This window comes from Rhizobium sp. SG_E_25_P2, from assembly GCF_029892285.1.
In the GTDB taxonomy this organism is placed as follows: Bacteria; Pseudomonadota; Alphaproteobacteria; order Rhizobiales; family Rhizobiaceae; genus Rhizobium_E.
On sequence record NZ_JARXVM010000001.1, the window covers coordinates 569936 to 627292 of the forward strand.

The following is a 57357-nucleotide window of genomic DNA, read 5'->3' on the forward strand; positions in this document are numbered from 1 at the left end:
TGAGCATGAGTTCGGCGGCGAAGCCGGGCCGGTAGCCATTGTCTGCGGGACTATGCGGCCCAACGCCGGGGGCTGGGCAATAGCTGTTCATCGACCAGCAGGAGCCGGATGAGGTGGAGACGACATCGAACAGCTTTTGCCTGTCGAGGCCCAACCGGTCTGCGAGGGTGAAAGCCTCGCAGACCGCCAGCATGGAAATTCCGAGGATCATGTTGTTGCAGATCTTGGCGGCCTGACCGGCTCCGGCCGAACCGCAATGGACGGCGCGCTTGCCCATCGCGTCGAATATCCCCAACGCATCGGTGAACGCAGCCTCTTCGCCGCCCACCATGAAGGTGAGCGCGGCCGTCGCCGCACCGGATATGCCGCCCGAAACTGGCGCATCGAGCGGACGAAGCCCCCGCGCGCGCGCCTGTCCATGCGCCCAGCGAGCGCTGGCGATATCGACGGTGGAGCAATCGATGAAAAGAGCGTTCGCTGCGCCTACCGTTATGATGTCAGCATAGACAGATCGGAGGATCTGCCCGTCAGGAAGCATGGTGATGACCGCGTCGCAGCCCGTTGCTGCCTCGGCGGCCCCGTCAGCGAGCGTCACGCCTTCGACTGCGGGACGGGCTATGTCGAAGCCGATGACCTGATGGCCGCACCGCGCCAGATTGGCGGCCATCGGCGCGCCCATGTGACCAAGGCCGATAAAGCAAATCTTCATTGTCCAACCTCCTCCGTCGAAAATTCGAGATCGCCGCCGTCTGGCGCGCTCAACATTGTCTGAACCAGCTCATCGGGAACGCTGGCAATCGTCGGATGCCGCCATACCGGCTTCCTGTCCTTGTCGATGATCAGGGCGCGGATGCCTTCGAGAAAATCTCCGTGCCGCATTGCGCGCGAGACGAACCGGTATTCGGTGCGCAGGGCCGCGCGGATATCGGAGGTGGATCGCGCTCGGCGGATGGCCTCGAAGGTTGCACGCAACGAAAGCGGCGAGCCGCGCCCGATCGCTTCCCGCGTCGCCGACGCCCAGTCTCCAGACATGACGGCAAGACGGTCGAGAACAGATGTGAGATCAGGCGCCGCAAAGACCGCGTCGATCTCGGCGCGATGCTGTTGGAGTTGCGAGGACCCCGGCTGTGTCGACATCTCCCTGGCGGCGCCGACATCGCCAGTCGCGATCATCAGGGCTTTCAGGGCCGGAATGTCCTCGGCAGACACCACGATATCGGCAAATCCGGCATAGACTGCGTCTGCCGCGCTCATGCGATGGCCCGTCAGCCCCAAAAATTCGCCCACAAAGCCTGGCGCCCGGGCAAGCAACAATGTGCCGCCGACATCCGGCATCAGACCGACCGAGCATTCCGGCATGGAGATCTTGCAGTTGTCGGCGGCGATCCTCACCGTTCCATGCGCCGAAAGACCGACGCCTCCTCCCATGACGAAGCCGTGCATGATGGCGACATAGGGCTTGGGATAGCGTGCGATCAGGGCGTTCAGCCTATATTCGCGCCGCCAGAACGCCGAGGCGCGATCGAAATCCCCCGCTCTGCCCATGGCGTACAGGCTCGCGAGATCGCCGCCGGCGCACAGCGCCTTGTCGCCACGGCCCTCGAGCATCACCCAGGCGACGTCGACTTGATCCCGCCATGTCCTGAGAGCGCCATCGATGGCATCGACGATGGCCTCGTTGATGGCGTTGAGCGTATCGGGCCTGTTGAGACTGATCCGACCGACCCCGCCTTCTATATCGAAAAGAACGTCGTTGTTCATCCCGCAAACCTCATTCGAACATGTGACGGGCGATGATCAGCCGCATGATCTCGTTGGCGCCTTCCAGGATCTGATGCACGCGGAGGTCGCGGACGACCTTTTCGATTCCATAGTCTTCGAGATAGCCGTAGCCGCCATGCAGCTGCAGCGCCGCATTGGCGACATCGAAACTGGCGTCCGTGACAAAGCGCTTGGCCATGGCGCAGAATTTGGTTGCGTCGGGCGCATGGTTGTCGAGTTTCCATGCCGCTTGATGCAACAGCGCTCTCGACGCTTGGAGGTCGGTTTCCATGTCGGCGACCTTGAACTGCAGCGCCTGGAAACTGCTGAGCGCCGCGCCGAAGGCGCGGCGCTCGCGCATATGGGCGAGCGCCCTGTCGAGCGCGAATTGCGCGCCGCCGAGAGCGCAGGCGGCGATATTCAGACGACCGCCGTCCAGGGCCTTCATCGCGTAGCGGAACCCCGCGCCGATCTCGCCCAACACATTATCCTCAGGCACACGGCATTCATCGAAGTGAACCGCAGCCGTCGGCTGCGCGCGCCAGCCCATCTTCCGTTCGAAAGCGCCGAAGCTCAGGCCCTCGCTGTCGCTCGGGGCGACCATCGCCGAAATCCCCTTCGGCCCGGCCTCTCCCGTCCGGCACATGACGATGTAAACATCGGAATAATTGCCGCCTGAAATGAACGCTTTTGCCCCATTGAGCACATAGGTCGAACCCTCAGCGCGTGCGGTCGTGCGCAGCGCCGCGGCGTCGGATCCCGCGCCCGGTTCGGTCAGGCAATAGGACGCGATCTTGCGCAGGGCGCAGAGGTCGGGAAGCCAGGTAGAGCGCATGTCCCGAGAGCCGAACCGATCGATCATCCAGGCGCACATATTGTGGATGGATACGAAGGCGGCCACGGAAGGGCAGGCTTTCGCCAGAGCCTCAAAAATGAGCGCGGCGTCCAGTCGCGACAATCCGGAACCACCGAATTCCTCCGACACGCAGATGCCGCCGAAGCCCAGAGCGCCGATGTCCTCCAGCATATCTCGGGGAATGGAGCCCGCATGCTCCCAAGCCGATGCGTTCGGCGCGATCCGTTCCGCTGCGAAGGACGTCGCCACATCCACCATTGACTGCTGTTCGGCGGTTATTGAAAAGTCCATGACGCGCCCCGCCGCTCGGACTGGTCGAGCTCTTCCCGCGCGAACGCTTCGGAAGCGAGTTCGGCAACGACAAGATCGGCGATGTCATGGAGACGGAGCCGCTCGACGAATGTGTCCGCGGTCAGGTTGCCGCGAACCTCAAACCGAAGCTCCGTGACATAATGCGAACCGCACTGGGCGATGTTCATGCCCAGCAGCCCAAACCCCATCTTTCGCAGGCTATCCAGCGCGCGCAGCAGCGCGTCAAAGGGTTGAAGCACAGAAAATCGGATGGTGTACATGGCGCCTCCCAACGTCAACATGCACAAACAGCCTATTCCCAACTCCACCAAATTAATTCTCAAAAAATATTGACAATGACGTATTTATAGAAATTATCTTTCACCACAATCAATAAATACAAAATATTATTTTGAGGAACGTCATGAACAAGGCGCTGGATCGGATCGACCGCAAGATCATGCGCGCGCTGGTCGAGAACGGCCGCCTCACCAATACCCAGCTCGCCGAAATGGTCGGCCTCAGCGCCGCGCCATGCTGGCAGAGAGTTCGCCGCCTGGAAAACGAAGGCTTCATTTCGGGCTATACCGCCGTGCTCGATCAGAGCCTGCTCGGCGTCAGGGAGACTGTGCTTCTGGAGGTGACGCTTGACCGACATGACGATGAGGCCGTGGCCAATTTCGGTCGGGCGATGGCCGCCCTCCCCGAAGTCATCGAAGTCTATCTGACGACCGGCGAATACGACTATTTCATCAAGGTCGCAGTCGAGGGCACGCAGGGCTACGCGGATTTCCTGCAGAAGAAGCTGTACAAGATCCCCGGCGTTCGGCATTCACGCTCCAGTTTTACGCTGGGCTGCCTGAAACGCTCGCTTTCCGTTCTGCCGGCTCCGGACTGAATGCCCTGGGACGAGACCGCCTCCGGAGGCGTTCGATCGCCTCGTCGGAACTGAACAGCGTGTCAGAAAAACGAAATTGCCCTGGCGGCATCGAAGGAAGATGGTCATCGCGAGGAGCCCGGCCAAGGCTGGGGAGGTGATTGGCGATCCGAAACGACGCATACAGTCGTGGGATCGCGATCAGGGAGGCATATATGGGGAGCGGCGAAAAAATGGCCGGCAAACCGATCAAACTCAGTCAGGAAACTGTCGTCGTCGGCATTTCCGTGTTGTTGTTTTTGATCTTTTCGGTGGTTCTCGACAAATTTCTGTCGGAAGGCAACATCATTGCGCTTTTGAAGAACGTGTCCATCCTCGGCACGCTTGCTGTCGGCATGGGTTTTGTCGTCGTCGGGCGCGGCATCGATCTCACCATGGTCGCCGTCATGGTCGTCGGCGTCGCCTTCAGCATTTGGATCTCGCAATGGGGCATCGACTTCACGCTGGCGGTGCTGCTCGGCGCGCTGCTGGTTGCGCTGATAGGCCTGTTCACCGGCGTTATGATCGCATTCGCCGAGATACCGCCGATCTTCGTGACGCTGGCTATCGCTTCATCCGTCTACGGCGCGGGCCGTTACGTCTTCGCCTCGGATGTCCTCTATGCGCCGAACGACGTCGCCTGGCTCAAATGGGTGGGCGCGGGCACAGTGTTCGGGCTGCCGGCATCCGTGATCATTTTCAGCGTCGTGACCTTGGTGATGGGCGTTTTTCTGCGAAAGACGCGCTTCGGCCGCCTGGTCTATGCCGCCGGCGACAATCCCCATGCCGCACGCACGATGGGTCTGCCGACGCGGCCGATCATCGTCGCGCAATATGTCATCAGCGCGCTGATCGCGTTTACGGCCGGCATCATCATGACCGGCCTGGTCACGGGTATCAACACCACGCTCTACAGTTCGAGCCTGATCTATGACGTGCTGCTCGTGGTCGTGCTGGGAGGCATCGGTCTGTCGGGCGGCCAGGGCGGGGTGCGCAATGTCATCGTCGGCACGATCCTGGTCGGCATCCTGACCAATGGAATGACCATCCTCAATTTCAGCTACACCAGTCAGAACCTCATCAAAAGCGTGATCCTTCTCAGCGCGCTCGCCATTGATGCGATCATCAATCCGCGCGACGAGCAGACCTCGCAAAGCGGAGATATCTGAAACCGAGACGTCTACAGGGAGGAAACCATGACGATTCTCAAGAACATCATTCTCGCCGGCTTAACCGCCGCAGCCATTTTGACCACACCTTTGGCCGCAGTCTCGCAAGAGACGGATCAGGTAGGACGACAGGCCTATCTCGATGCGATGAAGGGCAAGAAGGTCATCTTCATCCCGATCTCGCAGGGCATGGACCTCAACCAGGCCTGGGTCGTCGTCTGGCAGCGCCATGCCGCCCGTTACGGCTTTACGCTCGAAGTGCGCGATCCCAATGGCGACACCAATGCCGGCATCCGGGCCATGCAGGGCGCGATCGCCGAAAAGCCCGACCTGATCATCGTGCAGAATCCCGACGTGCAGACCTATGCCCGTCTTCTCAAGCAGGCGCAGTCCAGCGGCATCAAGGTGCTGCAGGTCAACATGCAGTCCGCCACCCAGACCGACTCTTACGTCGGCAACGACTGGATCGAGATGGGCCGGCTCGAAATGACCGAACTCGCCAAGACCTGCACCGGCCCGAACGCGCCGTCGCACAAAGTCGTCTGGCTCGCCGGCGTCCAGACCGGCGCCGCCAATATCTATATGCGCACGGGCATCGACGAGATCCTGAAACAGAACCCGGAGCTTGAACTGGTCTCCGACCAGCCGGCCGACTATTCGAGCGAAAAAGCGCGACAGATTACCGAGACCGTGCTGCAGCAGCATCCCGACCTTTGCGGCATCATGGGCATCTGGGACAATGCCGAAGTCGGCGCGGGCGCTGCGGTCAAGGCCGCCGGCAAGCAGGACCAGGTGACCATCGTCACCAATGGCGCCGGCAGCGACACAGGCTGCAAGAGTATCGAAAACGGTCTGCTCGACGTGATCTTCAATTTCAACGCCCCGATCCAGGCTGAAATTTCGGCGCAGCAGATTTCCGAACTGCTGCAGCAGCCGGATCGCGAAGCGGGCAGCGAAAAGACGATCTTCTTCGGCCCCATCACCCGCGTCGACAAGAACAACGCCTCCGGCCGTAATTGCTGGAAGCTCGACGACTTCAAATAAGCGCGGAACAGACAGATGAGCTTGGCAGAACGCCTTATACGCTTGCGCTATCGCGCCCTCCCCGACCATGTGGTCGGGGAGATCCTCGCCAAGAAGTGGATCGACAGCGTCATCCCCTTCTTCGCGCTGGTTCTCCTCTGCGCGATTTTCGGCTCCATCGTTCCCGGATTTTTCAGCCTGGCCACGCTGACCAATCTCAGCGGCCAGACGGCCGAACTGGGTCTGATCGTGCTCGGCCTGACCATCGTCATGGTGTCGGGCGGCATCGATCTCTCGATTGGGTCGACTTTTGCGCTTGCGGTTCTCGCCACGCTTTATGGCATGAATGTCGGGCAATGGAGCTTTGGCGTCGGATTGGCGGCGACGCTCGCGGTCGGAGCGGCCTGCGGCGCGATCAACGCCTTCATGGTCGGCATTCTCAGAATGCGGGCGTTTCTGACCACGCTTGTCACGCTCATCATCTTCCGCTCCGTCTTCGAAAGCATTTTTCCGAAAGTCTCCACGGCGCTGGTGACGAATTATCCGGATTCGCCTGTCTATGACTGGTTTGGCCTCGGCCTGATCTTCGGCTTTCCAGTGTCCTTCGTCTTCTTCGTCATCATCGCCGTGATCATCCACCTGGTGTTGTCGCGCGGTCGATATGGCTGGCGGCTGTTCGCCGTGGGCGGAGCCCGGCGCTCGGCCTACAATGCCGGCATCAATGTGCGGTGGACGGTGTTCAGTGCCTATGTGGTCTGTTCGGTGCTGGTGTCGCTTGCGGCCTTCCTGTTCTGCGCCCGCATCGGCAGCGCCGCCGCCGATGTCGGCTCGGGCCTTGAGTTGCAGGCGCTGACGGCCACCGTGCTCGGCGGCATTTCGCTGGGCGGCGGTCGCGGTTCGGTCGCCAAGGCGCTGATGGGCGTGGTCTTCGTGCTGGTTCTGTCCAACAGCCTGCTGACGCTCGCGGTGCCAGGCCCGGTCAACGCGTTCACGCTCGGCCTCGTGCTGCTCGTCTCGGTGTTTCTCGACGTGCGCTGGGTGAAGAACCGCCACAAGATCCTGCGCAGCGTCTATATTTCGCCGACCTTCGCGAAGATGTCCCAGGCCATCTCCACGGAGCCAGGCTCGCCGATGGCGGTGAATGATCGGCTCGCGGATGCCGGCGTCATCGGTCTCGGCATTCTCGACGGCGCCGAGGACGTGATCTTCGACAAGGAAGACCGGCTTTACACCGGCAGCCGTCAGGGCGATATCCTCCGTTTCTATCCGCCCAACTACACCCGCAGCGAAGTCTTCGCCCATATTGGCGGTTCGCCGCTCGGGATGGAATTTGACAGGCACGGCAACCTCGTCGTCTGCGTCGCCGGCATGGGGCTATACCAGGTCTCGCCCGAGGGCGTTCCCAAACTCTTGACGGCCGAAACCAATCGCAGCCTGACCTCGGTCGTCGACGACAGCACGATGAAGCTGGCCGACGATCTGGACATCCTGCCGGACGGCCGCGTCGTCTTCTCCGAAGCCACCGTCCGTTTCGAAATGCACGACTGGTATGCCGACGCGCTGGAAAGCCGGGGCAATGGCCGTATCATCGTCTACGACCCGGCGACCGGCGTGACCAAAACGCTGCTCTCGAACCTCGTCTTCCCGAACGGCGTCTGCACGTCGTTCGACGGACAATCGGTGCTGTTCGCCGAAAGCTGGGCCTGCCGGATCAACCGCTATTATTTCTCCGGCCCCAAGGCCGGCAAGCTGGAGCGCGTGATCGAAGGGCTGCCGTGCTATCCCGACAACCTCAACCGCGCCTCCGACGGCACCTATTGGCTGGCCCTGATGGGCATGCGGACGCCGGCCCTCGACCTGTCGCTCGAAATGCCCGGTTTCCGCCGGCGCATGGCGCGGCGGGTATCGGAAGACGCCTGGCTGATGCCCAATCTCAACACCGGCTGCGTGTTGCGCTTCAACGAGCAGGGCGAGATTCTGGAAAGCCTGTGGGACCAGACGGGTGAAAAACACCCGATGATCACCTCTATGCGCGAGCACAAGGGAACGCTCTATCTTTGTGGCATTTTCAACAATCGCATGGGCACGCTCAAGCTGCCCGACCGTGATCAGACCTGGTTCAGTAACGACTCCTATTGGGGCAAGAGCGCATGAGACCGCTGGGAAAACTACTCGACCGCTTTCTCGGCCGCGGCGACTGGGCCGTCACCGTACCCACATTCGATGGGCCACTGCTGCCCAACCAGAGGCTCGAAGACGCCGAAACGATCGCCCTGGCCGGCGGCGCCGACAATGTCGTGTCAACGCCGAAGGGCATTCTGCTGTCGTCGGGCCGCAAGCTGCTCAGGCTGCAGATCGACGGAGCGATGGAGGAATTGGCCGGCTTCGATCAGGATGTCACGGCGATCGCCACCGCCCGGGGAATGATCGCCATCGCGCTCGATGGCGAAGGCGTCGTCATCAAGGGAGGCGCCCATGACGGGGCTGTCTTCAAGACCACGGCGCAAGAGACGCTCGGCTGCGTCACCGCCCTGACCTTTCTCGACAGCGACACACTGCTGGCCGCCAATGGATCGGCCATGCTGGGCACGGCCGGTTGGCGACGCGACCTGATGCAGAAGGGATGTTCGGGATCGATCTGGAAAATCGATCTCGCCCGCGGCAAGCTCGATTGCGTCAAATCCGGCCTTGCCTGGCCGGCGGGGGTCGCCACCACCGGCTCCAACCGGATCTTCGTCAGCGAGGCCTGGCGTCACCGGGTCATTTCGATCGATCTGGCCAATGGTCACGCCGACAATGTCCTCGAACATCTGCCAGCCTATCCGGCGCGGATCGCCCCCGCCATCGACGCAGGCTATTGGTTGTCATTCTATTCGAGCCGCAATCAGCTGGTGGAATTCATCCTGCGCGAGGACAAGTTCCGTCAGCGCATGCTGGCGGAAATCCCGGAGCCGTATTGGGTCGCTCCGTCGTTCAGCTCCTGGAGTTCCTATCGTGAACCGATGCAGGGCAGCCAGCTCAAGCAGATGGGCGTCTTGAAACCTTATGCGGTGACGCGCTCCTATGGTCTGGTGGTCAACTGCGATTCCCATATGCGGCCCTTGTCGAGTTTTCATTCCCGCGCCGACGGCAAATCGCATGGCGCGGTCGCCGCCTGCGAACATGGCGACGATTTGATCGTCGCCTCGCGCGGCGGATCCAAAATCCTGCGCCTGGCAGGCGTCGCGAGCCAAGAGCGAGGCTGACATGGATACGATCATTGAATTCAAGAACGCCTCCAAGACATTCGGCGGGGTCGCGGCCTTCAAGAAAGTCGATTTCACCGTCAAGCCGGGTGAAATTCATGCGTTGCTCGGCGAGAATGGCGCGGGCAAGTCGACACTGACCAAAGTCATGTCGGGCGTGTATCGTCTCACCGAGGGCAAACTGTTGTTTGACGGCCGCGAGGTCGATTTCGGCTCGCCGTCCGACGCGCTCAAATCCGGCATCGCCATGGTGTTTCAGGAGACCAATCTCGTTCCGGCGATGACGGTGGCGCAAAATCTCTATCTCGGCGAGGAGAAGATCTTCAACCGGCTGCGCGGCTTGAACATCCAGGCGCGACAATTCCTTGTTGGAATGGGGTTTCAGGTCGATCCCACCGCGCAAGTCAGCACGCTTGGCGCAGCCCATAAGCAGATGGTCGAGATCGCGCGGGCCGTGCATCACAAGGCGCGCGTGATCATCTTCGACGAGCCGACAGCCACCTTGACGCCCGAGGAGAAGCGTCATTTCTTCAATCTGCTCAGCCGACTGGTCAAGCAGGGCGTGGCGGTCGTCTTCATCACGCATGCTTTGGAGGAGGCGCTCCAGGTCGCCGATCGCGTCACCGTGATGCGGGACGGCGAGATCGTCGCGAGCGGCAAGGCCGCCGACTTCACCCGCAATTCGGTCGTCCAGGCCATGGTTGGCCGCAATCTTACGGAAACGCTGCATGGCTCGGCCCAGCGAACGCCGCGTCCCTATGGCGAGAAGGTGCTGTCGGTCGAGAACCTGTCCTGCGCCGGCCTCGTGCGCAATTCATCCTTCTCGGTTTTCGCCGGGCAGGTCACGGGCATGTTCGGTCTGGTCGGGGCGGGCCGCACCGAGATGGCCAAGGTGGTGGCGGGAGCCATGAAACGCGACCTTTTCCACGGCGGGGAAATTCGGCTGTTTGGCAAATCCGTACGTTACAGGGTGCCGCGCCCGGCGGTGATGGACGGCATCGTCTATGTGACGGAAGACCGCAAGCTCGATGGCTTCTTCGAAACCATGACCGCAGGCCAGAACCTTCAGATCGGTGAATTGTCCAATGGCGATAATCCGTTTTCCATCGTCTCCCTGTCTCGCGCCAAAGATCTCGTCGCCGATTGGGGCTCAAGGCTCAAACTAAAGCAGATCAGCGACAAGGCACGCATGATCGAACTATCAGGCGGCAACCAGCAGAAGGTCGTCATCGCCAAATCCCTGATCCAGAAGCCCAAGCTGATTATCTTCGACGAGCCGACGCGTGGCGTCGATGTCGGCGCTATTGTCGAGATCCATCAGTTGATCAGCGAACTCGCCGACCAGGGGATGGCCGTGGTGGTTATCTCTTCTTATTTGCCGGAGATCTTGGCGGTGTCCGATCGCATTCTCGTGGTAAAGCGGGGTCGCGTCGTCGAGGAAATGATGGTAGCGGATGCGACCGAAGAGAAGATCATGTTCGCCGCCGTTCATTAGCGTCTTCGCAAAGGGTTTTCCCAGCCGCCCGCGCCAATCGTCGCAGGCGGCTTTTATGTCCGACTGACCTTGTCACCCTGTCTTTGGCGCATATGCTCTCAGCCGGAGGAGCTGTCCGGGATCGGTCGGCGCAATTGAGACCAAAATCATTATGCCAAGCGTCAATTTGAAGCTGTTGCAAACATTTCTTCTTGCGGCGGAATCCGGGAGCTTTCGCAAGGCCGCCGAAGAAAGCAACCGATCGCCCTCCGCAGTCAGCATGCAAATCAAGGATCTTGAGGAACAGATCGGCATCAGCCTGTTCACGCGCACGCCGCAGCGGGTCAATCTCACCAATGAAGGCCAGGTGTTGTTCGAAGAGATCGGGCGCGCCATGGGCGATGTGCAGGCCAGCCTGGACCGGCTGACGGAACTGGCGGCGCGCCGCAAGGGAAAGATCCAGATCGCCTGCGCCCCGACCCTCGCCTCGAGCCGGCTCGGCGATATCCTGGCGACGTTCAAGCTTCGTTATCCGCGCAGCGTCGTCGAGGTGCAGGAGACGCCGCCGCAGGCCGCCCTGATCCTGCTGCAACAGCAGGAGGTCGAGTTCTATATCGGCCCAGAGGTGCCGAACCTCAACGAATTCCAGTTCGAATCGATCATCGACGATCCGCTCGTCGCCTGCATTCCCGAAGAATTGTTCAATGGCGAAAAGGCGGTCCGGCTGGAAGACTTGGGGCAATTCCCCTTGATCATGCTCAATCGCAAGACTGCGGTCCGGGCGCTTGTGGACCGGCTTACGCGTGAGGCGGGCATCGAACTCAAGGTCCAGTACGAGGTGGAGAGCGCCCAGACTGCCGTGGCGCTCGCCTCGTCGGGACTCGGCATCTCCATTGTGCCCAGCATCGCGCTCGGGGCGAAGATCGATCGCCGCATCCGCGTCGCGCCGCTCGACAACCCCAATGCGCATCGTGCGGTCGGCATCATCACCGCGCGCGGCTACGTGCAGCAACGCTATGCCGAGCAGTTGATCGCGCTGATCCGCACCAATCTGCGCGGCGAAGGCTGATCAGTCTGTCTGGATCCAGATCGCCTTGGTTTCGAGATATTCATACAGATGTTCGGCGCCGCCTTCGCGTCCATAGCCCGACATCTTCATCCCGCCGAAGGGCACGGCCGGATCGATTGCGTGATACATGTTCACCCATACCGATCCCGCCTTTATGCGTCGGGTCAGCTTGTGTGCGAGACCGAGATTCTGCGTGAAGACGCCTGCGGCCAGGCCATAGGGGCTAGCATTGGCGCGGTCGACCACTTCGTCGATGGTATCGAACGGCATTGCGGAAATGACCGGACCAAAAATCTCCTCGCGCGCGATTCGCATGTCGTCCTTCACGCCGCCGAAGATTGTCGGCGTGATGAAATTGCCTTTGTCATAGGGCGCGCCCAACAGTCGTGATCCCCCTGTGATCAGCTCGGCGCCTTCGCTTTGCCCCGAGGCGATGAAGCCTTCCACGACCTTCGCCTGTCGAGGCGAGATGAGGGGGCCGAGATCGGTGTCAGGCTCGATTCCATGGCCGAGCCGCAGCCCGCGCGCGAAATCCGCGAGTTTAGCGACAAATTCGTCATGGATCTCGCGGGCCACGAACAGCCGCGAGCCGGCGATGCAGATCTGACCGGAATGCGCAAAGACGCTCATCGCGGCAATCGGCACGGCGCGGTCGATATCGGCGTCGCGGCAGACGATGACGGGGGATTTGCCGCCGAGTTCGAGCGAGACGCGCTTGAGATTGGCGATACCTGCGCGAGCGATGGCCTGGCCTGTCGCAGTCGAGCCCGTAAAGACGATCTTGTCGACATCTGGGTGTTCAGCGAGCCGCGCTCCGGCCACCGCGCCCTTGCCGGTGACAATATTGACGACTCCATCGGGCAAGCCGGCGTCCTGCATGAGCTTGGCGATCAGCAGCGGCGTCAGGGGCGCGTCTTCGGACGGTTTCAGCACCACTGTGCAGCCCGTCGCCAGGGCCGGAGCGATTTTCCAGATCGAGGCTGCGGTCGGGGCGTTCCAGGGAATGATCGCGCCGACGACGCCGATCGGCTCCTTGCGGGTGAAAGTCACGATCTCGCCGGGAATGGAGTTTTCGATGACCTCGCCATGCAGCGCCGTCGCCATGCCCGCATAGTAGCGCAGCATGCCGACAACGCGGCGTTTGTTAGCCAGGGTGCGGGTGATCGGCATGCCCATATTGAGCGTGTCGGACACGCAGAGGCGCTCCCAATTCGCCTCGAAGAGATCGGCGATCCTCAGGAGAAGCGCCTGGCGCTCATAGGGCGAAAAACGCGACCAGGGTCCGTCGAAGGCGCGGCGGGCTGCGGCGACAGCGAGATCGACATCCGCCGCCGAGGACAGGGGCACCGTCGCCAAGACGGCGCCGGTTGCGGGATCATGGCTCTCGCTGACCTCACCGGTCACAGACGCAACCCACTGGCCGCCGATAAACATCGGCCGGAAGCCGCCATCATAAAGTTCCGCCGCCATTTTCCTGGCGTCGAAATTGATCGTCATGTCGGCTCCTCCCAGATTCTCATTGGCGCGATATTCACCATCGGCGTCGGTGGACACAAATAAAGAAAGCTAAAAGGGCGTTCAGATAATCCGACTGTGAAATCCGCTCGACTTGTCCGATGTTGCGGACAAAGGGAGGAACATCCATGCGTCTTGCAGGGAAAGTGGCCATCGTCACCGGTGGCGGATCGGGTTTCGGCGAGGGAATCGTCCGAAAATTCGTGGAAGAAGGTGCGCGCGTCGTGCTGATGGACCGTGACATCGCCGCTGCCGAACGGGTTGCGGGCGATCACAAGGGTCTGGCGGCGCCCATCTCCGGCGACGTGTCGTCGATGGACGACTTCCATGCGGCGCGCGACCATGCGATCGAAACATTCGGCGGTTTGCATATCCTCGTCAACAATGCCGGCATTGGCCAAGCTCCCATGCCGATGGAAGACATGGACGAGGCGCTGTTTGAGCGGCTGTTCAACGTCAATATCCGTTCGATCTATAATGGCGCCCGTGCGGTGCTGCCGCATTTCAAGGCGCAGAAGCAGGGCGCGATCCTCAATGTCGCCTCGACCGGAGGCGTTTCGCCGCGACCCAACCTCACCTGGTACAACGCCTCAAAGGGCTGGGGCATCGCCGCGACCAAGGGCATGGCGGTGGAGCTTGCGCCGTTCGGCATACGGGTCAACGCCATCAATCCGGTGGCCGGGGAAACGCCGTTGCTGTCGACCTTTATCGGCGGCGACAGCGACGAAATCCGCGCCCGCGTCGTTTCCACCATCCCGATCGGACGGCTTTCGACGCCCGCCGACATGGGCAACGCCGCGGCCTTTCTCTGCTCGGACGAGGCCAGCATGATCACGGGCGTCGATCTTCTCGTCGATGGCGGCAAATGTATCTGAAGGGCCTGCGATGAAGGATATTTATGAAATCGCCGTCGTGCATGGCGACGGAATCGGGCCTGAAGTCTGCGCGGCAGCCATTGAGGTCGTGCGGGCGGCGCTCGGCAACCAGTCGCCGCTGAATTTCCGCGAATATCCCGCCGGCGCGGAGCATTTCCTCATGACCGGCGAGAGCTTTCCAGATCCTACTTTCGCCGCCTGCCGCGATGCGGACGCGATCCTCCACGGCGCCGGCGGCATTCCCGGCGTCGTGCATCCGGACGGCACCGAGGCCGGCCTTGATTTCACGCTCAGGCTGCGCTTTGAACTCGATCTCTACGCCAATATCAGGCCGATCCGCCTGTTTCAGGGCGTGGAATGCCCACTGGCCGGCGTGAAAGCGGGAGACATCGATTACATCATCCTACGCGAAAACAGCGAAGGCCTCTATGCGGCGCGCGGCGCGGGCGTGCAATTGCGCGGCGAATTGGCGGTCGACACGCTGGTGCAGACCCGACGCGGCGTCGAGCGGATCGTGCGCAAAGCGTTCGAACTCGCTCGGCAATCGAACGGCGCGCCGAAAGACGGCGTCAAGCGCGTCACCTGCTGTGACAAGGCCAATGTGCTCCGAAGCTATGCCTTCTTCCGATCGGTGTTCGACGCGGTCGCGCCCGACTATCCCGATATCGAGACCGAATATGTGCTGATCGACGCCATGACGATGCATCTCGTGCTGCGACCGCAGCATTTCAACGTCATCGTCACGGAGAATATGTTCGGCGACATCATCTCCGATCTCGGCGCGGCCACGATCGGCGGCATGGGGCTCGCGCCTTCGGCAGAGCTCGGCGACCGCAACGGCTTTTTCCAGGCCGCGCATGGTTCGGCGCCGGACATCGCCGGCAAGGGGATCGCCAATCCGTATGGAACGGTACTTTCGGCTGCGGCGATGCTGGATTGGCTCGGAGAAAAGAATGGCGACGAACGTCTTGCCGGCGCGGCGCGCGACATCCGCCATGTAACCAATGCCGCGATGTCGGACGGGCTGCTTTCCGCCGATCTCAAAGGTGCGTGGGGAACCGCCGGCATCACCAAATCGCTCTGCGAGCGTTTGGGACAACTTCGTGTGACGATATAGCGGATGACGCTGCAGGTCAGCGCGGCTGGCAATGAACGATTTGAGCCGAGGAAACAGCGTCAACTCGTCGCTTTCGCCATTAGCTCCTGAAAGCGTGCGCCTCGGCTGGACTGAAGCTGAGATGCACCTCTGCGCCGTGACCAAGGCCTTCAAGCATCGGATGTCCAAAAGGCAACCGAACCGACAGCGGCTCTCCGGAACCGATATCGACCAGAAGATGCGTGTTGTTGCCGAGAAAGGTCAGATCGCGAACCTGGCCGGAAAGCGCGTCGCGGCTTGTCCCGCGCGCAATGTCGATACGCTCCGGCCGTAGCAGGAGCGATGCTTTCTGGCCCGTTCCCTGACTGTGGAGCGGCACGCCCGACACCATGACGCCGCCCGGAAGCGCCAAGGTGCTTTTGCCGCCGTCAACAGCGACGATATCGACCTCGATGAAATTGGAATCGCCGACGAAACCCGCCACGAACCGGGTCGACGGATCGGCATAGAGCTGCTGGCCGGTGCCGATCTGGTCGATCTTGCCATGGCTGAACACGGCGATACGGTCGGACAGGCGCAATGCCTCTTCCTGGTCATGGGTGACATAGAGAATGGTGACGCCGGTTTCCTGATGGATGCGGCGGATTTCGAACTGGATTTCCTCGCGCAGCTTCTTGTCGAGCGCCGATAGCGGCTCGTCCATCAGCAGCACCGGCGGCTCATAGACCAGAGCCCGGGCCAGCGCGACGCGCTGCTGCTGGCCGCCCGACATCAGCGCGGGCTTGCGATCTTCGAACCCTTCGAGGCGCACGAGACGCAGCGCCTCCTTCACCCGGCGTTCGACATCGGCCTTCGGCAGCCGCCGGATACGCAAGGGAAAAGCGACATTCTCGCCCACCGTCAGATGCGGAAACAGCGTGTAGCGCTGGAAAACCATGCCGATATTGCGCTTGTGCGACGGCGTGTCGAGCAGCGTCTTGCCGTTGAGCAGGATATCGCCCTGGGTCGGATCCTGAAAGCCGGCGAGGATGTAGAGCGTCGTCGACTTCCCCGAACCCGACGGGCCAAGAAAGGTCATGAACTCGCCCTGGCGCACATCGAGCGTCACGTCCTTGACGGCGGTGACGGGACCGTAATCCTTGCGGATGCCGCGGATTTGGAGAAAGGGTGAAGTCATGATTTCCGTCCCTTGCGGACCACAGCCGCGATGATCATCAAAAGCATGGTGAACAGGATGAGAAGCGTGGAGGCCGCCGCGATCACCGGCGTCAGATCCTGCCTGAGCGTCGACCAGATCTTCACCGGCAGCGTCTGCAGCGTCGGGCTCGCCATGAAGATCGCCAGCACCACCTCATCCCAGGAGGCGAGAAAAGAGAACACCGCCGCGCCGAACAGCCCATGGCTGATGGCGGGCACGGTGACACGGAGCCGCGCTTCCCAGGGCGAGGCGCCGCAGAGAATAGCGGCGTCCTCGATCGATTTGTCGAAACCCTCGAGCGCATTGCCGATGGAGATGATCGAAAAAGGCAAGGCGATCAGAAGATGGGCGATGATGAAGCCCAGCGTCGTGCCGGCAAGCCCGATCTTCAGGAAAAAAGCGTAAAGCGCCACCGCGAGCACCACCACCGGCAGGATCATCGGCGTGAGAAACAGCGCGCGCAGCACCTCCTTGCCGATGAAATGCCCGCGATTGAGGCCGAGCGCGGCCAGAAACCCTGTCACCACCGAGAGCACCGTGACGATCAACGCGATCTTCAGGCTGGTAAAGGCGGAAGAGAGCCAGCGCGGATCGGCGAAGAGTTCGGCATACCAGCGTGTGGTCCAGGATGGCGGCGGAAAGATCAGCCATTGCGACGAGCCGAAGGACAGCGCGGCGATGAACACGATCGGCAGGATGAGAAACAGACACACAAGCGTGGTGACGCCGATGAGCAGCCATTTCCATGCGCCGAGTTTTTCGAAATCCAGAAGCATCGCGTTCCCCCCTAGCTCATCCGGCCAGCGCCGAAGAAGCGTAATTGCACGCCATAGAGGATCAGCGTCACCACCAGCAGCACAAAGGCGGCCGCGCCGCCCATGCCCCAATTGACCAGCGATTGGACGAATTGCGCCACCATTTCAGCCAGCATCATATTGGCCGTGCCGCCCAGTAGAGCCGGCGTGACATAATAGCCAAGCGCCATGACGAAGACCATCAGCGCGCCGGCGGCAATCCCGGGAAGCGAAAGCGGCAGAAGGATGCGGGTGAAGCATTGCCAGCTATTGGCGCCGCACAGCGCGCCGGCCCTGAGTATGGCGGGGTCGATGGACCTGATGACGCCGACCAGCGGCAGGATCACGAAAGGCAGCATGATATAGGTCATGCCGATGGTGACGCCGACGAGATTGTTGACCAGCGCCAGGGGCTGGTCGATCAGGCCGAGCGCTTTCAGCGTCTTGTTGATGACGCCGGTGCGCTGCAACAGCACCATCCAGGCATAGGTTCGGGCGAGAAGATTGGTCCACATCGACAGGATGATGATGGCGAAGACCAGCCGCGACCAGCGCTCCGGCATGACCGCGAGCGCCCAGGCGACAGGATAGCCGATGATCACGGAGAGAACGGTCACCACACCGGCAACGAGAAAGGTGTTGGCGAAAATCCGCACATAGGTGCCCGATCCGATCAGTTCGGCATAATTCTGCAGGCCGAATTGCGGCTCGGTGAGGCTGCGCAGCATCAGGCCCGTGACAGGCGTCACGAAGAAGAGAACAATGAGAATGAGCGCCGGCGCGACATAGGCGAGAGCGCTTCCGCGCCCTGCCGGCCCCCGTCTCAGCGCGACTGTGGCGCTCGTGGTCATGGCAATGATTCCGGTGAAGAATGAGCCGGCCGAACACTCAAGATCGGCCGGCGATACGGTTTAACGTTTACTTCGCCTGCCAGTCGTACCAGCGCTTGCCGATCTCATCGCGATGTTCGGCCCAGTAATCCATGTCGGCATTGACCTGACTGTCGGCCTGCATGTCAGGCAGCGTCTTGCGGATCGCTTCTTCCATCAACAGGTTGGAGTCGAGATTGGTCGGCGCATAGCCGGTCGCCATGGCGAATTGCGCCTGCTGCATGTCGGCGGTCGCATGCGCGATGAACTTCATCGCCGCGTCCTTGTTTTTGGCGCCCTTCGGCACGACCAGCGAGTCGGCGGCCGTGATGTTCTGGTCCCAGGAGGTCTCGACCGTCACGCCGGTGGCGGCGAGCGCGGTCAGGCGGCCATTCCAGAACGAGCCGAACGGCGCTTCGCCGGAGGCGAGCAACTGCTGGGAGGCGGCGCCGCCGTCCCACCAGACGATATCGGCCTTGATCGTGTCGAGCTTCTTGAAGGCGCGATCGAGATCGAGCGGATAGAGCTTTTCAGCCGATACGCCGTCGGCGAGCAGCGCAGCCTCGATCACGCCCGGAGCCGACCATTTGTAGAAGGCGCGCTTGCCGGGGAATTTGGCGGTGTCGAAGAGATCGGCCCAGGTCTTCGGGCAATTGCCGGCGATGTCCTTGTTGCAGCCGATGACGAAGGAATAATAGAAGCTACCGACCGAATAGTCAGTGACGAAACGCGGATCGAGCTTGGACTTGTCGATCACCGAGAAGTCGAGCTTTTCGAGAAGGCCGGCCTTGCCGGCCTGCACGGCGTAATCGCCTTCGACATCGACCACGTCCCAGGTCACATTGCCGGCTTCGACCATGGCTTTGATCTTGCCGTAGTCGGTCGGGCCGTCCTGGATGACATTGATCTTGGTGTTGGCGGTGAAACTATCGGCCCAGCTGGCCTTCTGCGCATCCTGCGTGGTGCCGCCCCAGCTTGCGAACACCATGTCCTCAGCTTGCGCTGCGCCGGTGAAGCCGACCACAGTCATGAGAGCGGCGATTGCGAATGATTTTTTCATGTTCCCGTTCCTTGTTTTGATTATTGGCATTCACGTAGTTTGGATAGGCGCACTCCCGCCGAGCGGTGAAAACGCCGCCGGCTTCATGATCTTGTTTTCCGCGACCTCGATCAGGTCGCGGATCTTTGGCAGAAAGGCGCGCCAGGCGGGGTCCGCCATCAGGCGGGCGCGGCGCGCGTCACGGTCATCAAGGCTGTCAAAAGCCCAGATATGAACGATCTCGTTGATGGGGCCGATTTCCGAGAAGAAGTAGCCGACCAGTTGGCCCAGATGTTTCTTCTGGATGGCGATGCCCTCTTCGCCCACGACTTTGAGATAGTCGGGGATCGCGCCATTCTTCAGCCTGTAGGTGCGGATCTCGTAATACATGGCGTCACCGCATCACGAAGGGATCGGGGATGGGATCGTCCGAGGTCCTCACCCAGACCGTCTTGGTGCGGGTGTAATCAAGCGCTGCGGCGAGCCCGCCCTCGCGGCCCTGGCCGGACTGGCCGAAGCCGCCGAACGGCGCGATCGGCGAGACCGCGCGATAGGTGTTCACCCAGACCACGCCGGCGCGGATGCGCTTGATCATCCGGTGCGCGCGGGTGAGGTTCTGGGTGAAGACGCCGGAGGCGAGCCCGAACTGCGTGTCATTGGCAAGCCTGACAGCCTCCTCCTCCGTCTGGAAGGACAGGACCGACAACACCGGGCCGAACAGTTCCGTCTCCACAGAAGGCGAGGTGACGTGATCGCAATCAAGCACAGTTGGCGCGTAATAGAAGCCCTTGTCGCCGAGCTTGCGGCCGCCAGTCACCAGCTTTGCCCCGGCGGCGATCGAGGCGTCGATCGTCTTCTCGATCAGCGCGCGCTGGCGCTCGGTGCAGAGCGGGCCGACCTCGGTCGCCATATCCAGCGGTTCGCCGATGCGGATCGCCTCGGCGCGGGATTTGAGGATGGCCAGGAACCGGTCCTTCACCGACGCTTCGATGATCAACCGCGAGCCGGCCACGCAGGACTGGCCGGTGGCGGCGAAGATGCCGGCGATCTGGGCGTTGGCGGCGCTTTCGAGATCGGCGTCGGCGAACACCACGAAGGGCGATTTGCCGCCGAGTTCGAGCGAGGTGCTGGCGAGATTTTCGGCCGAATTCCGCACGACGGCCGCAGCTGTGCCGGGACCGCCGGTGAAGGCGATATGCGCCACTTTCGGATGCCGGGTCAGCGCGCTGCCGCAGGACGGACCGAAACCGGTGATGACATTGACGACGCCAGCCGGAAAGCCAGCCTCATGGATCAGCCGCGCAAATTCCAGAAGCGGCGCCGGGCCGTCTTCGGAGGCTTTCACCACGACCGTGCAACCGGCGGCGAGCGCCGGGCCGAGCTTGACGGCGGAAAGAAACAGCTGGCTGTTCCAGGGAACGATGGCCGCGACCACGCCAATTGGCTCGCGCCTCAGCCAGACATCCATATCGGGCTTGTCGATCGACAGATAGGCGCCCTCGATCTTATCGGCGAGACCGGCGTAATAGCGGTAATAGTCTGCGACATAAGCGATCTGGGAGGATGTTTCGCGTATGATCTTGCCGGTGTCGCGGGTTTCCAGCTCAGCTAGCCGTGCGGCGTTGGCGGCGACGAGATCGGCGAGCTTGTAGAGAAGCTTGCCGCGCTGGGTCGCGGTCATGTTCGCCCAGGGGCCAGACCAGAGCGCCGCCTCGGCAGCATTGACAGCCCTGTCGACCTCTGCTTTGCGGGCCTCGGGCATATCGGCCCAGGCCTCGCCTGTCGCGGGGTCGATGCTGGCAAAGCGTCCGCCGCCATCCTCGAATTGCCCATTGATATAGAGCTGAAAACGCTGCATCGGGCTCTCCTCAGCCGAAGGCCGGCATGACCTCGGCGATGAAGCGTTCGAGCGACGCCTTCTTGCGCTCGAAGCTCATGCCGGTGTCGATCCAGAAGGAATATTCGTCATAACCGAGCGCTTCATAGGCCTTGAGACGGCCAATGACCTCGTCGGACGTGCCGATCGGCATATTCGCCCGCATGACATCCGGGCCGAGCATGGCGTTGGCGGCGATATCTTCCTCGCTCAGCCGTTCGATCAGGCCCTGATGGATCGGGCGCTCATTTTTGAACCAGGCGAAGAAGTAATTGTAGTAGACGCTGACTTCCTTCATCGCCTGCTGCACATCCGCATCGTCGGAGCCGACATAGGTGTGGAGCAGCAGCATGATCTTCGGCTTGGCGATATCGGGATTTTTCTTGCAGGCGGCGTTGAAGCGGCCCATCAGGCTTTCGATCTCGGCGTCGCCGTTCCACAGCGGCGTCACCTGGACATTGCAGCCTTGGGAGACGGCAAATTCGTGGCTGTTGGGATCGCGCGCCGCCACCCAGATCGGGGGATGCGGCGTCTGGACCGGCTTTGGCGCGGAGGTCGTGGAGGGGAACTTCCAGAACTCTCCGTCATGGGCGTAATCGCCGGCCCAGACGCCTTTCAGCGCCGGGATCAGTTCGCGCATGCGCAGGCCTGCGCCCCACGCGTCCAGCCCCGGATGAAGGCGTTCATATTCAAAGCCATAGGCTCCTCGCGCGATGCCGACATCGAGACGTCCGCCTGTCACGATGTCGGTCATCGCCGCTTCGCCCGCCAGTTTGATCGGGTGCCAGAAGGGCGCGATCACCGTACCCGTGCCGAGCCGGACATTCTTGGTGCGGCGGGCGAGATCGGCAATATTGATGAAGGGATTGGGGGCGATGGTGAAATCCATGCCGTGGTGCTCGCCCGTCCAGATGGCGTGCATGCCGCCGCGATCGGCGATCTCGCACAATTGGACGAACTCCTCATAGAGCTCCTGATGGGTCTGGCTGGCGTCCAGCCGCTCCATGTGAACGAAGAGCGAGAATTTCATGCGTCACCCTCTGACGGCCTGGGCATGGACCCGGCCCTTTTCTTGATTTCCAACATAGACGCCGAAATTGCCGAGGCTGGCTTCGGCGGCGTAACGCTTGAGCACATCCCGCGTCGCGGCGTCCACGATCCTCTCCATCGGCAGCACGTCGATCGGATAGAGCGCGCCCGACGCGACAGGCCCGTCGCCGAGACCGGCGCGATAGACCACATGCTGACGCCGGGTCTTGGTGTCTTCATACACCGAATAAAGAAGACCCGGCTGCACCGCGACACCCGAGAAAGAAGCGACCGCATCGGTCAGCGCATCGAGCCCTTCGCCACCCGCAAGCTCAACGCCCGGCAGACCGAGCGAACCGTCGGAAGTTACCACCAGAAACACCTGACCATCGCGTTCGGCGACAGCGCTCAGATGCTGCGGCATGTCCTGGCCGGCCAGAAGAGCCTTGTCGGCGAGAACGGGCGAGAAATAGCCGCCGCGCGCATAGCCGAGACCGGCCTGACCGGAATTCTCAAAGGCTTCGATTCGGCCCAGAAGAATGACGTGATCGCCGGCATCGATCACCTGATGCATGGCGCAGTCGAACCAGGCGGCAACGTCGGAGAACACCGGCGAACCATGCGGCCCCTTGCGCCAGTCGACGGCGGCGAAGCGATCGTCAACCGGGCGGGCAAACGTGTTGGACACGTCCTTCTGGCCTTCTGCGAGAATATTGACGGCGAAACCGGAGGCGTTGGTCATGGTCGCAAAATTGCGCGACGTCTTGGCGAGACAGACCAGCAGCAGCGGCGGATCGAGTGAAACGCTGGTGAAGGAATTGGCGGTGAAGCCGATCGGCGCCCCAGTGGCGTCATGGGTGGTGACGACTGTCACGCCGGTCAGGAAGGCTCCAAAGGCGTCTCGCAGGGCTTTCGGTTCAAGCGTCATGGCGGGCCTCCTTCGGGGTCGATGTCATCCATTCGGTCAGCGCGGTATTCACGGCTTCCGGCGCTGTGAGGTTGACCATATGACGGTGTCCCTCGACGATCACCGCCCGGCCGTTCCGTGCGGCTACCGCCATGGCTTCGGCCATCGCAGGCGTTGAATTCAGATCGCCGTCGCCGGTCAGAAACAGCGCCGGACATGTCACCGAGGACCAGCGATCGGCATAGGTCGCATCGCCGCCGGCGAAAGCGCCATAGGCGGTGGCGTATCCCTGCTGATCGACCAATGCGAGCAAGCGCCGGGACAGGACATAGGCCTCTTCATGCTCATGCCCTTCTCCAAACCAGCGCCGCAGCGGCGCTTCGCGATCGAAAGCGCCCGTGACGATCTCCGCCGCCCGCGCCTTCACCGCATTGCGGGCCGCATCATCCCGCCTGTAGACGCCGTTCAGAAGCGCGACCCGCGCCACCTGATCGGGCGCTTCGGCGGCGATGCCGCCCGCAATCAGAGCACCCATCGAATGACCGGCGACGCTGACCGGACCTTTGCCGAGCTCCCGCAACGCTCTCGCGAACCAGGCGACAAACCCTTCGAGCGACGCGCCTGCAGGAAGCGGATCGCTTTCCCCATGGCCCGGCAGATCCACCGCGATGATCTCGAAGCGCTTCGACAGCGCCTCGATCTGCGGCGTCCAGGCTTCGAGCCGCATACCCACGCCATGGATCAGAACGAGCGGATCGCCCGCCCCCGTCACGACATAGGCCGCGCCCGACGGGGTCTTAGACCGCTGCGGGATTGGCGACATCGTGGCCGAGCTCCTTGAGATCTTCATAGCGATTGCCGATGCGGTGATGCGGACGCCCGCCAATCGACGCGCCGAGCGCGATGACGATCTCGTCCGCCGCAGGCGCATCCGGGATGGCGCATTGAATGGTAAGATAATGCGAGCGGCGACCCTCATCATTCTTGTCCATCAACGGGATCATGATCGGTGCGTTGGCCGGCCCGCGCGTGTTGCAGAAGGCGAGATAGGATTTCGCCCCAACCGCCTGGCGATAATGATTGCCGAAGCGCAGCGTATGGATCAGCGCCGAGGCATGCTCGATTTCGCCGTCGAGGCCCACGACTGCGCTCTTGCCATAACCTTCGACCGCCTCGCCCGAGCCGGTGACATCGAGGATCATCTTGGTGAGAAGTGCGCCAAGGACCGGGGCCGCAGCATGAATCTCAGGCTTGAGATCATCGACAAAGCCGCGTCCGGCCCAGGGATTTTTGATCACCGCCATGGCCGCGATCATCTTCAGCGGAACGGCGGCTTCCTTGCCGCCTTCGATGAGCGTGTTTTCCACATGAAGAAGAGTTTTGCGTATCACGGGAACCAAGGCCGCCTCCTGTCATTTCGTATGATGACATGTTGGTATACCATAAGACGACGTGTCAAGAGCTTGCGGGAAACAAAATTTGCGGCTAAACGGGATCATGACCACACAGGACGCTCATCTCGCCGATCTCCGGATCGATACGCCCCCCGCGACCCTGCGCGAAATCGCGCTCGAGCGCATGCGCCGCGCCATCATTGCCGGGCTATTCCAGCCTGGTCAGCGACTGGTGGAGCGGGCGCTGTGCGATCAGCTTGGCGTGTCGAGATCGGTTATCCGCGAAGTGATCCGCCATCTCGAATCCGAAGGGCTTGTCGAGAGCATCGCCAAGCAGGGGCCCATCGTCGCCCGGATCAGTTGGGATGACGCCCGGCAGATCTACGAGATCCGCTCGGCGCTGGAATCGACTGCGGTGGCGGATTGCGCGCGTCGCGCCGGCGCCAAGGTCAAGGCCCGGCTGGGGGCAGTGCTCAGCGAACTCGACCGGACATCGAAAAAAAATTCTCCGCCGGCCATCCTCGACGCCACCCATGAATTCTACAAGATCATTTTCGAGACCAGCGGCCACACGATCGCCTGGGAAATCGTCAACCGTCTGAACAGCCGCATTTCGCGGCTGCGCGTGATGACGCTATCGACCGCAAACCGCACGACATCGGGTCCGGCGAGAATGCGGGAAATCTACGCCGCCATCGAGAGAAACGATCCGGACGCCGCCGCCCTCGCCTGCCGCGCCCATGTGGAGGAAGCGTCACGCATCGCCGAAACCCTGCTCGCCAATGAAGCGGATGGCTGAGACGCGCTAAAAATTGCGGCATTGCGGCCATAGATGGCTCGAAGACGCGGCGCAGGCGTTTGCCCTTACGGCTTCTGGTGGATCGGCTCCTGAACGAAATGACCGCCCTGATAGACAGACGCAGGATCATCCGTGGGCGGCGTCGGCATGGCGGCGTCCAGTTCTGTGCGATAGACTTCGGCATTGTCCTTGGGCCGCCAACCGAGATAGGCGGCGGCGCTGTTATCCCACCAGTTGCGATCATTGTCGGACACGCCCCAGATGATCGGGCAGCCGAGCCTGGGCGCGGTAAACACACGCTCGATCAGGGCCTGGAAATCGCTGTAGGACATCCAGGTGGCGAGCATGCGGTGATTCCTGGGCTTTTCAAAGCAGCTTCCGATGCGGACAAGGGCGGTCTCCTGGCCGAATTTCTCGAAATACATCGTCGCCAGCGCCTCCCCGAAACATTTCGACACGCCATACAGGCTATCGGGCCGCATGGGGTCTGTGGTCTTCAAATGCTGATCCTGCCGATAATAGCCGATCGTGTGGTTGGAGCTGGCGAACAGGATGCGCGGATGCCCATGCGCCCGCGCCGCCTCAAAGAGATTGTAGACGCCGGCGATATTGGCGTTGAGGATCTTGGAGAACCGGTCCTCCACCGAGACGCCGCCGAGGTGAAGAATCCCGTCGCACCCTTCCACCAGCCGCATCACGCTTGCCGCATCGCCAAGATCGCAGGGCATCACCTCCTCATTGGCCTGCGCCGCGCCCAGATCGGCGATGTCCGAGAGACGCAGAACCTCCGCCAGCCCGCCGAGGCGGCTGCGCATGGCCTGCCCCAGCCCGCCAGCGGCGCCGGTGATCAGCAATCTTTTCAACATGTTTCCTCCGAACTCGACGCCCAACACGCCTGATTTGATCGAACTTATCATACAGGTTGCTGGATTTGCGTCAACAAGTCGGCTATATCAACGCTGGCGCGGCGGCCCAGCGAAGGACGGCGACCTGCGTCCGTTGACAGATCGGGAGAACTCGCGGATGAGCCTGGACATGCATGCTGAGAAAGTTTCCGGGAGCCTGACGGCGCGGCTCGGCGATTCCCTGCGGCGTCAGATCCTGGCTGGACACTATCTGCCAGGAGCCAAATTGCCGAGCGAAGCCCAATTGAGCGAAGCCCATGGCGTGAGCCGCACCGTGGTGCGGGAGGCGATCGCCAGCCTGCGCGCCGACCGGCTGGTGGAAACCCGCAAGGGCGCCGGCGTATTCGTACTTGAGCCGACGCAAGCTCCAGCCTCGCCGCTCCATTCCCTGCAAAACATTGATCCTGAACGAGTTTCCTCGATGATCGAGGTTCTGGAACTTAGAACGGCAGTCGAAGTGGAGGCTGCGGGTCTTGCAGCCCTGCGCCGCTCCCCCGCCCAGGAAGAAGCGATCCTGGAGCGCCACTATGCCGTCCGCGCCTGTCTCGAGGCGGGCGTGCCCAGCGCCGAAGCCGATTTCGCGCTGCATCTCGCTATCGCCGAAGCAGCCAACAATCCCCGCTTCCGCGATTTTCTCGCCATGATCGGACGAAACGTCATTCCGCGCGCCGCCCTTCGCAATGATGATTCCGAGGCGGATCAAGCCGCCTATCTCAAGCTCATTGACGAGGAACATCGGGCCATCGTTTTTGCGATCTCCAATGGCGACGAAGACGCCGCCCGCGCCGCAATGCGCCGCCATCTGCGCGGCAGCCAGATGCGTTATCGCAATTTGCTGCGCGAAGAACGCAAACCTGTATGACAGGTACTTGACAGTTATAAAGGCAACATGTAGGACAACTTTGCCGGAGGAGGCAAAAAGAGGATATCTGCATGACGCCGCAAGAGATCAAGGTCGCGCTGGGCGCTGGCCTGCTGTCATTCCCTGTGACGCATTTCGACAATGAAGGCGCATTCAACGCCGAGAGCTATCGCCGCCATATCGAATGGCTGTCGAGCTTTCCCGCGCCCGTGTTGTTTGCCGCCGGCGGCACCGGCGAATTCTTCTCGCTGGCTCCCGGTGAAATCCCCGCCATTGTCCGCGCCGCCAAGGAGGCGGCAGGCGACACGGCCATCGTCTCGGGCTGCGGCTATGGCACGGAGATAGCTGTCGAGATCGCCCGTTCCGCTGAAAAGGCGGGGGCCGACGGCATCCTGCTTCTGCCGCATTACCTGATCGATGCGCCGCAGGAAGGCTTGTTTCACCATGTTCGCCGCGTCTGCCAGTCCGTGGGTATTGGCGTCATGGTCTATAATCGCGACAACTCGATCCTGTCGGTCGATACATTGCAGCGGCTGTGCGACGAATGCCCCAATCTGGTTGGCTTCAAGGACGGCACCGGCGATATCGGCCTTGTGCGTCAGGTGACCGCCACCCTGGGAGACCGGCTGACCTATCTCGGCGGCATGCCGACGGCGGAATTGTTCGCCGAAGCCTATCTGGGCGCGGGCTTCACCACCTATTCGTCCGCCGTGTTCAACTTCGTGCCACAACTGGCCGTGGAATTCTACGCGGCGCTCAGGGCCGGCGACCGCGCCCGCTGCGAAGCGATCCTTCGCGACTTCTTCTATCCGTTCATGGCGCTGCGCAGCCGCCGCAAGGGCTATGCGGTGGCCGCCGTCAAGGCGGGCGTGCGCCTACAGGGCTTTGCCGCAGGCCGCGTGCGCGCGCCGCTTGATGACTTGACCACTGAGGAAGAAGCTATTCTCGAACGCCTGATCGAGCCGTGGAAGCGCTGAGATGAAGATCGCCGCCGTCCGCACCCATCTCTTGGACTATAGGCTGGCGACGCCGTTCGAAAGCGCCTCCATGCGCTTTGACCGTCGCGCGCATGTGCTGGTCGAGATTGTCTGCGACAATGGCCTGACTGGATGGGGCGAGTGCCTGGGGCCTGCCCGGCCAAACGCCTCTGTGGTCGCCGCCTATACGCCGTGGCTGCTGGGCGCGGATCCGCTTGAGACCGAAAAGATCTGGGCGACGCTTTATAACGCGCTGCGTGACCAGGGCCAGCGCGGCCTGACGATGACGGCGCTGTCTGGCATCGACATTGCGCTCTGGGACATCAAGGGCAAGCATTTCGGCGTTCCAATCTCGACGCTGCTCGGCGGACGGTTTCGCGACCATGTCCGCGCCTACGCCACCGGCAGCTTCAAGCGCGACGGCGTCGACCGGATCGAGGACAATGTCACAGAGGTCCGCCGCTATCAGACGGAAGGATTTGGCGCCAGCAAGATCAAGATCGGCTTCGGCGTCGATCAGGATCTGCGGGTTGTGCGCGCCGTTCGCGACGCCGTCGGGCCCGACTTCCGGCTGATGGTGGACGCCAATCACGGCTATGACACACTGGAGGCCATCCGGTTTGGCCGTGCGGCAGCCGAACTCGATATCGATTGGTTCGAGGAGCCGGTGGTTCCCGAACACCTCGCCGCCTATCGCGAGGTCAAGGCGAACCAGCTGATTCCGGTTGCTGGCGGTGAGACATGGCAGGGCCGTTTCGCCATGAAGGAACCGGTGGAGACCCGCGCCGTCGACATTCTCCAGCCGGATCTCGCCGGAACCGGCGGCTTCACGGAAGCGAAGCGCATCGTCGATATGGCGGCGCTCTATGGAGTCCGGGTTGTTCCGCATGTCTGGGGCACGGCGGTTCACATCGCCGCGGCGCTGCAGTTTATGGCGGCGATGGTTCCCAGTCCGGTGCGCGTCAATCCGATCGAACCGATCCTGGAATTCGATCGCACCGACAATCCCTATCGCCAGGCCGTGGTGACGCAGCCGATCGAACACGAAGCGGGCGTCGTGCGGATACCGAATGGTCCCGGCCTCGGCGTCGAGATCAATCGCGACGCGCTCGCCGAATACAAAATGGCGGAGGCCTGAGATGCTGACGCGACCCATTTCTGGCCCCCAGCCGAAGATCAGATTTCCCAAAGGCGCTGTCGACGCGCAGATGCATATGTATCTGCCCGGCTTTGCCGCCCAGCCCGGCGGGCCGGACTTGCCTGCAGGCGCGCTGCCGGATGCGGCGCAGTATCGCCAGTTCATGTCCTGGCTCGGCATCGACAGGGTGATCGTCACCCAGGGCAACGCCCATCAGCGCGCCAATGGCAATCTGATCGCCTGCCTGACCGAAATGGGCGATGTCGCCCGTGGCGTGGCCGCGATTGGCGGCAGCGCCGGTGACGCGGAACTCGATGCTCTGTCAGCCGCTGGCGTGGTCGGCGCGCGGATCATGGATCTTCCGGGCGGCGCGGTCTCACTCTCTGAACTGGAGTCGGTGGATTCGCGCGCGGCCTCGCGCGGCTGGATGCTCGCCGTGCAGTTCGACGGCAACCGGATCCTTGAGCATGCCGACAGGCTGATGAGGCTTAAGTCGCGTTTCGTGCTCGATCATCACGGCAAGTTTTTCGCCGGCGTCGATCCAGCCGGTCCGGAAATCGCGACGGTCAAGCGCCTGATCGATGGCGGCAATTGCTGGTTCAAGTTTGCCGGCGCCTATGAATCATCGAAATCAGGTCCGCCGGATTATGCCGATGTCGCCGCCTTTTCGCGCGATATCGCCGCCCATGCGCCGGAACGCATCATCTGGGGCAGCAACTGGCCGCACAATCTCGCCAAGACCCAGGCCGACTATCCCGACGATGTCGCCTTGACCGACACCGTTCTGGATTGGCTTCCCAATGAGGCGGCGTTCAGGCTCGCTCTTGTCGACAATCCCGAGGAACTGTTCGGCCTGCCGCCCTACCCGGAAGGGGACTGACGACGGAAGCGCCCTCGGCGGAGGATCTGCGGGCGCGGACATGATGCACACAGATAGTCAAATGGAGGAGAGACCATGAACATCGCCAGAATGCTCGCACTCGCCGTCGGCGTCGCCCTCGGCTCCACATTCGCTCAGGCGCAGGAGGTCACCCTGCGCTCGGCCGACATCCATCCCGACGGATACCCCACAGTCGAGGCCGTCAAATATATGGGCGAACTCCTCAAGGAGCGCTCCAACGGCCGCATCGCCATACAGGTGATGAACAATGCCGTGCTCGGCAGCGAGAAGGACACGATCGAGCAGACCCGGTTCGGCGTCATCGACATGAACCGCGTCAACGCGGCGCCATTCAACAATCTGGTGCCGGAAACGGTGGTGCTTGGCATGCCCTTCCTGTTTCGCGACACCGAACATATGCACCATGTGGTCGATGGCCCGATCGGCGATGAAGTGCTCGCCGCCTTCGAGCAGCACGGCCTTGTCGGTCTCGCTTTCTACGATTCTGGCGCCCGCTCCTTCTACACCACCAAGAAGCCGATCAAGTCGCTCGCCGATCTCAAGGGCCTGAAGATCCGCGTACAGCAATCCGACCTCTGGATCGCCATGATGCAGGCCTTCGGCGCCAATCCGACGCCGATGCCGATGGGCGAAGTCTATTCCTCGCTGGAAACCGGCGTGGTCGATGGCGCTGAGAACAACTGGCCCTCCTATGAATCCGCACGCCACTATGAAGTCGCCAGGAATTACACGCTCACCCAGCATTCGTTGAACCCCGAAATCCTGGTGATGTCTAAGACCACCTGGGACAAGTTCTCGCCCGAAGACCAGACACTGATCCGTCAGGCGGCCAAGGATTCGGTCGGCAAGATGCGCGAATTGTGGGTGGCGCGCGAAAAGGAATCAGAAGCGAAGGTGCGCGCAGCCGGCAACACCATCATTGAGGTCGACAAACAGGAATTCCGCGACGCCATGAAGCCGGTCTATGACCGCTTCGTCACCGATCCGAAGATGAAGGATCTGCTCGATCGTGTCGCGGCGGTGAAATAAAGCACTGCCGATCGAGGATCGGCGCTCGGCTCGCGCCGGTTCTCAATCCATACCGGCTCCTCCGGGGCCGGTTCCCCCGGAGGACTTGCAATGCGGCATTTCATGTCGATAATCCGGCCGCTGCTGGCCGGTCTCAGCCGGGCCGCGCTCTATCTCGCGGGCCTCGGCATCGTGGTGATGACGGTCATCATCGGCTGGCAGGTGTTTGCGCGATATATGCTCAACGACACGCCAAGCTGGTCGGAGCCGTTATCGCTGCATCTGATGTCCTGGTTCATTCTGCTGGGCGCCGCCGTCGGCGTGCGCGAGAGCGTTCATCTCGGCCTCGACATCGTCCGGCATGTGGCGCCGCCCGCCATCCAGCGCTTGATGGACATGGCCAGCCTCGGCCTGATCGTTATTTTCGGTTTGGGCATGAGTTACTACGCCACGACGCTGGCCATTGGCACATGGAGCGCTTCGATTCCGGTTTTGGGCTGGCCCGGCGGCGTCGACTTTATCCCGATGATCGTCGGAGGCGCGCTGATTGCGCTGTTCGCCGCCGAACGCTTTATGGATGCCGCGCTCGACCTCGAAGCAACCCCCGTCGTCGTCATGCAGGAGGTGTCTTGATGGCCTATGCGATTTTATTCGGTTCCTTCATGCTGTTGATGACAATCGGCATGCCGATCGCCTTCTGCCTCGGCATCGCCTCGCTCGCCACCGTGCTCTATATGGGCCTGCCGCCGGTCGTGGTGTTCCAACAGCTCAATTCCGGCATGAATGTCTTTGCGATGATGGCGATCCCGTTCTTCATCTTCGCGGGCGACCTGATGGTGCGCGGCGGCATCGCCAGCCGGCTGATCCGCTTTGCAGCCGGGCTTGTCGGGCATCTCCGGGGCGGGCTTGGCCAGGTCAACATCGTCGCCTCGACGCTGTTTGGCGGCATTTCCGGCTCGGCGGTGGCCGATGCATCGGCAGTCGGGGGGCTGATGATCCCGCAAATGGCGGCGCGCGGCTATGACCGAGGATACGCTGTCAACGTCACTGTCAATGCCGCCATCATCGCCCTGATGATCCCCCCGTCGCACAATATGATCCTCTATTCGATCGCCGCTGGCGGCAATGTGTCGGTGGCCGATCTCTTCACGGCCGGCATCGTTCCCGGCATCCTTCTGGCAGCGTCCCTGATGGTCACCGCCTATATCGTGGCGCGGCGGCGCGGCTATCCCTCGGAGCCCTTCCCGGGCTTCTCGAAGCTGGCCTTTTATCTCCTGGCGTCCTTCCCCGGCTTGCTGTTGATCGCCATCATCTTCGGCGGCGTGCGCTCCGGCGTCTTTACCGCCACCGAGAGCTCCTGCATCGCTGTCATCTACGCCTTCCTCATCGCCATGCTGGTCTATCGCGAGCTCAATTGGGAGGGGTTCGTCGAAGCGGTGCTGGGTGCGGCCCGCACCACATCGATGGTGCTGCTGGTGATCGGCACGGCCGCGTCCTTTGCCTGGCTCATGGCCTTCCTGCAGGTGCAAACGCTGATGATCAGCGCCATCAGCGCGATCTCGGACAATCCGATCATCGTTCTCCTGGTGATCAACCTGCTGCTGCTGTTTCTCGGCACCTTCATGGACATGGCCCCGCTGGTGATCATCTCCACACCGGTGCTTCTGCCTGTGGTCAAGGCGTTTGGCATCGATCCCGTCCATTTCGGCGTGGTGATGATCCTCAACGCCGGCATCGGACTAAACACGCCGCCGGTCGGAACCGTGTTGTTCGTTGGCTGCGCCGTCGGCGGCATTTCCATTCGAGAAGCGATGCGCACGATCTGGCCGTTCTTTGGCGCGAGCGTTTTCGTGCTGATGCTGGTGACCTATATTCCCGGCCTGTCGCTCTGGTTGCCGGCGCTGTTCAAATAACGCTGACCGGCGGCGTTTGACGTGGCTGAAAGGACCGGGTTGTCCGCGTTCCGCGCGGGCAACACCCACGCCTGACCGCAAAGCCACAGCCTTCACCGATCATCTAAGACTTTTGAGCAAAAATGGTGCCGCTTGCAGGACTCGAACCTGCGACCCCATCATTACGAATGATGTGCTCTACCACCTGAGCTAAAGCGGCCCGGCGAAACGCCGTCATCGCCTGTTGAAGCGATGACGGGCTGATACAATCAAAGTTTCAGGAATGCAAGACGCGGGCGAGCGGTTTTCGCGGAAAAAAGCGAAGTCCGTCTCAGCCGCAGATGCGCGCGCGGGCTGCCTTGTATTCGCGCTCGAAGCGATCGACGAGGTCGGAGACGGGCAGGACGGATTTGACCGCGCCGATGCCCTGGCCGCAGCCCCAGATTTCCTTCCAGGCTTTCGGGCCTTCGGTCGCCTTTTCGAAATCCATCTTGGAGGGATCGGCTTCCGGCAAATGGTCGGGATCCATGCCGACGGCGCGGATCGAACCCTTGAGATAATTGCCGTGAATGCCGGTGAAGAAATTGGAATAGACGATATCGTCGGCGGAGCTCGCGACGATCATCTGCTTATAGGCGTCCACGGCGCGGGCTTCGCGCGTGGCGATGAAGGGGGAGCCGATATAGGCCATGTCGGCGCCCATGGCCTGGGCGGCGAGGATTGCGCCGCCATTGGCGATCGCGCCCGACAGCAGCAGCGGACCATCGAACCATTCGCGGATTTCCTGGATCAGCGCGAAGGGCGAGAGTTTACCCGCATGCCCCCCTGCCCCGGTCGCCACCGCGATCAGTCCGTCTGCGCCCTTGCGGATGGCGGAATTGGCGTGGCGATTGTTGATCACGTCATGCAACACCACGCCGCCATAGGAATGGATCGCCTGGTTGACCTCGGGCACCGCGCCCAGCGAGGAGATGACGATCGGAACCTTGTATTTCACGCACATCATCAGATCGTGCTCGAGCCGCTTGTTGGTCGTATGGACGATCTGGTTGACGGCGAAGGGCGCGGATTTGCGGGTCGGATGGGCGACGTCATAGGCGGCGAGCGTTTCGGTGATTTCCGCCAGCCATTCGTCGAGTTGGCTCGCCGGCCGCGCATTCAGCGACGGAAAGGAACCGACCACGCCCGCCTTGCATTGGGCGATCACCATTTCGGGATGCGAAATGATGAACAGCGGCGAGGCGACGACCGGCAGCCGGAGATTGTCGGTGAGAATAGCGGGCAGGCTCATAGTCACTCCCATAATGGACCTGTAAAGTCGCCATGATAAGCAAAGCGCAAGGAATTGTTCAACCTTGAATTTTTTCTCATCCGGCCGCACCGCCCTTTTTTGGCTGCATTGCCGATGTTTGCCAGGGGTCGCGCCCTGAAGCGCGCTTGCAAGTGAGGCGGGGAATGTTTACCGAAATGCACGGTTTTGAAACGAGCACGGGAACAAGACGACAGTGAGCGGTCTCGAACACGCCATCCGCAACGCGCTCGAACGCGCCGATCGCTCCGACCCGGAGATCCGCGCGCGCATATACCAATCCGCCCGCCATGCGCTCGATGCCGGCCTCGCCAAACAGGAGGTCGAGGACGAGGACATCATCGCACGCCAGAGGCAGCGGCTCGACGCCACGATCCTGGCGATCGAAGAAGAAGAGCGTGAAAGGCTGCGCGCCATGGCGCGGCTTGAAAAAGTGCTGATTGAGCGCGAACCTGACCCGGAGCCCATGATCGCCGCCGAACCACGTTCCGCCGAGCCTGGAAGGAAAGAGGATTTTTCCGTCAGCGCACCCGATGTCAACGCGCCAGATGTCGATGACAGGCGTGGAAGTCCGCGCTCAGCCCCCAGCATCGAACTGAACCACGACGATCGGGTCGGCGGCGCGCGGCAGGATACAGGGTCGCTCGATGATTTCGCTCCGCGCGGCGACGAAGCCATGGCGCGACTGGTGGCCGACGAACGCCGGCAGTCGGCGAATGCGCCCATTGGAGAGACGAGAAGCGGAAAGGCGAAGACCAAATCAGGCAAACGCAAGGCAGTCATCGAAAAACCCGCCCGCAAGCGACGCGGTTTGGTTGCCTTCTTCATATCGCTGTTCGTCTATTCCTGCTTTGTCGGCGCGATCGCCTTCGGCGTCTGGTGGGTCTACGCCACCGGCATGATCGACGTCGCTCTGAAGGGTGAAGGCAATTTCGATCTCGTGCCCAAGGAATTACAGACGGCGGCGCCGGCGGCCACGCAATCCGAACCGCTCGATCCCTTGCGTCGCTTCTCCGGCGACTGGGTCAATGTCTATACCGGCAAGGAAGCGAACGCGATTTCGCCACGTGGCGCGGCCCTCGTCTCTTCCTTCAGCGACAGCGACGGCGAAGGCGTGACGATCGTCTCCGATGCCCCCGGCAAGGAAGGCGAGGTTCTGGTGGAGACACCAGAGGAGCTTCTCCAGACACTCGCCGGCAAAACGGCGACCATCGCGCTGACCGTCAAGTCCGACGGCGAAACGCCGACGCAGATTTATGTCGAATGCGACTTCGGCACGCTTGGCGGCTGCGGTCGCCATCGTTTCACCGTCGGCAACGAGCGCACCGACGAACTCATCCATCTGACCTTCGACGGCAAGATGGCGCCATCCGAAGCCGGGCAGATCATCGTCAACAGCGATGTGATGGGCAAGGGCCGCAAGCTCAAGCTTTACGGCGTCCGCGTCCTGCCGGGATCATGATCCGCACCGGCGGAAACAAAAAGCGCCGGGAACTACCGGCGCTCAAGGGAATATCCAAAGCGTTCGCGTCACGCTTCCATGGCATAGCCCGCGCCGCGCACGGTGCGGATGACATCCGGCATGTTGGTCAGGTTGAGCGCCTTGCGCAGGCGACCGACATGAACGTCAACGGTGCGTTCGTCGACATAGATGTCGTGACCCCAGACGCCGTCGAGCAATTGCGAGCGCGAAAACACCCGGCCCGGCGACGCCATGAAAAATTCGAGCAGTTTGAACTCAGTCGGCCCGAGCCGCACTTCGCGCGACCGGCGATGAACGCGGTAGGTCTCGCGGTCCAATTCCACATCGCCGCATTTCAGCACTGAGGAAATGGCGTTTGGCCTCACGCGGCGCAGCATCGCTTTGACCCGCGCCATAAGTTCCGGCGTAGAAAACGGCTTGACCACATAGTCATCGGCGCCGGTCGACAGGCCGCGCACGCGCTCGCTTTCCTCGCCACGCGCCGTCAGCATGATCACCGGCAGGCGCTCGGTTTCAGGCCGCATGCGCAGACGCCGGCAAAGCTCGATGCCGGAAACACCGGGCAACATCCAATCGAGCAGCAAAAGGTCGGGCACGCGCTCCTGAAGGCGGATATCGGCTTCGTCACCGCGAGCGATCACCTCGACGTCATAGCCCTCGGCTTCGAGATTGTAGCTGAGCAATGTGCCGAGCGCTTCTTCGTCTTCAACCACCATAATACGGGGCAGCATGAGTTCTTACTCCATTCGCAGTCGGGCGGCGCCCGGCGCGGGCCGGGCGCGTTGACCTGATCACATCAGGCGGGCTGCTGCACGACGGTGGCGGTGTTGTCGTCTTTCGGACGTTCGCCCACCGGTTGGGCGCCAGTGGTCATGTAGTAGATGGATTCGGCGATATTGGTGGCGTGATCGCCGATGCGTTCGATATTCTTGGCGCAGAACAGTAGATGCGTGCAGGGCGTGATGTTGCGCGGATCTTCCATCATATAGGTCAGCATCTCGCGAAACAGCGAGGTGTACATGGCGTCGATTTCTTCATCGCGCAGGCGGATGGCTTCAGCCTTTTCAGCCGAACGCGTCGCATAGACGTCGAGCACGTCCTGGAGCTGGGTCAACGCCAGTTCGGACAGATGTTCGATGCCGCGGGCGAGCGGCCGCGGGATGCCGGTGCTCTGCACGGCGATCACGCGCTTGGCGGTCGATTTGCCGAGATCGCCGACGCGCTCAAGGTCGGCGGCGATGCGCAGCGAACCGATGATTTCGCGCAGGTCGGCAGCGACGGGCTGCCGCTTGGCGATCATCAGCACGGAGCGTTCGCCGATCTCGCGTTCGGCGTCGTCCATCACCACGTCCTGCGAAATCACCCGCTGGGCGAGCGCCGCGTCGGCGTTGACCAGCGCGCGGACCGCGTCGGAGACCATCTGCTCGGCCATGCCGCCCATTTCGGCGATACGGCGCGCCAGATATTTCAGTTCTTCGTCAAAAGCGGAGTAGATATGGGTAGCACCCATTGATGTATCCTCCAGCCGGCGGGGCCGGCGTCACGATGAATTAGCCGAAGCGGCCCATGATGTAATCCTGGGTGCGCTGGTCATCCGGATTGGTGAAGATCTTGTCCGTGTCGTTCTCCTCGACGAGATAGCCGAGATGGAACATGGCGGTGCGCTGCGACACGCGGGCGGCCTGCTGCATCGAGTGGGTCACGATGACGATCGTGAAATTTTCGCGCAATTCGTGGATCAGTTCCTCGACCTTGGCGGTGGCGATCGGGTCGAGAGCCGAGCAGGGTTCGTCCATCAGGATGACTTCCGGGCTGACGGCCACGGCGCGGGCGATGCAGAGACGCTGCTGCTGACCGCCCGACAGGCCCGTGCCGGCTTCCAGCAGGCGGTCCTTGACTTCGTTCCACAGGCCGGCGCGCTGCAGGCTCTGTTCGACAATGGCGTCGAGCTGTTGCTTGGTGCGGGCCAGGCCATGAATGCGCGGCCCGTAGGCGACGTTTTCATAGATCGACTTCGGGAACGGATTCGGCTTCTGGAACACCATGCCGACGCGGGCGCGCAGTTCGACGACGTCGAGATGAGCGGCGTAAACGTCCTGTCCGTCCAGCGTGATCTTGCCGGTGACGCGGCAGCCGTCGATCGTGTCGTTCATGCGGTTGAGCGAACGCAGGAAGGTGGACTTGCCGCAGCCCGAAGGGCCGATCAGCGCCGTCACGGTGTTCTTGCGGATGTTGAGATTGACGTCGAACAGAGCCCGCTTCTCGCCGTAATAGACGGAAACATCCTTGCCGATCATCTTCAGTTCAGGCGTATCGCTCATCGGTTTTACCAGGGCTTTTTCAACTTCGATATCTGTCAGCATATTCATCGTTTCGGCTCCTCACCAGCGGCGTTCAAAGCGCCGACGCAACAGAATTGCGCCCAGATTCATCAGGATCAGGAAGATCAGCAGAATGATGATCGCGCCTGAGGTGCGCTCCACGAAGGCGCGCTCGGCTTCATTGGCCCACATATAGATCTGCACCGGCAGCGCAGTTGCGGGATCGAAGGGGGTCGCGGGGAAGTCGACCACGAATGCGACCATGCCGATCAAGAGCAGCGGCGCGGTTTCGCCGAGCGCATTGGCCAGACCGATGATGGTGCCGGTCAGGATGCCGGGCATGGCGAGCGGTAGTACGTGGTGGAACACGCACTGCATCTTGGAAGCGCCGAGGCCGAGCGCGGCGGCGCGGATCGACGGCGGCACCGCCTTCAGCGCGGCGCGCGTGGCGATGATGATGGTCGGCAGGGTCATCAGCGCAAGCACCAGGCCGCCGACGATCGAGGCCGAACGCGGCATGCCGAACATGTTGATGAAGATGGCGAGGCCGAGCAGACCATAGACGATCGAGGGCACGGCGGCGAGATTGTTGATATTGACCTCGATAAGGTCGGTCCAGCGGTTTTTCGGCGCGAATTCCTCGAGATAGATCGAAGCGGCGACACCGATCGGCAAGGCCAGCGCCAGCACGATCACCATGGTGAAGATGGAGCCGATGATCGCCACGCCGAGACCGGCTGCCTCGGGACGCGAAGACGCGCCGGTGGTGAAGAAATCCGGATTGAACTTCAGCTGCATGGCGCCGTCGGCCTTCAGCTTGTCCATGATGGCGACCTGGCTGTCCTTCACCTTGCGATCGCTTTCCGCCACAGTCAGGTCGATCTGACCCTTATAGGCGGAATCGATGTCGGCGGCGGCGAGGAAGGTCACGGGAACCGTCTGGCCAACCACCTGGGGATTGGCGGCCACGACATTGCGAAGCTGCACGCGCACGCTGTCGGAGACGATGTCCTTTATCGCCGCCATGGCCTTGCGGTCCGTGGTGTCGACGCCGACCATCTTGGCGACCGCATTGCGGGCGAGCAGCGGATAGTTTGCCGTCACCAGCACCTGCGGGTTGGAGGCCCGCTCATTGTTCGGGTCGATCACCTTCTCCGAAAACTCGACCGGCACAGTGATCATGGTCTGGAAGAACGAGGTGTAGCCCTTGGAGACGATGCTGACCAGCAGCATAACCAGGAAGAACAGGCCGAGCGTGATGGCGATCACGCCATAAGCGCGGAAGCGGGCTTCGGCGGCGCGGCGTTTCTTGATGCCGATGTCGCGCGGGCCGGAGGCGGCGGCGACGCTTGCGCCGCCCTGGGTCAGGATCGCGTCGGTCATTCGTACTGCTCCCGGTATTTGCGCACGATGTAGAGCGCGTAGACATTGAGCGCCAGCGTCAGCACGAACAAGGTGATGCCGAGCGCGAAGGCGACGAGGGTCTGGGGCGAGGTGAATTCAAGGTCGCCCGTCAGCTGATTGACGATCTTGACGGTGATGGTCGTCATCGGCTGGAACGGCGAGAACTGCAGATTGGCGGCGACGCCGGCGGCCAGAACCACGATCATGGTTTCGCCGATGGCGCGCGACGCCGTCAGCAGAAGCGCGCCGACGATGCCCGGCAGCGCAGCCGGCAGGATGACCTTCTTCATCGTCTCGGAACGCGTGGCGCCGAGGCCAAGCGAACCGTCGCGCATAGCGCCGGGGACTGCGGTGATGATGTCGTCGGACAGCGATGACACGAAGGGGATGAGACGGATGCTCATGACGAAGCCGGCCGTCAGCACGCTCTGCGCTTCAATGAACGGAACGTCGTTTCCGGTCAGCGCGCCCCAGAGCGCTGCGGAGAAATCCCGCAGGCCTGGTCCGACCGACACCAGCGCAAAGAAGCCGTAGACGATGGTCGGAATACCGGCAAGGATCTCAAGCAGCGGCTTGACGGTGGAACGAACCCTGTTGGAGGCGTATTCGGACATATAGATCGCCGCAAAGAGACCGATCGGCACGGCGATCAGCATCGCCACCAGCGCGATGTAAAGCGTGCCGAGCAGCAGCGGGATCAGGCCGAACTGGCCAGCGGAATTCGCATCTCCGGCCGCCGAGAAGCGCGGATCCCAGACGGTGCCGAAGAAGAATTCCAACGGCGGCACGGCCGTGAAGAAGTGGATGGTTTCGCTGATGAGCGAGCCGATAATGCCGAATGTGGTCAGGATGGCGATCATCGACGACAGGATCAGAGCGCCCAGCGTCACCATTTCGACCTGATTGCGCGCACGGAAGACCAGCGAGACGCGCGACACCGAGTAGGCGGCGCCAGCGAGTGAGGCGAGAATGGCGAGGATGCCGACAACCGTCGCGGCGCGACCGGCAGAGGCTGCATAGGCATAGGCCGCGTCGATCATGTAGGGCTGCGGCGCTTGCGCCAACGGAACGCCCTTGGCGCCGAGAATCTGCTTGGCGCTATCGATATCGGTTCGGATCTGCGTGGCTTCTTCGGGCGTCAGACGCGACAGCCCGCCGGCGATGCCGGTGACCATATGATAGACCACGTTCTGTTCGGGCGCGGTCAGCGCCAGGACGTCTGACGGCAAAGCGGCGTAAGTGGACCGCTCGACGACGTTTCCGCCGATGATGGCGCCGCCGACATAGATGAACAGAGCTGGCAAAATGGCGAAAATCGCGGCATGGGAACCAAAATAGCCCGGCCGCGAGTGCAATTTGGATTCATCACCCGCCGCGACGGTGAGCGCCCGGGACCTACCCAGAATATACGCAGCCACACCGATGAGCAGGATGATCAGGAGAGTTAAGGCGCTACCCATTGTCATTCCTAACCGAGTTCAGGGCCTTATGCCCCCGTGACTTCAGGCGGAACGACCGGCGGCTTTCGCCGCCGGTCGAAACTCGATTACATGTTCTTCCATTCCTTGACGACGGCGCGAACAGCTTCGCGCTCAGCGTCCGGAGCCGGGATCAGGCCGTATTCGGCGAGCGGAGAGTCCGGGCCGATCATCTGGTCGGAAGTGAAGAATTCGACATATTCCTTCAGGCCCGGGACAGAGTCGAGATGCGCCTTCTTCACGTAGAAGTACAGCGGACGCGACACCGGATATTCGCCCTTGGCGACAGTTTCGACGGTCGGCTGAACGCCGTTGATCGTGGAAACCTTCAGCTTGTCGGCATTGTTTTCATAGAAAGACAGGCCGAACACGCCCATGGCGGTCTTGTTGGCGTCGATGCGAGCGAGCGTTTCGGTGTAATCGCCATCGATATCGACAGCCTTGCCGTCCTTACGAACAGCCTTGCACTTCTTCTCGGCGTCCTTCTTGTCCATGCCGCCCTTTTCCATGATGTCGAGGGCGCCGGCTTCCTTGCAGCCCGCGATCAGAACCTTCTCTTCGAAGACTTCGCGCGTGCCATGCTTTTCGCCGGGGATGAAGGCCTGGATGCCAGCGTCGGAGAAGGAGGCGTTGACCTGCTTCCACGTGGCGTTCGGATTGGCGGCCAGCTTGCCGTCGACCGGAACTTCAGCAGCGAGAGCGAGATAGACGTCCTTCGGGGTCAGGGCCATGTCAGCGGCCGACTTGTCGGTGGCGAACACGATGCCGTCGTAACCGATCTTGACTTCGGTGACGTCCTTCACGCCGTTGGCGGCGCAAGTTTCGATTTCGGACTTCTTGATCGGACGCGAGGAATTGGCGATATCAATGGTCTCAGGGCCAGCGCCCTTGCAGAATTCCTTCAGACCAGCGGAAGAACCGCCGGACTCAACCACCGGAGCCTTGAAGTCCGGATAGGTTTCCGCGAAGTTTTCAGCGACGATCTTCGCATAGGGAAGCACGGTCGACGAGCCGGCGACATGGATCTGGTCGGCGGCGAAAGAAACGCCTGCGAAAGCGACGGAGGCGACCAGCGCCGCCATGGTGGTGTGTGCGAGTTTCATAGTGGTTCTCCCGTTCGGGCTTGATGGATCGCGCCTGGCGCGGCGCCCTCGGCCTTTTCCTGTCCGGCCGGGTCCTGATTAGACCCCTGACACCACAGCTTTTATGTCAATTCAGTGAAAGATTTGTGACAGGCCAATTGCTTGATATTTATAGAGATTTTTTTGTGAGCCCGTCACTGTCGCAGCATTTATGTCAAAACCGCACAGAAAATGTGCTGCCCTTGCCCAATTCGGATTTGATTACCAGCCGGGCGCGATGCCGGGTGAGGATATGCTTGACGATTGCCAAGCCGAGGCCGGTGCCTTTTTTGGAGCGACTGCTTTCGACATTGGCGCGATAAAAGCGCTCGGTTAGGCGGGGAACATGCTCTTCGGGAATGCCGGGACCATAATCGATGACACTGACTTGAGCGGCCTGCCCCTTGAGCGCCGCCTCCAGCTTCACATCGACGATCTTGCCTTCCTGTCCGTATTTGCAGGCGTTTTCGATCAGGTTTTCGAAAACCTGGGTGAGTTCGTCCCGGTCGCCCATGACCAGCACCGGCTCTTGCGGCAGCACGAGCCTGATCTCGACCCCGAGATCGCCCGCCAGCGGCGAAAGGGCGTCGGCGACCGATCCGAGCAAGGGAACGAGATCCACCTCGTCGCCGGGCGCGAGCCGCGCCTTGATCTCCAGCCGCGACAGCGACATCAGGTCATCCACCAGCCGGCTCATGCGGGTCACCTGCTCCAGCATGATATTGAGAAAGCGCTCCTGCGCCTTGGCGTCATTGCGGGCCGGGCCGAGCAGCGTCTCGATGAACCCCCGCAGCGAGGCGAGCGGCGTACGCAATTCATGCGACGCATTGGCGACGAAATCCGACCGCATGCGGTCGATGCGCCGCGCCTCGGAGATGTCGCGAAAGATCAACACGTAAAAGGGGCCTGCGCTTTCGGCCGGTTCGGCGCGCACCATACGCACGAGATAGACGCTTTCCGACGGCACGGTCGCGGCGAACTCCACCTGGCCGTTGCGCCCACTGGCGAGCGCGTCGCGGATCATGTCGGCCACCGCCGGCATTCTCACTTTGACCGATATATGCTGGCCGACTTCGATCGGTCCGAAAATATGGCGGGCCGAGGGGTTTTGATAAAGGACATCCGCCTTGAGATCGAGAATATAGACCGGACTATCAAATCCGGTGAAAGCGGCTTTGACCTCTCGCAACGGATCGACATCGGCTGGCGCCTGATGCGCGGCGGGCGCTTGCGTGGCGACGGGCGCGCGCGCGGCGAGGCTCGGCAACACCGCCAAAGTCATCACAGCCACCGCGATCCATGAATTGGTTCCCGCCGCAATCAGGGCCGCGCCCCCGGCTGCGGCCATCAACAGACTGAAAAAGTGGCGCGCCATCCATTCCTTCACCGCTTTTCCCATCTGTTTTCCCATGCTGAAATCCTGTTCCCACGCGGCGGCGGCGTTTCCCGTCATTTTGCCGCGTGGCTCCAGGAGCCAGGGCGCAAATGCAAGCTTAGCAGAATCGCCACTTGGCTTAGAGCCAGTCTCCCTTCCTAACGCTAGATTGTGACAGGTTTTTTCATGGCGAACTTGAAATCACAAGGCGCTTGTGGCCAGTTTGCCCGCAGAGCCCCGTTGCATGGAGGAGATCGCATGGCCGAAGACGAAGTTCACAAGCCCGTCACACTGGATATCGGTGGGGAGAAACGCGTGTTCGACATCGAGAATCCGCAATTGCCGGAATGGATCTCGGCGGAGGCGCTTGGGTCCGGCGGCTATCCCTATAAGAAAAAGCTCGACGAGGTCGAATACGCCAAGACGCTTGAGAGCTTGCAGGAGGAATTGGTCAAGGTTCAATTCTGGCAGCAGGACACCGGCGCGCGGGTGATCTGCCTGTTCGAGGGCCGTGACGCCGCCGGCAAGGGCGGGGCGATCCAGGCAATCATGTCCTATATGAATCCCCGCAACGCCCGCATCGTGGCGCTGACCAAGCCGACGGAAACCGAAAAGGGACAATGGTATTTCCAGCGCTACATCTCCGCCTTTCCGACGCGGGGAGAATTCGTGAATTTCGATCGCTCCTGGTATAATCGCGCCGGCGTCGAACCGGTCATGGGTTTCTGCACGCCGGATCAATACGAAGATTTTCTCGGAGACGCGCCGCGGCTGGAAAAGCTGATCACCGGCGACAGCATTCATTTCTTCAAATTCTACATAGATATCGGCCGAGAGATGCAGCTGAGACGCTTTCATGACCGCCGACACAGCAAGCTGAAATGCTGGAAACTGTCGCCAATGGACATCGCGGCTTTGACGAAATGGGACGATTACACCCAAAAGCGCGACCGGATGCTCAAGGAAACCCATACCGACCACGCCCCATGGACGACCGTACGCGGCAATGACAAACGCCGGGCCCGGCTCAACATCATCCGCTCTGTGCTCGGAGCGCTTGATTACAAGGGCAAAGACAAGAAGGCGATCGGCGAGATCGACGGCAAGATTCTCGGCGGCCCTAAAATTCTAAAATGATCCGGCCCAAAAAGACGAAAGCGGCCTCTCGGCCGCTTTCGTGATCTGACTGAGGTTCACCGATCACCGAACACGGCGACGCTCAGCAGACGGCTGATAGGCCAGCCGCTGATGGAAGGTGCAGTAAGGCGACGTGTCGGGAGAATCATTGCCGCAGAAGCAGAAATCTTCCTTGAGCGGATCGCCGAGCGGCCATTTGCAGGTGCGCTCGGTAAGTCGGATCAGCGGCACGCGACGGAAAATCGGCACGACCACATTGTGCGACGACGACGTCTCGACGACCTCCATCGCATCCATCTCGACCTCTTCCTTCAGCATCGTCGCGCCCGCAGGACGCGCAACGGTGCGGGTGACAGGCCGCTGCTGGGCGAAGCTCGTCTGCGCCGGCCGCGCCGCGACCGGCTGCGTCACGGCGGGACGTTTGGGCGCGCGCGATGGCGCTGCGCCACCCGACTTGGCGCGACCGGGGAGATTGAGGCGATGAACCTTGCCGATGACCGCATTGCGGCTTACGCCGCCCAGCTGGGCTGCGATCTGGCTGGCGCTCAAGCCTTCGGACCAAAGCTTTTTAAGCCTTTCGACGCGTTCGTCAGTCCAGTTTACGCTGTTTTCCATGGGGCGTTCCTTCTGGCGGAATCCCTCACCGAGGCCCGGCGCTGCCGAAGCTCGAAACGCTCTACATTTCCGGTGACTAGTTCCGCCGCATGCAGGTCTAGTAATCTGTTCGTAAGGTAGTGACCGCGTGACTCCGTGACAAGGCCGAGGCGATTCCCGGGGAATCGTTTTTCGAGTTATCCCCAAGATTGATTTGTCAATCAGATTCGCGCTGGTCCGTTTCGGGACGTCCATCACACCGTTTCGCGCTGGCGCTACTGACTTTCAATTGTGGGTTTTTGTTGACGGATCCCCGGGAATTGTGCAATTTGCCGGCGCCGCCCGATAGGGCGGCATTTTTCGTTTTCGCTTGTGGAAAATGCAAGCAACGCCTGCCTGAAACATGACGGAAGGATGACAGCCATGGCCGCTACCTCGCCCCTTTACGAGACCTATGCCCGCGCGCCCCTCCGTTTCGAGCGAGGCGAAGGCGTCTGGCTGATCACCGAAGACGGTGAGCGTTATCTCGATTTCGCCGCCGGCGTCGCGGTCAATGTGCTCGGGCACAGCCATCCGCATCTGGTGGAGGCGCTGAAGGCGCAAGCCGAGAAGCTTTGGCATACATCCAATCTTTATCAGGCGCCCGGCCAGGAAAAACTCGGCGAGCGGCTGATCGAGAACACCTTCGCCGACAAGGTGTTCTTCACCAATTCAGGCGCAGAGGCGCTGGAATGCGCGATCAAGACCGCGCGCCGCTATCACTATTCCAAGGGCCAGCCGGATCGCTACCACATCATCACTTTTGAAGGCGCCTTTCATGGCCGCACAATTGCGACCATCGCCGCCGGCGGCCAGCAGAAATATATCGATGGCTTCGGCCCCAAGGCTCCGGGCTTTGATCAGGTTCCCTTCGAGGATCTCGACGCCGTCAAGGCGGCGATCACCGAGGCCACGGCCGGCATTCTGCTCGAGCCGGTGCAGGGCGAAGGCGGCCTCAGGACGTTCTCGCCGGAATTCCTGAAGGAGATCCGCGCGCTGTGCGACGAACATGGCCTTTTGCTGCTGTTCGACGAAGTCCAATGCGGCGTGGGCCGCACGGGCACGCTGTTCGCCTATATGCAGATGGGCGTGACGCCCGATATCATGGCGGTCGCCAAGGGCATTGGCGGCGGCTTTCCGATGGGCGCGTGCCTGGCGACCGCCGAAGCGGCCTCCGGCATGGTGGCCGGCACGCATGGCTCCACCTATGGCGGCAATCCGCTGGCCATGGCGGTGGGCAACGCCGTGCTCGACGTTGTGCTGTCGGATGGTTTCCTCCAGCATGTGAGGGATCTCGGCCTGCAGTTCCGCCAGGAACTGGAAGGATTGAAGGACCGGTTCCCCGACGTGATCGAGGAAATCCGCGGCCGCGGGCTGATGATCGGCGTCAAGGCCAGGGTTCCCGCCGGCGACCTGTTGCAGGCTCTACGCGACGAACATGTCCTGACGGTGATGGCCGGCGATAATGTGGTGCGCGTGCTGCCGCCGCTGATCACGACGGCAGAAGAAGCTCGCGAGGGCCTGGCGCGACTGGAAAAGGCTGCGGAGAAACTGCGCGCGGAAAAGCTGCGATGAGGCTTGGTCGCCTCGGTCTTTCCCGCTAGTCTTTCTTTTTCGCAGTCCAAGGAACATATGATGACGTCCCACCGGCATTTTCTCGATCTTTCCGCCGTTTCCGCCAACGATCTCCGGCTTATCCTCGACGACGCCAAGACCCGCAAGGCCGCAACGCGCGAGGGTGTGGCCGGCAAGCCGCTCGCCGGCAAGATGCTGGCGATGATCTTCGAGAAGCCGTCTACCCGCACCCGCGTGTCCTTTGATGTCGGCATGCGCCAGCTCGGCGGCGAGACGCTATTTCTGTCCGGCACAGAAATGCAATTGGGTCGCGCCGAGACGATCGGCGACACGGCCAAGGTCCTGTCGCGTTATGTCGACGCCATCATGATCCGCACCACTGATCACAATCGCCTCACCGAACTCGCCGAACACGCCACGGTGCCCGTCATCAACGGCCTGACCGACGCCACCCATCCCTGCCAAATCATGGCCGACATCCTCACCTTCGAGGAGCATCGCGGCCCCGTGAAGGGCAAGACGATCGCCTGGACCGGCGACGGCAACAATGTGCTGCATTCGCTCGTCGAAGGTTCGGCGCGGTTCGGCTATCGCATGAACATGGCTGTTCCACTCGGTTCGGAGCCCGACGACAAGTTCCTCAACTGGGCGCGCAACAATGGCGGCGAGATCATGCTCTGCCATGACGCCGACCGCGCCGTGGACGGTGTGGATTGCGTGGTCACCGACACCTGGGTGTCGATGAACCAGGAACATAAGGCGCGCGGCCACAATGTCTTCATGCCATTTCAGGTCAATGCCGAACTGATGAAGAAGGCTGACCCCAAGGCGCTGTTCATGCATTGCCTGCCCGCCCATCGCGGCGAGGAAGTAACCGACGACGTGATCGATGGGCCGCAATCGGTGGTGTTCGACGAGGCTGAGAACCGCCTGCATGCGCAGAAATCGGTGCTTGCCTGGTGCCTCGGCGCTATCTGAACATACTTGAAACGGTCGGGCGATCGCCTATTTACCTCCCTTCAAAAGAAGGGCATGACATCGCATGCCGCATAGTCGAGACCATCATGACAGTGGAAATCAACAATCCCGGGGGCGCCGCCCCCTTAGCCGGTGATGACCGGGTCGTGCCGTTCCAGGTGGAGGGGCTCGATGTGCGCGGACGCGCCGTCACGCTCGGCCCGCTGACCAACGGCATCCTGTCGCGGCACAATTATCCCGCCCCCGTCGCGCGTCTTCTTTCGGAGACGATCGCGCTGACCGTGCTGCTCGGCACCTCGCTGAAATTCGAGGGCAAGCTGATCGTGCAGACGCAGACCGATGGGCCGGTCAATTTCCTGGTGGCGGATTTCACCGCGCCCGAAGCCGTGCGCGCTTATGCCCGTTTCGACGAGGACGCATTGGCGGCGGCCGTGAAGGCCGGCGAGACCGAGCCGCATCAATTGTTGGGCAAAGGCGTGCTGGCTTTCACCATCGACCAGGGCGCCCATATGCAGCGTTATCAGGGCATCGTGGCGCTTGACGGCGAAACACTTGAGGAAGCGGCGGCGGCCTATTTCCGCCAGTCGGAGCAGATCCCCACCAAAGTGAGGCTGGCTTCGGCCGAACTGTTCGACCGCGACGAAGACGGCAAGCCGCGTCACAGCTATCGCGCCGGCGGGTTGGTGGTGCAGTTTCTGCCAGAAGCGCCCGAACGCATGCGCCACAAGGATCTGCATGGCGGCGATGGCGACACCAGCCATGACTTCGAAGAAGACGACACCTGGTCGGAAGCGCAGATGCTCGCCTCCACCGCCGGGCTTGAAGAGCTGACCGACCCCGATGTCGGCGTCGAACGGCTGCTGTTCCGGCTGTTCCACGAGCGCGGCGTGCGTGTCTACGACGCCCAACCGGTCTATGACCGCTGCAGCTGTTCGGAAGACAAGATCCGCGGCGTGCTCTCGGGCTTCTCGGCCGAAGAAATCGCCTCGACCATCGAGGACGGCGAAATACAGGTGACTTGCGAATTCTGCTCGTCGCGCTATCGTTTCAAGCCGGAAGAATTCATCGTCGCCAACTGATCGGGACGGCGCGCTTCGCGAAGCGAGGCGCGTGTTGCCGCATCCGCATAGGCTCAGTTGAGCGTGCGTTGCAGGCCCGGCGCATCCAGCGAAAAGGCGGGAATCGCCACGTCGAACATTTCACCGGAATCAGCCAGCATCTGGTAGTGGCCGAACATCATGCCCGAGGGCGTGTCGAGCGGGCAGCCGGAATTGTATTCATATGTGTCGCCGGGGCCGAGCACGGGCTGCTCGCCCACCACGCCGGGACCCGTGACTTCGTCGATCTGGCCATTCTCATCGGTAATGTGCCAATATCTGTTCATCAGCTTCACCGTGGCCGCCGAATTGTTGGCGATGACAATTCTGTAGCCCCAGACATAGCGGCTGTCCGCCGGATCCGATTGCTCGGCCAGATAATAAGGCTCGACAGTGACTTCAATGCCCCTGGTCGTTTCTTGATACATGCCGCTCATCCGAGATCTGCAATTTTCATGGTATAAATTTCCTAACGTCTTTAACGGGCAAAGGTCAATATTCGGCGCGACCTTCAACGCCGCGCCGATTGCGAATGCAGAGAAATGCGGCAAATTCAGGCGGTTGGCAATTCCGAAACGCCGCCATGGGCTCCAGACCAGGGAAGCGGGTCGTTGAGGAAGGCTTCGACGGAGGCGAATGTCTCTTTATCGAACAGTTCCTGCTCCCGCGCCGCCGCCAGCACGTCACGCCAGGTGGCGATATGGTGCAGTTTGACCTCGCCATTGGCGAAGCGCTCTTCGGCTTGACTGAAGATGCCGTAGAAGAACAGCGCCATGCCGTGATCGACAACGCCGCCCGCCTTGCGCACGGCGTCGATGAACGTGAACATCGAGCCGCCGGCGGTGGTGAGATCCTCGATGACCAGCACGCGCGCGCCCGGCTTCATATCGCCTTCGATCTGCGCGGTGCGGCCGTGGCCCTTGGGCTGCTTGCGGACATAGATCATCGGCAGAGACAGTCGATCCGCCAGGAGCGCGGCGAAGGGAATGCCGGCCGTCTCGCCGCCCGCGATGCAATCGAACGCCTCGAAGCCTGCTTCCGCCGTGATCGTCGCGGCAGCGAAGTCCATGATGGCCGAGCGGATGCGCGGATAGGACAGGAGCTTCCGGCAATCGATATAGACAGGGCTGCGCATGCCCGAGGCGAGCTTGTAGGGATCGTCCGCCCGGAAATGCACCGCCTTGATTTCCCACAGCATCCGCGCCATCAAGCGGGCATTGACGGACTTGTCGTTGAAGGCGTTGGAAAACATCGGCGGACTCCTGCTCGGGTGAAACTTATCGCGCTTAGCAGGAACGACAGCGCGATGGAAGCCGAAGCGGTTCAATCTTCGTCGAAGGCCGCCTCGATCCAGTTGGCAAAGGCGCGTGCGGCGGGCGTCAGGGCGGCGAATGATCGTGCGACGATGAAATAAGCTCCGCAATCACACTCGGCATCGAAAGGCGCGACCAGCGCCCCCCAAGCAAGCTCACCGTCAATCATCCGGGGATCAAACAGCGCTGCGCCATGGCCGCGCAAAGCCGCCTGAAGCGCCATGCCGCCATCGGCGAACACCGTGCCCTTCTCCGCAGGCGGCTCGACGCCGACGCTGCGGAACCAGTCGCTCCAACCGCTGCGGCTTTCTTCGTGCAAGAGCGGATGGATGGCGAGGTCGGCTGGTGAAGCGATGTGATGTTGGTCGATAAAGTCGCTCGTCATGACCGGCCGGCTGCGCGTCTGCATAAGCCTGTTTGTTTCCACCCTCGCCCATCGCGTCTCACCGCGACTATGGCGAATGGCGAGATCCAAGCCGCCGCCGCGAAATTCTGCGAGACGCGGATCGGCGTCAATCTCGACATCGATGTCGGGGTGAAGACGGCTGAAATCCTGAATATGCGGCGCGAGCCACAACGCCGCAAAGGTCGGCTCGGCGCTGACTTTCACAGAGCCCGACAGCTGCTGGCTAGCGTCAGCGAGCGCCGCGTCGATGCGGTCAAAGCTAAGCGTCGTCTCGGCGAGCAGCGCGCGGCCTGTCTCGGTCAGTTCGACGCCGCGATGCACACGGGTGAAGAGCGGCTGGCCGATCAGGCTTTCCAGTTCGCGGATCTGCCGGCTGATCGCCGCCTGCGACACATAGAGTTCTTCCGCCGCCTTTGAAAAGCCGCCGAGCCGACCGGCGGATTCAAAGGCGCGCAAGGCGGTCAGAGGCAATCGGGCGCGCTTCATGGCTTCCATAACTTCAGGTTATTCGAGAGGCCGACTATAGTCGTTTGAGCGCCGGCGGCAACGGGCGCATGACAATGGCGAAAGGAGAAACGCCATGCTGACAGCCATTTACGACGTGCTGATGGAAACGATCCGCCTCTTGACCTTCACCCCCGGCGCGAGCCGAAGCGCCCCACGCCAACACGTCTCAGACGAGAGGCTCCGACCCAAAGCGGTTTTCTCCGACAGTCCCCGGCGTCGCAAGGAGATAGATCAGGATCAACCAGCCGACCAGCGGCACGAACCCGATCAACAGCCACCAGCCGGACATGTCGCGGTCATGCAGACGGCGCACGCCAACAGCGATGCCGGGGATCAAGGTCGCGAGGCCGAATATGCCGCCGAGAAGGCCCATGCCGATAACCGTCTCGTCGATCACGCCCAGAACGAGCGTAGCGATCATGATGAACAGCACATACCACCAATATTCCGAGCGCCGCGCGCCCGGAGAACGTGGCGTAGTTGGTGGTCAAAACCGATTTGACCGCATCCTGAAATGTCATGATGTCCCCCTGTGAGCAGATGGCCTGTCGCTGGCATAAACGGACAGGCCACTCCTATTATTCATATCTCCGTGACGGAGGCGAGCGGGAATTCCGACACCGTGACGGCGGCGCGCTTACTGCGCCGCTTCGATGATATGTTCGTGCAATTCACCCATGCGGTTCCAGGCGTCGAGGCCAGAAATCTTGTAGGCTTCGGCCAGTGTCGGATAATTGAAGGTATTCTCGACGAAGTAATCGACCGTGCCCTTCAGGTTCAGCACCGCCTGGCCGATATGGATGAGTTCGGTCGCGCCCTCGCCGACGATGTGAACGCCGAGCAGACGGCGCGTTTTCAGCGAGAAGATCATCTTCAGCATGCCGTTGTCGAGACCCATGATATGGCCGCGCGAGGTCTCCCGGAAACGGGCGATGCCGCATTCATAGGGAATGTGGCGCGCCTTGACCTCTTCCTCGGTCAGGCCGCAGGTCGAGATCTCCGGGACGGCATAGATGCCATAGGGGAAAAATTGCGGCGGATCGCAGGCTGGCGCGCCCACGGCGTGACGGGCGGCGATGCGGCCTTGCTCCATCGAGGTGGAGGCGAGGCTCGGAAAGCCGACAATGTCGCCGGCGGCGTAGATGTTGGGCACGTCGGTCTGGAAGGTTTCGGGGTTGACCTTGATGCGGCCGCGCGAATCCGGCTTGAGGCCCACGGCGTCGAGATTGAGCTGAGCGGTCGCGCCGGAACGCCCGGCGGCGTAGAGCACCATGTCGGCATGCAGCGAACGTCCGCTCGCCAGTGTCACCCGGCACTTGCCGTTGGGCTCGCGTTCCACCTTATCCGCCGTTTCGCCGAACAGGAGCTTCATATTGCGGTCGCGGAGCTGGTAGGAGAAGTCTTCGACGATTTCCTTGTCGATGAAGTCCAGCATGCTGGCGCGCGGCTCGATCACCGTCACTACCGTATCGAGCGTGCTGTAGATCGTGGCGTATTCGATGCCGATGACCCCGGCGCCGATCACGATCATCGAGCGTGGGATTTCCTGGATCTCCAGCAATTCGTCGCTGTCGATGATTTTCTCGCCGTCGAAGGGGATGTTTTCGGGCCTATAGGGCCGCGTGCCGATGGCGAGCAGGATGGACACGCCGGTCACCCGCAGCACTTCGCCATCATTCTTCTCGATCGCCAACGTGTTACGGTCCACGAATTCGGCCCGGCCACGAATATGATTGACGCGGTTGCGAGCGAACTGATGTTCGAGCACCTCGACTTCGTGATCCAGCGTGATGAGGAGACGGCGGCGCAGGTCGTCGGCGCTGATTTCCTGCTTGACGCGATAGGAACGGCCGTAGAAGCCGCGCTCACGCCAGCCGGTGAGATTGAGCGCCGTCTCGCGCAAGGTCTTGGAGGGAATGGTGCCGGTATGGACGGAGACGCCGCCGACGCGCGTCCCCTTCTCGACGACCAATACCTTCTTGCCGAGTTTCGCCGCCTGGATCGCCGCCCGGCGTCCCGCCGGTCCGCTGCCAATCACGATCAGGTCATAATTCATCATCTCGCCGCCCCGATTTTCGAATCTTGCTGCGCTGCGAAAGCGCAGACTGTTGTGCAAGCTTAGCAACGCAATGTTACTGAATGATAGACAGGCGCCGCTGAGCGGGTCCCGTGCAACAGGTGGCCGAAGCGCCTGCATGCGACAGCATAGACGTTTTTCCGCAATGCGGCATCTCGAAATTCGCAAATGCTAAGAAGTAGCCTGGATGCGCTTTATGGCATCAGCTTGAATTCCAGCATCAGATTGCGTTCGAGCAGATTGTGATTGTCGTCGGAAACGACGATCAGCCGCGTCGAACCATCCTCGGCCCTGTAGGCGTCGATGCCTTCCATATTGTCGATCTGGGCGGGAAAGACGCCTTCCATGACGACATCGCCTTTCACCAGCGCGCCGGGCTTGATGTCATCCAGCCTGAAGCGGCGGATGCGCATGCCGATGCCGGCTTGCAGCCCGAATTTGCGCTCCAGAAGCAGGAAGCTGCCGTCGTCTAGCGCGACGCCGTCAGTCACGTCATAGGGGGCGGCGCGTTCGATCGTGAAATTGCCTGCGCGCGGGCCAGATTGGACGCCGGCGATGAAATTACCCTTGTTGTCATAGCTGCGCTCGGCGACGTAGAACAGCGCGCCCTGAAGGGCGCTGTCATCAGGCGCTTTCAGCAAAGCCTCGATGCCGCCATTATTTCGCAGACGTTCCCCCGCGAGAACAGGACGCTCGCTCGAAAGGGGCGTCGATGTCTCGAAACCCGCACGGGGATAGGCGTCGATTCTGTGCTCGCCCTCATAGCTGACATAGACATGCGCATCGTCGATCGCCAGCCCCTCGGCGTCCATCTGCTGCTTGCCGCCGGGATGGCCGTTGCGGTCGAGCATGTCATGGATGCGGTAATCGGAAATGCCCGAAAGCGCGCCTTGTGCGTCTCGTTCGATTGCGCCGGTCGCCCAATGGCCAGTGTCCATCACCGAAATGAAACGCTTGCCGCCATCGATCAGCCGGATGGAGGACACCGCGCCCATTTCACCCTTGGGGGTCGCTAGCGACAATCCACCCATGAATTCCAACCGGCCGAACAGTTTTCCCGCGTCGGGCCGGAAATCGGAAATCACCATGGCCTTGACCGGCAGCACCGCGCCGGACTCCGCCGGCCGGCCCCCAAAAGCCATGGGGAAGCCAAGCCCGGCAATGACGAAGGGAAGGTAAGCCAATAGCGAGAGAAGTTTTTTCGACGCCAAGGCGGCTTCCTATCCGTAAGGGTTCAGGGCCGGCTCACCGGCCCTTGCGCTTGGCGCCGCGCGCCTGTTCCGCCTCATCGGCGAACAGCGCCGCCAATTGTTCGGTCATCGCCCCCGCCAGTTCGTCCGCATCGATGATCGTGACCGCCTTGCGATAATAGCGGGTGACGTCGTGACCAATGCCGATGGCCAGAAGCTCGACCGGCGACTTGGTCTCGATCTCCTCGATCACCGCCCGCAGATGCCGCTCCAGATAATTGCCCGGATTGACCGACAGGGTGGAATCGTCGACCGGCGCGCCGTCGGAGATCATCATCATGATCTTGCGCTGTTCGGGCCGGCCGAGCAGCCGGTTATGCGCCCAGATCAGCGCTTCGCCGTCGATATTCTCTTTCAGGAGACCCTCACGCATCATCAGACCAAGATTGCGCTTGGCGCGGCGCCAGGGGGCGTCGGCGGATTTATAGACGATGTGGCGGAGATCATTGAGACGTCCCGGCTGCGGCGGCTTGCCGCTCGCCAGCCACGCCTCGCGGCTTTGGCCGCCCTTCCAGGCCTTGGTGGTGAAGCCGAGGATTTCGACCTTCACGCCGCAGCGCTCCAGCGTGCGGGCGAGAATGTCGGCGCAAGTGGCGGCGACCGTGATCGGGCGACCGCGCATCGAGCCGGAATTGTCGATGACAAGACTGACCACGGTGTCGCGGAACTTGGTGTCGCGCTCCATCTTGAACGACAGCGGCTGCATGGGGTCGATGACCATGCGCACCAGACGGGCGCTGTCGAGATAGCCTTCCTCGAGATCGAAATCCCAGGAACGGTTCTGCTGCGCCATCAGCCGCCGCTGCAGCTTGTTGGCGAGCCGGCCCACGGCGCCCTGGAGATGGGCGAGCTGCTTGTCGAGAAACGCCCGGAGACGATCGAGTTCGGCTTCGTCGCACAGCTCGTCGGCGGAGATTTCCTCATCGAATTCCTGGGTGAAGACGTGGTAATCGACTTTTTCATTGAGATCGGACAGCGGATTGTTGGGCCGCTTGACCTCGCCGGGGGTCTCGGAGTCCTCGTCGGACTCCTCCATGAGATCGTCTTCGGATATCTCGGCGCCGTCTGTCTCGCCCTGATCGAGCTGTTCGTCGGCGGCTTCGTTCTCCTCGGCGGGCGCCTCTTCGGTTCCCGCTTCGTCCTCGTTTTCTTCGTCGTTCTGTTCCTGGCTGCGCGGCTGTTCTTCCTCGGAGGTCGTATCGTCCTCATCCGGTTGGGCCGTTTCGTTGGAAATATCCTCGGCCAACTGCATTGAGGCCAACATCGAGCGGATAGCCCGGGCGAAACTTTCCTGGTCGTCGATGACGTTCCTCAGCGACCCGACTTCGCGCTCGGCCGTCTCCTGGAAGAAATCGCGCCAGAGATCGAGAACAGGACCGGCGCTTTCCGGCGGCTTCTCGCCGGTCAGCGCTTCGCGCACATACAGAGACATCGCCTCTTCGATCGGCGCGTCCTGCCGCTGCGAGACGCCGCGGAAATTGGCGCGGGCATATTTGTCCGTCAGCATGGAGGAGAGGTTTGCGGCCATGCCGGCCATGCGGCTTGCGCCGAGCGCTTCGACGCGCGCTTGCTCGACCGCGTCATAGATGGCGCGCGCGTCCTGCCCCTGTGGGGCGAATTGCGTGTGCAACCGTTCGTCATGGCAAGCCTTGCGCAACGCCATGGAATCGCCCAGGCCGCGCACGATGGAGAGCTCCATCGCGGTTGGCCGCTTGGAAAGCTCCGGCAAGCGCATGCGATCGCCGGCAAAGCCCGGACGGTCATTGGCGAAGGCCACCTCGACCTCCGCCGATTCCGCCACCGAGCGAATGCAGCCCGTCAGCGCCCGGCGGAAGGGTTCGAGATCGACGGCCGCGCCCGGCCTCGCCTTGGAATTGTCGCCCGGTCCAGCCATCGGTTCGACCTCAGGCGCTCAGGACCAGATTGGCCGCGCTTTCCTTGAGCTCGACGCCGAAGACGCGCTGATACTGTTCGGCCACCAGCGCACGCTCAAGATCGTCGCATTTGTTGAGGAAGGTCACGCGGAAGGCGAAGGCGACATCGCCGAAGATGGCGGCGTTTTCCGCCCAGCTGATCACCGTACGCGGGCTCATCACGGTCGAGAGATCGCCGTTGACGAAGGCGGCGCGGGTGAGTTCGGCCACGCGCACCATCTTGGCGATCGTATCGCGGCCCTTGCCGGCTTCAAGCTGCTTCACCTTGGCGGTGACGATGTTCACTTCATGCTCAAACGGCAGATAGTTGAGCGTGGTGACGATCGACCAGCGGTCCATCTGCGCCTGGTTGATCTGCTGCGTGCCGTGATAGAGTCCGGTGGTGTCGCCGAGGCCGACAGTGTTGGCGGTCGCAAACAGGCGGAAGGCCGGGTGAGGACGGATGACGCGGCTCTGATCGAGCAACGTCAGACGGCCCGAGGATTCCAGCACGCGCTGGATCACGAACATCACATCAGGGCGGCCGGCGTCATATTCGTCGAAAACGAGCGCGACATTGTGCTGATAGGCCCAGGGCAGGATGCCATCCTTGAATTCGGTGATCTGCTTGCCATCCTTCAAGACAATCGCATCTTTGCCGACCAGATCGATGCGGCTGACATGGCTGTCGAGGTTGACGCGAATGCAGGGCCAGTTGAGGCGGGCGGCGACCTGTTCGATATGGGTCGACTTGCCGGTGCCGTGATAGCCCGAGACCATCACGCGGCGGTTATGGGCGAAGCCAGCCAGAATCGCCAGCGTCGTGTCGCGGTCGAACAGGTAATCCGGATCGAGGTCCGGCACATGGGCGTCGGTTTCGCTATAGGCCGGCACGCGAATATCGGAATCGATGCCGAAAACGTCCCGCACGGAAACGGTGGTGTCGGGAAGCTTCACAATATCTACGTCAATCTTGCTCATCATCTCTCCAACGCGGCCGTCGGGGAGTTCGGCCGCAAAATTCCTCGGGCATTGTCCTAGGCCGAGGCGACGAATTAATCAATGCTCGCGAGCGCTTGAAAAAGCGTCGCGATGGCGCGTG

55 protein-coding genes and 1 tRNA gene (1 of these 56 running past the window's edge) are annotated in these 57357 nt (G+C 61.7%); 22 read left to right on the forward strand and 34 right to left on the reverse strand.

The features are described from left to right. The 4 genes in view from mmsB to M2360_RS02690 are tightly spaced (at most 10 nt apart) and all read right to left on the reverse strand, a layout consistent with a single transcriptional unit that may run on beyond the window. Positions 1–709, reverse strand: partial view of a 3-hydroxyisobutyrate dehydrogenase gene (mmsB, locus tag M2360_RS02675; protein WP_280772820.1) — the 5' portion only. It extends 170 nt beyond the left edge of the window; only the first 709 of its 879 coding nucleotides appear in the window; it begins with the start codon at positions 707–709; its stop codon lies beyond the left edge, outside the window. After that, entirely contained in the window at positions 706–1761 is a 1056-nt protein-coding gene (locus tag M2360_RS02680) for an enoyl-CoA hydratase/isomerase family protein (protein ID WP_280772821.1), read from the reverse strand. The genes mmsB and M2360_RS02680 overlap by 4 nt, the downstream gene beginning before the upstream one ends. Before the next feature lie 10 nt (positions 1762–1771). Further along, a complete protein-coding gene (locus tag M2360_RS02685) occupies positions 1772–2908 on the reverse strand; it encodes an acyl-CoA dehydrogenase family protein (RefSeq protein ID WP_280772822.1) in 1137 nt (378 codons plus the stop codon). Further along, a complete protein-coding gene (locus M2360_RS02690; RefSeq protein WP_280772823.1) occupies positions 2893–3189 on the reverse strand; it encodes a hypothetical protein in 297 nt (98 codons plus the stop codon). The genes M2360_RS02685 and M2360_RS02690 overlap by 16 nt, the downstream gene beginning before the upstream one ends. A gap of 143 nt (positions 3190–3332) precedes the next feature. On the opposite strand from M2360_RS02690, the gene M2360_RS02695 reads away from it, so the two are divergent. From M2360_RS02695 to M2360_RS02725, 7 genes are all read left to right on the forward strand, one after another. Further along, a complete protein-coding gene (locus M2360_RS02695) occupies positions 3333–3806 on the forward strand; it encodes an Lrp/AsnC family transcriptional regulator (RefSeq protein WP_280772824.1) in 474 nt (157 codons plus the stop codon). A gap of 194 nt (positions 3807–4000) precedes the next feature. Then, positions 4001–4993, forward strand: coding sequence for an ABC transporter permease (locus M2360_RS02700; protein WP_280772825.1), 993 nt, complete (start codon positions 4001–4003; stop codon positions 4991–4993). A gap of 27 nt (positions 4994–5020) precedes the next feature. Then, positions 5021–6037 (forward strand): sugar ABC transporter substrate-binding protein, encoded by a 1017-nt coding sequence (locus tag M2360_RS02705; RefSeq protein WP_280772826.1) that lies wholly within the window; start codon positions 5021–5023, stop codon positions 6035–6037. Positions 6038–6052: 15 nt separating this feature from the next. Beyond that, positions 6053–8170 carry an SMP-30/gluconolactonase/LRE family protein gene (locus M2360_RS02710; protein ID WP_280772827.1) on the forward strand — a complete coding sequence of 706 codons (2118 nt, stop codon included), beginning with the start codon at positions 6053–6055 and terminating at the stop codon, positions 8168–8170. Further along, positions 8167–9261 (forward strand): strictosidine synthase, encoded by a 1095-nt coding sequence (locus M2360_RS02715; protein WP_280772828.1) that lies wholly within the window; start codon positions 8167–8169, stop codon positions 9259–9261. Before M2360_RS02710 ends, M2360_RS02715 begins: the two co-directional genes overlap by 4 nt. 1 nt (position 9262) lies before the next feature. Continuing rightward, entirely contained in the window at positions 9263–10756 is a 1494-nt protein-coding gene (locus M2360_RS02720) for a sugar ABC transporter ATP-binding protein (RefSeq protein WP_280772829.1), read from the forward strand. A gap of 151 nt (positions 10757–10907) precedes the next feature. Further along, complete coding sequence (locus M2360_RS02725) at positions 10908–11804, forward strand: LysR family transcriptional regulator (protein WP_280772830.1); 897 nt, start codon at positions 10908–10910, stop codon at positions 11802–11804. Here M2360_RS02725 and M2360_RS02730 read toward each other — a convergent pair whose 3' ends face one another. Next, on the reverse strand, positions 11805–13301 hold the full coding sequence (locus tag M2360_RS02730) for an aldehyde dehydrogenase family protein (RefSeq protein ID WP_280772831.1): 1497 nt from the start codon (positions 13299–13301) through the stop codon (positions 11805–11807). Between the two features lie 146 nt (positions 13302–13447). On the opposite strand from M2360_RS02730, the gene M2360_RS02735 reads away from it, so the two are divergent. Together M2360_RS02735 and M2360_RS02740 are read left to right on the forward strand one after the other, a co-directional pair. Continuing rightward, positions 13448–14194 carry a glucose 1-dehydrogenase gene (locus tag M2360_RS02735; RefSeq protein WP_280772832.1) on the forward strand — a complete coding sequence of 249 codons (747 nt, stop codon included), beginning with the start codon at positions 13448–13450 and terminating at the stop codon, positions 14192–14194. A 10-nt stretch (positions 14195–14204) separates the two neighbouring features. Continuing rightward, positions 14205–15311, forward strand: a complete 1107-nt coding sequence (locus tag M2360_RS02740) for an isocitrate/isopropylmalate dehydrogenase family protein (protein ID WP_280772833.1) — start codon at positions 14205–14207, stop codon at positions 15309–15311. 79 nt (positions 15312–15390) lie between these two features. Here the strand turns inward: M2360_RS02740 and M2360_RS02745 are convergent, their stop codons facing one another. The 10 genes from M2360_RS02745 to M2360_RS02790 form a co-directional block, all read right to left on the reverse strand. Next, entirely contained in the window at positions 15391–16467 is a 1077-nt protein-coding gene (locus M2360_RS02745) for an ABC transporter ATP-binding protein (protein WP_280772834.1), read from the reverse strand. After that, positions 16464–17264, reverse strand: coding sequence for an ABC transporter permease (locus M2360_RS02750; protein ID WP_280772835.1), 801 nt, complete (start codon positions 17262–17264; stop codon positions 16464–16466). Before M2360_RS02750 ends, M2360_RS02745 begins: the two co-directional genes overlap by 4 nt. Positions 17265–17275: 11 nt before the next feature. Continuing rightward, positions 17276–18139: an ABC transporter permease gene (locus tag M2360_RS02755; RefSeq protein WP_280773073.1), complete on the reverse strand. Its 864-nt coding sequence runs from the start codon at positions 18137–18139 to the stop codon at positions 17276–17278. A 61-nt stretch (positions 18140–18200) separates the two neighbouring features. After that, the gene (locus M2360_RS02760) at positions 18201–19211 is read right to left on the reverse strand and encodes an ABC transporter substrate-binding protein (protein WP_280772836.1); all 1011 of its coding nucleotides are present in this window, start codon (positions 19209–19211) and stop codon (positions 18201–18203) included. Positions 19212–19241: 30 nt separating this feature from the next. Next, complete coding sequence (locus tag M2360_RS02765) at positions 19242–19580, reverse strand: NIPSNAP family protein (RefSeq protein WP_280772837.1); 339 nt, start codon at positions 19578–19580, stop codon at positions 19242–19244. 4 nt (positions 19581–19584) lie between these two features. Beyond that, positions 19585–21048, reverse strand: coding sequence for an aldehyde dehydrogenase (locus tag M2360_RS02770; protein ID WP_280772838.1), 1464 nt, complete (start codon positions 21046–21048; stop codon positions 19585–19587). A gap of 10 nt (positions 21049–21058) precedes the next feature. Beyond that, the gene (locus M2360_RS02775) at positions 21059–22096 is read right to left on the reverse strand and encodes an LLM class flavin-dependent oxidoreductase (RefSeq protein ID WP_280772839.1); all 1038 of its coding nucleotides are present in this window, start codon (positions 22094–22096) and stop codon (positions 21059–21061) included. A gap of 3 nt (positions 22097–22099) precedes the next feature. After that, positions 22100–23023, reverse strand: a complete 924-nt coding sequence (locus tag M2360_RS02780) for a flavin reductase family protein (RefSeq protein WP_280772840.1) — start codon at positions 23021–23023, stop codon at positions 22100–22102. After that, positions 23013–23825 carry an alpha/beta hydrolase gene (locus M2360_RS02785; RefSeq protein ID WP_280772841.1) on the reverse strand — a complete coding sequence of 271 codons (813 nt, stop codon included), beginning with the start codon at positions 23823–23825 and terminating at the stop codon, positions 23013–23015. Before M2360_RS02785 ends, M2360_RS02780 begins: the two co-directional genes overlap by 11 nt. Further along, on the reverse strand, positions 23800–24402 hold the full coding sequence (locus tag M2360_RS02790; protein WP_280772842.1) for an amino acid synthesis family protein: 603 nt from the start codon (positions 24400–24402) through the stop codon (positions 23800–23802). The genes M2360_RS02785 and M2360_RS02790 overlap by 26 nt, the downstream gene beginning before the upstream one ends. A gap of 97 nt (positions 24403–24499) precedes the next feature. On the opposite strand from M2360_RS02790, the gene M2360_RS02795 reads away from it, so the two are divergent. After that, positions 24500–25195, forward strand: coding sequence for a GntR family transcriptional regulator (locus M2360_RS02795; RefSeq protein ID WP_280772843.1), 696 nt, complete (start codon positions 24500–24502; stop codon positions 25193–25195). Positions 25196–25260: 65 nt separating this feature from the next. Here M2360_RS02795 and M2360_RS02800 read toward each other — a convergent pair whose 3' ends face one another. Then, a complete protein-coding gene (locus M2360_RS02800) occupies positions 25261–26058 on the reverse strand; it encodes an NAD(P)-dependent oxidoreductase (RefSeq protein WP_280773074.1) in 798 nt (265 codons plus the stop codon). 160 nt (positions 26059–26218) lie between these two features. Here M2360_RS02800 and M2360_RS02805 point away from each other — a divergent pair, with 160 nt between their 5' ends. From M2360_RS02805 to M2360_RS02835, 7 genes are all read left to right on the forward strand, one after another. Further along, positions 26219–26962, forward strand: coding sequence for a FadR/GntR family transcriptional regulator (locus tag M2360_RS02805; RefSeq protein ID WP_280772844.1), 744 nt, complete (start codon positions 26219–26221; stop codon positions 26960–26962). A 71-nt stretch (positions 26963–27033) separates the two neighbouring features. Next, positions 27034–27939 (forward strand): 5-dehydro-4-deoxyglucarate dehydratase, encoded by a 906-nt coding sequence (gene kdgD, locus M2360_RS02810; RefSeq protein ID WP_280772845.1) that lies wholly within the window; start codon positions 27034–27036, stop codon positions 27937–27939. A 1-nt stretch (position 27940) separates the two neighbouring features. Further along, positions 27941–29077, forward strand: a complete 1137-nt coding sequence (locus M2360_RS02815; protein WP_280772846.1) for a mandelate racemase/muconate lactonizing enzyme family protein — start codon at positions 27941–27943, stop codon at positions 29075–29077. Between the two features lies 1 nt (position 29078). Continuing rightward, positions 29079–29957, forward strand: coding sequence for an amidohydrolase family protein (locus M2360_RS02820; protein WP_280772847.1), 879 nt, complete (start codon positions 29079–29081; stop codon positions 29955–29957). Between the two features lie 75 nt (positions 29958–30032). Next, entirely contained in the window at positions 30033–31007 is a 975-nt protein-coding gene (locus M2360_RS02825; RefSeq protein ID WP_280772848.1) for a TRAP transporter substrate-binding protein, read from the forward strand. Between the two features lie 90 nt (positions 31008–31097). After that, positions 31098–31619 carry a TRAP transporter small permease gene (locus tag M2360_RS02830; protein ID WP_280772849.1) on the forward strand — a complete coding sequence of 174 codons (522 nt, stop codon included), beginning with the start codon at positions 31098–31100 and terminating at the stop codon, positions 31617–31619. Continuing rightward, positions 31619–32899 (forward strand): TRAP transporter large permease, encoded by a 1281-nt coding sequence (locus M2360_RS02835; RefSeq protein WP_280772850.1) that lies wholly within the window; start codon positions 31619–31621, stop codon positions 32897–32899. The genes M2360_RS02830 and M2360_RS02835 overlap by 1 nt, the downstream gene beginning before the upstream one ends. Positions 32900–33022: 123 nt before the next feature. Here the strand turns inward: M2360_RS02835 and M2360_RS02840 are convergent. Next, positions 33023–33098 (reverse strand) — tRNA-Thr (locus M2360_RS02840). Between the two features lie 111 nt (positions 33099–33209). After that, entirely contained in the window at positions 33210–34169 is a 960-nt protein-coding gene (locus M2360_RS02845) for a nitronate monooxygenase family protein (RefSeq protein WP_280772851.1), read from the reverse strand. A gap of 214 nt (positions 34170–34383) precedes the next feature. Between M2360_RS02845 and M2360_RS02850 the strand changes: the two genes are divergently transcribed. Then, the gene (locus tag M2360_RS02850; protein ID WP_280772852.1) at positions 34384–35649 is read left to right on the forward strand and encodes a hypothetical protein; all 1266 of its coding nucleotides are present in this window, start codon (positions 34384–34386) and stop codon (positions 35647–35649) included. A 68-nt stretch (positions 35650–35717) separates the two neighbouring features. Here M2360_RS02850 and phoB read toward each other — a convergent pair whose 3' ends face one another. The 7 genes from phoB to phoR form a co-directional block, all read right to left on the reverse strand. Beyond that, positions 35718–36401 (reverse strand): phosphate regulon transcriptional regulator PhoB, encoded by a 684-nt coding sequence (gene phoB, locus M2360_RS02855; protein ID WP_280772853.1) that lies wholly within the window; start codon positions 36399–36401, stop codon positions 35718–35720. 65 nt (positions 36402–36466) lie between these two features. Continuing rightward, the gene (gene phoU, locus M2360_RS02860) at positions 36467–37180 is read right to left on the reverse strand and encodes a phosphate signaling complex protein PhoU (RefSeq protein WP_280772854.1); all 714 of its coding nucleotides are present in this window, start codon (positions 37178–37180) and stop codon (positions 36467–36469) included. A gap of 40 nt (positions 37181–37220) precedes the next feature. Then, the gene (gene pstB / locus M2360_RS02865) at positions 37221–38039 is read right to left on the reverse strand and encodes a phosphate ABC transporter ATP-binding protein PstB (RefSeq protein ID WP_137155446.1); all 819 of its coding nucleotides are present in this window, start codon (positions 38037–38039) and stop codon (positions 37221–37223) included. Between the two features lie 12 nt (positions 38040–38051). Next, positions 38052–39374: a phosphate ABC transporter permease PstA gene (gene pstA / locus M2360_RS02870; RefSeq protein ID WP_280772855.1), complete on the reverse strand. Its 1323-nt coding sequence runs from the start codon at positions 39372–39374 to the stop codon at positions 38052–38054. Further along, complete coding sequence (gene pstC / locus M2360_RS02875) at positions 39371–40855, reverse strand: phosphate ABC transporter permease subunit PstC (protein ID WP_280772856.1); 1485 nt, start codon at positions 40853–40855, stop codon at positions 39371–39373. The genes pstA and pstC overlap by 4 nt, the downstream gene beginning before the upstream one ends. An 86-nt stretch (positions 40856–40941) precedes the next feature. After that, on the reverse strand, positions 40942–41976 hold the full coding sequence (locus M2360_RS02880) for a substrate-binding domain-containing protein (protein WP_280772857.1): 1035 nt from the start codon (positions 41974–41976) through the stop codon (positions 40942–40944). A 193-nt stretch (positions 41977–42169) separates the two neighbouring features. Continuing rightward, entirely contained in the window at positions 42170–43369 is a 1200-nt protein-coding gene (phoR, locus tag M2360_RS02885) for a phosphate regulon sensor histidine kinase PhoR (RefSeq protein ID WP_280773075.1), read from the reverse strand. Positions 43370–43627: 258 nt separating this feature from the next. Here phoR and ppk2 point away from each other — a divergent pair, with 258 nt between their 5' ends. Then, positions 43628–44506, forward strand: coding sequence for a polyphosphate kinase 2 (ppk2, locus tag M2360_RS02890; protein WP_280772858.1), 879 nt, complete (start codon positions 43628–43630; stop codon positions 44504–44506). 63 nt (positions 44507–44569) lie between these two features. On the opposite strand, the gene M2360_RS02895 is transcribed toward ppk2, so the two are convergent. After that, positions 44570–45121: a GcrA family cell cycle regulator gene (locus tag M2360_RS02895; protein WP_280772859.1), complete on the reverse strand. Its 552-nt coding sequence runs from the start codon at positions 45119–45121 to the stop codon at positions 44570–44572. 402 nt (positions 45122–45523) lie between these two features. On the opposite strand from M2360_RS02895, the gene M2360_RS02900 reads away from it, so the two are divergent. The 3 genes from M2360_RS02900 (at position 45524) to M2360_RS02910 (ending at position 48771) form a co-directional block, all read left to right on the forward strand. Continuing rightward, positions 45524–46714 (forward strand): aspartate aminotransferase family protein, encoded by a 1191-nt coding sequence (locus M2360_RS02900; protein ID WP_280772860.1) that lies wholly within the window; start codon positions 45524–45526, stop codon positions 46712–46714. Positions 46715–46774: 60 nt separating this feature from the next. Beyond that, a complete protein-coding gene (gene argF, locus M2360_RS02905; RefSeq protein WP_280772861.1) occupies positions 46775–47692 on the forward strand; it encodes an ornithine carbamoyltransferase in 918 nt (305 codons plus the stop codon). An 86-nt stretch (positions 47693–47778) separates the two neighbouring features. After that, on the forward strand, positions 47779–48771 hold the full coding sequence (locus tag M2360_RS02910; protein ID WP_280772862.1) for an Hsp33 family molecular chaperone: 993 nt from the start codon (positions 47779–47781) through the stop codon (positions 48769–48771). A gap of 53 nt (positions 48772–48824) precedes the next feature. On the opposite strand, the gene apaG is transcribed toward M2360_RS02910, so the two are convergent. The 8 genes from apaG to cobS form a co-directional block, all read right to left on the reverse strand. After that, positions 48825–49217: a Co2+/Mg2+ efflux protein ApaG gene (gene apaG, locus M2360_RS02915; RefSeq protein ID WP_280772863.1), complete on the reverse strand. Its 393-nt coding sequence runs from the start codon at positions 49215–49217 to the stop codon at positions 48825–48827. Positions 49218–49342: 125 nt separating this feature from the next. Beyond that, positions 49343–50041, reverse strand: coding sequence for an orotate phosphoribosyltransferase (locus tag M2360_RS02920; RefSeq protein WP_280772864.1), 699 nt, complete (start codon positions 50039–50041; stop codon positions 49343–49345). Between the two features lie 71 nt (positions 50042–50112). Beyond that, on the reverse strand, positions 50113–50994 hold the full coding sequence (locus M2360_RS02925; protein WP_280772865.1) for a LysR substrate-binding domain-containing protein: 882 nt from the start codon (positions 50992–50994) through the stop codon (positions 50113–50115). Positions 50995–51181: 187 nt separating this feature from the next. Next, positions 51182–51436 (reverse strand): DUF805 domain-containing protein, encoded by a 255-nt coding sequence (locus M2360_RS02930; RefSeq protein ID WP_280772866.1) that lies wholly within the window; start codon positions 51434–51436, stop codon positions 51182–51184. 216 nt (positions 51437–51652) lie between these two features. Further along, on the reverse strand, positions 51653–53074 hold the full coding sequence (gene sthA / locus M2360_RS02935) for a Si-specific NAD(P)(+) transhydrogenase (RefSeq protein WP_280772867.1): 1422 nt from the start codon (positions 53072–53074) through the stop codon (positions 51653–51655). A 212-nt stretch (positions 53075–53286) separates the two neighbouring features. Beyond that, positions 53287–54303: an esterase-like activity of phytase family protein gene (locus M2360_RS02940; protein WP_280772868.1), complete on the reverse strand. Its 1017-nt coding sequence runs from the start codon at positions 54301–54303 to the stop codon at positions 53287–53289. A 34-nt stretch (positions 54304–54337) separates the two neighbouring features. Continuing rightward, positions 54338–56236, reverse strand: a complete 1899-nt coding sequence (gene cobT / locus M2360_RS02945; protein ID WP_280772869.1) for a cobaltochelatase subunit CobT — start codon at positions 56234–56236, stop codon at positions 54338–54340. Between the two features lie 10 nt (positions 56237–56246). After that, positions 56247–57236 (reverse strand): cobaltochelatase subunit CobS, encoded by a 990-nt coding sequence (gene cobS, locus M2360_RS02950; protein WP_280772870.1) that lies wholly within the window; start codon positions 57234–57236, stop codon positions 56247–56249. Between the last annotated feature and the right edge of the window lie 121 nt (positions 57237–57357).

Bases quoted from the DNA above. Each gene is read 5' to 3' on its own strand.
- M2360_RS02700 (WP_280772825.1), top strand. From the start codon at position 4,001: ATGGGGAGCGGCGAAAAAATGGCCGGCAAACCGATCAAACTCAGTCAG.
- M2360_RS02930 (WP_280772866.1), bottom strand. From the start codon at position 51,436: ATGATCGCTACGCTCGTTCTGGGCGTGATCGACGAGACGGTTATCGGC.
- M2360_RS02815 (WP_280772846.1), top strand. From the start codon at position 27,941: ATGAAGATCGCCGCCGTCCGCACCCATCTCTTGGACTATAGGCTGGCG.
- M2360_RS02690 (WP_280772823.1), bottom strand. From the start codon at position 3,189: ATGTACACCATCCGATTTTCTGTGCTTCAACCCTTTGACGCGCTGCTG.
- M2360_RS02785 (WP_280772841.1), bottom strand. From the start codon at position 23,825: ATGTCGCCAATCCCGCAGCGGTCTAAGACCCCGTCGGGCGCGGCCTAT.
- M2360_RS02740 (WP_280772833.1), top strand. From the start codon at position 14,205: ATGAAGGATATTTATGAAATCGCCGTCGTGCATGGCGACGGAATCGGG.
- pstB (WP_137155446.1), bottom strand. From the start codon at position 38,039: ATGAATATGCTGACAGATATCGAAGTTGAAAAAGCCCTGGTAAAACCG.
- M2360_RS02685 (WP_280772822.1), bottom strand. From the start codon at position 2,908: ATGGACTTTTCAATAACCGCCGAACAGCAGTCAATGGTGGATGTGGCG.
- M2360_RS02920 (WP_280772864.1), bottom strand. From the start codon at position 50,041: ATGTTTTCCAACGCCTTCAACGACAAGTCCGTCAATGCCCGCTTGATG.
- M2360_RS02720 (WP_280772829.1), top strand. From the start codon at position 9,263: ATGGATACGATCATTGAATTCAAGAACGCCTCCAAGACATTCGGCGGG.
- M2360_RS02895 (WP_280772859.1), bottom strand. From the start codon at position 45,121: ATGGAAAACAGCGTAAACTGGACTGACGAACGCGTCGAAAGGCTTAAA.
- M2360_RS02925 (WP_280772865.1), bottom strand. From the start codon at position 50,994: ATGAAGCGCGCCCGATTGCCTCTGACCGCCTTGCGCGCCTTTGAATCC.
- M2360_RS02735 (WP_280772832.1), top strand. From the start codon at position 13,448: ATGCGTCTTGCAGGGAAAGTGGCCATCGTCACCGGTGGCGGATCGGGT.
- sthA (WP_280772867.1), bottom strand. From the start codon at position 53,074: ATGATGAATTATGACCTGATCGTGATTGGCAGCGGACCGGCGGGACGC.
- argF (WP_280772861.1), top strand. From the start codon at position 46,775: ATGACGTCCCACCGGCATTTTCTCGATCTTTCCGCCGTTTCCGCCAAC.
- M2360_RS02780 (WP_280772840.1), bottom strand. From the start codon at position 23,023: ATGACGCTTGAACCGAAAGCCCTGCGAGACGCCTTTGGAGCCTTCCTG.
- phoR (WP_280773075.1), bottom strand. From the start codon at position 43,369: ATGGCGCGCCACTTTTTCAGTCTGTTGATGGCCGCAGCCGGGGGCGCG.
- M2360_RS02725 (WP_280772830.1), top strand. From the start codon at position 10,908: ATGCCAAGCGTCAATTTGAAGCTGTTGCAAACATTTCTTCTTGCGGCG.
- M2360_RS02710 (WP_280772827.1), top strand. From the start codon at position 6,053: ATGAGCTTGGCAGAACGCCTTATACGCTTGCGCTATCGCGCCCTCCCC.
- M2360_RS02830 (WP_280772849.1), top strand. From the start codon at position 31,098: ATGCGGCATTTCATGTCGATAATCCGGCCGCTGCTGGCCGGTCTCAGC.
- M2360_RS02760 (WP_280772836.1), bottom strand. From the start codon at position 19,211: ATGAAAAAATCATTCGCAATCGCCGCTCTCATGACTGTGGTCGGCTTC.
- phoU (WP_280772854.1), bottom strand. From the start codon at position 37,180: ATGGGTGCTACCCATATCTACTCCGCTTTTGACGAAGAACTGAAATAT.
- M2360_RS02770 (WP_280772838.1), bottom strand. From the start codon at position 21,048: ATGCAGCGTTTTCAGCTCTATATCAATGGGCAATTCGAGGATGGCGGC.
- M2360_RS02680 (WP_280772821.1), bottom strand. From the start codon at position 1,761: ATGAACAACGACGTTCTTTTCGATATAGAAGGCGGGGTCGGTCGGATC.
- M2360_RS02835 (WP_280772850.1), top strand. From the start codon at position 31,619: ATGGCCTATGCGATTTTATTCGGTTCCTTCATGCTGTTGATGACAATC.
- M2360_RS02765 (WP_280772837.1), bottom strand. From the start codon at position 19,580: ATGTATTACGAGATCCGCACCTACAGGCTGAAGAATGGCGCGATCCCC.
- cobS (WP_280772870.1), bottom strand. From the start codon at position 57,236: ATGAGCAAGATTGACGTAGATATTGTGAAGCTTCCCGACACCACCGTT.
- M2360_RS02820 (WP_280772847.1), top strand. From the start codon at position 29,079: ATGCTGACGCGACCCATTTCTGGCCCCCAGCCGAAGATCAGATTTCCC.
- cobT (WP_280772869.1), bottom strand. From the start codon at position 56,236: ATGGCTGGACCGGGCGACAATTCCAAGGCGAGGCCGGGCGCGGCCGTC.
- M2360_RS02745 (WP_280772834.1), bottom strand. From the start codon at position 16,467: ATGACTTCACCCTTTCTCCAAATCCGCGGCATCCGCAAGGATTACGGT.
- M2360_RS02845 (WP_280772851.1), bottom strand. From the start codon at position 34,169: ATGAGCCTGCCCGCTATTCTCACCGACAATCTCCGGCTGCCGGTCGTC.
- M2360_RS02805 (WP_280772844.1), top strand. From the start codon at position 26,219: ATGAGCCTGGACATGCATGCTGAGAAAGTTTCCGGGAGCCTGACGGCG.
- M2360_RS02900 (WP_280772860.1), top strand. From the start codon at position 45,524: ATGGCCGCTACCTCGCCCCTTTACGAGACCTATGCCCGCGCGCCCCTC.
- M2360_RS02775 (WP_280772839.1), bottom strand. From the start codon at position 22,096: ATGAAATTCTCGCTCTTCGTTCACATGGAGCGGCTGGACGCCAGCCAG.
- M2360_RS02880 (WP_280772857.1), bottom strand. From the start codon at position 41,976: ATGAAACTCGCACACACCACCATGGCGGCGCTGGTCGCCTCCGTCGCT.
- kdgD (WP_280772845.1), top strand. From the start codon at position 27,034: ATGACGCCGCAAGAGATCAAGGTCGCGCTGGGCGCTGGCCTGCTGTCA.
- M2360_RS02795 (WP_280772843.1), top strand. From the start codon at position 24,500: ATGACCACACAGGACGCTCATCTCGCCGATCTCCGGATCGATACGCCC.
- pstA (WP_280772855.1), bottom strand. From the start codon at position 39,374: ATGACCGACGCGATCCTGACCCAGGGCGGCGCAAGCGTCGCCGCCGCC.
- M2360_RS02715 (WP_280772828.1), top strand. From the start codon at position 8,167: ATGAGACCGCTGGGAAAACTACTCGACCGCTTTCTCGGCCGCGGCGAC.
- M2360_RS02910 (WP_280772862.1), top strand. From the start codon at position 47,779: ATGACAGTGGAAATCAACAATCCCGGGGGCGCCGCCCCCTTAGCCGGT.
- M2360_RS02750 (WP_280772835.1), bottom strand. From the start codon at position 17,264: ATGCTTCTGGATTTCGAAAAACTCGGCGCATGGAAATGGCTGCTCATC.
- M2360_RS02705 (WP_280772826.1), top strand. From the start codon at position 5,021: ATGACGATTCTCAAGAACATCATTCTCGCCGGCTTAACCGCCGCAGCC.
- phoB (WP_280772853.1), bottom strand. From the start codon at position 36,401: ATGCTGCCCCGTATTATGGTGGTTGAAGACGAAGAAGCGCTCGGCACA.
- M2360_RS02695 (WP_280772824.1), top strand. From the start codon at position 3,333: ATGAACAAGGCGCTGGATCGGATCGACCGCAAGATCATGCGCGCGCTG.
- ppk2 (WP_280772858.1), top strand. From the start codon at position 43,628: ATGGCCGAAGACGAAGTTCACAAGCCCGTCACACTGGATATCGGTGGG.
- apaG (WP_280772863.1), bottom strand. From the start codon at position 49,217: ATGTATCAAGAAACGACCAGGGGCATTGAAGTCACTGTCGAGCCTTAT.
- pstC (WP_280772856.1), bottom strand. From the start codon at position 40,855: ATGGGTAGCGCCTTAACTCTCCTGATCATCCTGCTCATCGGTGTGGCT.
- M2360_RS02730 (WP_280772831.1), bottom strand. From the start codon at position 13,301: ATGACGATCAATTTCGACGCCAGGAAAATGGCGGCGGAACTTTATGAT.
- M2360_RS02825 (WP_280772848.1), top strand. From the start codon at position 30,033: ATGAACATCGCCAGAATGCTCGCACTCGCCGTCGGCGTCGCCCTCGGC.